This is a genomic window from Microbispora sp. ZYX-F-249 (assembly GCF_039649665.1).
GTDB lineage: Bacteria > Actinomycetota > Actinomycetes > Streptosporangiales > Streptosporangiaceae > Microbispora > Microbispora maris.
Window position 1 is genome coordinate 57,672 of sequence record NZ_JBDJAW010000027.1, and the last position, 52,172, is coordinate 109,843.

General features: G+C 72.6%; 47 protein-coding genes (1 of these 47 only partly in view). 20 read left to right on the forward strand and 27 right to left on the reverse strand.

Annotated elements, in window-relative coordinates; genetic code table 11:
* The 4 genes from AAH991_RS27670 to lon all read right to left on the reverse strand — a co-directional run.
* Positions 1-420, reverse strand: partial view of a MetQ/NlpA family ABC transporter substrate-binding protein gene (locus AAH991_RS27670; protein ID WP_346228844.1) — the 5' end (the start) only. 420 nt of this gene lie to the left of the window's left edge; 420 of the gene's 840 nt are visible here — the first part of the coding sequence; it begins with the start codon at positions 418-420; its stop codon lies beyond the left edge, outside the window.
* 21 nt (positions 421-441) lie between these two features.
* Positions 442-1,098, reverse strand: a complete 657-nt coding sequence (locus AAH991_RS27675; RefSeq protein WP_346228845.1) for a methionine ABC transporter permease — start codon at positions 1,096-1,098, stop codon at positions 442-444.
* Positions 1,095-2,039, reverse strand: a complete 945-nt coding sequence (locus AAH991_RS27680) for a methionine ABC transporter ATP-binding protein (RefSeq protein WP_346228846.1) — start codon at positions 2,037-2,039, stop codon at positions 1,095-1,097. The genes AAH991_RS27675 and AAH991_RS27680 overlap by 4 nt, the downstream gene beginning before the upstream one ends.
* 268 nt (positions 2,040-2,307) lie before the next feature.
* Entirely contained in the window at positions 2,308-4,668 is a 2,361-nt protein-coding gene (lon, locus tag AAH991_RS27685; RefSeq protein WP_346228847.1) for an endopeptidase La, read from the reverse strand.
* Between the two features lie 192 nt (positions 4,669-4,860).
* Here lon and AAH991_RS27690 point away from each other — a divergent pair, with 192 nt between their 5' ends.
* Positions 4,861-6,279 (forward strand): MFS transporter, encoded by a 1,419-nt coding sequence (locus AAH991_RS27690; protein ID WP_346228848.1) that lies wholly within the window; start codon positions 4,861-4,863, stop codon positions 6,277-6,279.
* 26 nt (positions 6,280-6,305) lie between these two features.
* Here AAH991_RS27690 and AAH991_RS27695 read toward each other — a convergent pair whose 3' ends face one another.
* Positions 6,306-6,884 carry an HAD-IA family hydrolase gene (locus AAH991_RS27695; protein WP_346228849.1) on the reverse strand — a complete coding sequence of 193 codons (579 nt, stop codon included), beginning with the start codon at positions 6,882-6,884 and terminating at the stop codon, positions 6,306-6,308.
* A gap of 30 nt (positions 6,885-6,914) precedes the next feature.
* Positions 6,915-7,748, reverse strand: coding sequence for a hypothetical protein (locus AAH991_RS27700; RefSeq protein ID WP_346228850.1), 834 nt, complete (start codon positions 7,746-7,748; stop codon positions 6,915-6,917).
* A 150-nt stretch (positions 7,749-7,898) separates the two neighbouring features.
* Between AAH991_RS27700 and arfB the strand changes: the two genes are divergently transcribed.
* Together arfB and AAH991_RS27710 are read left to right on the forward strand one after the other, a co-directional pair.
* Positions 7,899-8,321 carry an alternative ribosome rescue aminoacyl-tRNA hydrolase ArfB gene (arfB, locus tag AAH991_RS27705; RefSeq protein WP_346228851.1) on the forward strand — a complete coding sequence of 141 codons (423 nt, stop codon included), beginning with the start codon at positions 7,899-7,901 and terminating at the stop codon, positions 8,319-8,321.
* Positions 8,322-8,593: 272 nt separating this feature from the next.
* Positions 8,594-10,387 (forward strand): hypothetical protein, encoded by a 1,794-nt coding sequence (locus tag AAH991_RS27710; RefSeq protein ID WP_346228852.1) that lies wholly within the window; start codon positions 8,594-8,596, stop codon positions 10,385-10,387.
* Here AAH991_RS27710 and AAH991_RS27715 read toward each other — a convergent pair.
* The 4 genes from AAH991_RS27715 to AAH991_RS27730 are packed head-to-tail and all read right to left on the reverse strand — an operon-like array spanning position 10,368 to position 12,605.
* Positions 10,368-10,889 (reverse strand): SRPBCC family protein, encoded by a 522-nt coding sequence (locus AAH991_RS27715; RefSeq protein ID WP_346228853.1) that lies wholly within the window; start codon positions 10,887-10,889, stop codon positions 10,368-10,370. The genes AAH991_RS27710 and AAH991_RS27715 overlap by 20 nt on opposite strands.
* Positions 10,886-11,128 (reverse strand): hypothetical protein, encoded by a 243-nt coding sequence (locus tag AAH991_RS27720; protein ID WP_346228854.1) that lies wholly within the window; start codon positions 11,126-11,128, stop codon positions 10,886-10,888. The genes AAH991_RS27715 and AAH991_RS27720 overlap by 4 nt, the downstream gene beginning before the upstream one ends.
* 19 nt (positions 11,129-11,147) lie before the next feature.
* Entirely contained in the window at positions 11,148-11,783 is a 636-nt protein-coding gene (locus tag AAH991_RS27725) for a hypothetical protein (protein ID WP_346228855.1), read from the reverse strand.
* Between the two features lie 42 nt (positions 11,784-11,825).
* Positions 11,826-12,605: an HAD-IIA family hydrolase gene (locus AAH991_RS27730; RefSeq protein WP_169982340.1), complete on the reverse strand. Its 780-nt coding sequence runs from the start codon at positions 12,603-12,605 to the stop codon at positions 11,826-11,828.
* An 89-nt stretch (positions 12,606-12,694) separates the two neighbouring features.
* Here AAH991_RS27730 and AAH991_RS27735 point away from each other — a divergent pair, with 89 nt between their 5' ends.
* Positions 12,695-13,738, forward strand: coding sequence for an LLM class flavin-dependent oxidoreductase (locus AAH991_RS27735; protein WP_346228856.1), 1,044 nt, complete (start codon positions 12,695-12,697; stop codon positions 13,736-13,738).
* Here the strand turns inward: AAH991_RS27735 and AAH991_RS27740 are convergent.
* Entirely contained in the window at positions 13,735-14,625 is an 891-nt protein-coding gene (locus tag AAH991_RS27740) for a TIGR03619 family F420-dependent LLM class oxidoreductase (protein ID WP_346228857.1), read from the reverse strand. The two genes, AAH991_RS27735 and AAH991_RS27740, sit on opposite strands and share 4 nt — an antisense overlap.
* A 103-nt stretch (positions 14,626-14,728) precedes the next feature.
* Here AAH991_RS27740 and AAH991_RS27745 point away from each other — a divergent pair, with 103 nt between their 5' ends.
* Positions 14,729-15,574 (forward strand): aminoglycoside phosphotransferase family protein, encoded by an 846-nt coding sequence (locus tag AAH991_RS27745; protein ID WP_346228858.1) that lies wholly within the window; start codon positions 14,729-14,731, stop codon positions 15,572-15,574.
* Positions 15,575-15,592: 18 nt separating this feature from the next.
* The gene (locus AAH991_RS27750) at positions 15,593-15,853 is read left to right on the forward strand and encodes a TFIIB-type zinc ribbon-containing protein (RefSeq protein ID WP_169982334.1); all 261 of its coding nucleotides are present in this window, start codon (positions 15,593-15,595) and stop codon (positions 15,851-15,853) included.
* Positions 15,854-15,903: 50 nt separating this feature from the next.
* On the opposite strand, the gene AAH991_RS27755 is transcribed toward AAH991_RS27750, so the two are convergent.
* Positions 15,904-17,487 carry an ABC-F family ATP-binding cassette domain-containing protein gene (locus AAH991_RS27755; protein WP_346228859.1) on the reverse strand — a complete coding sequence of 528 codons (1,584 nt, stop codon included), beginning with the start codon at positions 17,485-17,487 and terminating at the stop codon, positions 15,904-15,906.
* A gap of 408 nt (positions 17,488-17,895) precedes the next feature.
* Between AAH991_RS27755 and efeU the strand changes: the two genes are divergently transcribed.
* Genes efeU through AAH991_RS27780 form a run of 5 tightly spaced genes read left to right on the forward strand, consistent with a single transcriptional unit; the run spans position 17,896 to position 22,911 of the window.
* Positions 17,896-18,741 carry an iron uptake transporter permease EfeU gene (gene efeU / locus AAH991_RS27760; RefSeq protein ID WP_346228860.1) on the forward strand — a complete coding sequence of 282 codons (846 nt, stop codon included), beginning with the start codon at positions 17,896-17,898 and terminating at the stop codon, positions 18,739-18,741.
* Between the two features lie 14 nt (positions 18,742-18,755).
* On the forward strand, positions 18,756-19,898 hold the full coding sequence (gene efeO, locus AAH991_RS27765) for an iron uptake system protein EfeO (RefSeq protein ID WP_346228861.1): 1,143 nt from the start codon (positions 18,756-18,758) through the stop codon (positions 19,896-19,898).
* Positions 19,895-21,163, forward strand: coding sequence for an iron uptake transporter deferrochelatase/peroxidase subunit (efeB, locus tag AAH991_RS27770; protein WP_346228862.1), 1,269 nt, complete (start codon positions 19,895-19,897; stop codon positions 21,161-21,163). Before efeO ends, efeB begins: the two co-directional genes overlap by 4 nt.
* Before the next feature lie 45 nt (positions 21,164-21,208).
* A complete protein-coding gene (locus AAH991_RS27775) occupies positions 21,209-21,685 on the forward strand; it encodes an RrF2 family transcriptional regulator (protein WP_346228863.1) in 477 nt (158 codons plus the stop codon).
* Positions 21,686-21,714: 29 nt separating this feature from the next.
* Positions 21,715-22,911 carry an MFS transporter gene (locus AAH991_RS27780; RefSeq protein ID WP_346228864.1) on the forward strand — a complete coding sequence of 399 codons (1,197 nt, stop codon included), beginning with the start codon at positions 21,715-21,717 and terminating at the stop codon, positions 22,909-22,911.
* Positions 22,912-22,947: 36 nt separating this feature from the next.
* Here AAH991_RS27780 and AAH991_RS27785 read toward each other — a convergent pair whose 3' ends face one another.
* From AAH991_RS27785 to AAH991_RS27805, 5 genes are all read right to left on the reverse strand, one after another.
* Positions 22,948-24,912 (reverse strand): CehA/McbA family metallohydrolase, encoded by a 1,965-nt coding sequence (locus AAH991_RS27785; protein ID WP_346228865.1) that lies wholly within the window; start codon positions 24,910-24,912, stop codon positions 22,948-22,950.
* A 99-nt stretch (positions 24,913-25,011) separates the two neighbouring features.
* Positions 25,012-26,004, reverse strand: a complete 993-nt coding sequence (gene meaB / locus AAH991_RS27790; RefSeq protein WP_346228866.1) for a methylmalonyl Co-A mutase-associated GTPase MeaB — start codon at positions 26,002-26,004, stop codon at positions 25,012-25,014.
* Complete coding sequence (gene scpA, locus AAH991_RS27795; RefSeq protein WP_346228867.1) at positions 26,001-28,145, reverse strand: methylmalonyl-CoA mutase; 2,145 nt, start codon at positions 28,143-28,145, stop codon at positions 26,001-26,003. Before scpA ends, meaB begins: the two co-directional genes overlap by 4 nt.
* Entirely contained in the window at positions 28,142-29,947 is a 1,806-nt protein-coding gene (locus tag AAH991_RS27800; RefSeq protein WP_346228868.1) for a methylmalonyl-CoA mutase subunit beta, read from the reverse strand. The genes scpA and AAH991_RS27800 overlap by 4 nt, the downstream gene beginning before the upstream one ends.
* 75 nt (positions 29,948-30,022) lie before the next feature.
* Positions 30,023-30,712: a peptidoglycan recognition protein family protein gene (locus tag AAH991_RS27805; RefSeq protein WP_346228869.1), complete on the reverse strand. Its 690-nt coding sequence runs from the start codon at positions 30,710-30,712 to the stop codon at positions 30,023-30,025.
* 246 nt (positions 30,713-30,958) lie between these two features.
* On the opposite strand from AAH991_RS27805, the gene AAH991_RS27810 reads away from it, so the two are divergent.
* From AAH991_RS27810 to AAH991_RS27825, 4 genes are all read left to right on the forward strand, one after another.
* Positions 30,959-32,080 carry a DUF5925 domain-containing protein gene (locus AAH991_RS27810; protein WP_346228870.1) on the forward strand — a complete coding sequence of 374 codons (1,122 nt, stop codon included), beginning with the start codon at positions 30,959-30,961 and terminating at the stop codon, positions 32,078-32,080.
* Between the two features lie 93 nt (positions 32,081-32,173).
* A complete protein-coding gene (locus tag AAH991_RS27815) occupies positions 32,174-33,295 on the forward strand; it encodes a C39 family peptidase (protein WP_346228871.1) in 1,122 nt (373 codons plus the stop codon).
* Positions 33,292-35,118 carry a S9 family peptidase gene (locus tag AAH991_RS27820; protein ID WP_346228872.1) on the forward strand — a complete coding sequence of 609 codons (1,827 nt, stop codon included), beginning with the start codon at positions 33,292-33,294 and terminating at the stop codon, positions 35,116-35,118. The genes AAH991_RS27815 and AAH991_RS27820 overlap by 4 nt, the downstream gene beginning before the upstream one ends.
* Positions 35,115-36,392, forward strand: a complete 1,278-nt coding sequence (locus AAH991_RS27825) for a M20/M25/M40 family metallo-hydrolase (protein WP_346228873.1) — start codon at positions 35,115-35,117, stop codon at positions 36,390-36,392. Before AAH991_RS27820 ends, AAH991_RS27825 begins: the two co-directional genes overlap by 4 nt.
* A 23-nt stretch (positions 36,393-36,415) precedes the next feature.
* On the opposite strand, the gene AAH991_RS27830 is transcribed toward AAH991_RS27825, so the two are convergent.
* The 4 genes from AAH991_RS27830 to AAH991_RS27845 all read right to left on the reverse strand — a co-directional run bounded on the left by AAH991_RS27830 (position 36,416) and on the right by AAH991_RS27845 (position 41,092).
* Positions 36,416-37,666 carry a nucleotidyl cyclase domain-containing protein gene (locus AAH991_RS27830; protein WP_346228874.1) on the reverse strand — a complete coding sequence of 417 codons (1,251 nt, stop codon included), beginning with the start codon at positions 37,664-37,666 and terminating at the stop codon, positions 36,416-36,418.
* Positions 37,667-37,727: 61 nt separating this feature from the next.
* Positions 37,728-38,567: an ABC transporter permease gene (locus AAH991_RS27835; RefSeq protein ID WP_346228875.1), complete on the reverse strand. Its 840-nt coding sequence runs from the start codon at positions 38,565-38,567 to the stop codon at positions 37,728-37,730.
* A complete protein-coding gene (locus tag AAH991_RS27840; RefSeq protein WP_346228876.1) occupies positions 38,554-39,483 on the reverse strand; it encodes an ABC transporter permease in 930 nt (309 codons plus the stop codon). Before AAH991_RS27840 ends, AAH991_RS27835 begins: the two co-directional genes overlap by 14 nt.
* 7 nt (positions 39,484-39,490) lie before the next feature.
* Complete coding sequence (locus tag AAH991_RS27845) at positions 39,491-41,092, reverse strand: peptide ABC transporter substrate-binding protein (RefSeq protein WP_346228877.1); 1,602 nt, start codon at positions 41,090-41,092, stop codon at positions 39,491-39,493.
* Positions 41,093-41,212: 120 nt separating this feature from the next.
* Between AAH991_RS27845 and AAH991_RS27850 the strand changes: the two genes are divergently transcribed.
* The 3 genes from AAH991_RS27850 (at position 41,213) to AAH991_RS27860 (ending at position 43,942) form a co-directional block, all read left to right on the forward strand.
* Positions 41,213-42,184, forward strand: a complete 972-nt coding sequence (locus AAH991_RS27850) for a helix-turn-helix transcriptional regulator (protein ID WP_346228878.1) — start codon at positions 41,213-41,215, stop codon at positions 42,182-42,184.
* A 67-nt stretch (positions 42,185-42,251) separates the two neighbouring features.
* On the forward strand, positions 42,252-43,067 hold the full coding sequence (locus AAH991_RS27855; protein ID WP_346228879.1) for a DUF4253 domain-containing protein: 816 nt from the start codon (positions 42,252-42,254) through the stop codon (positions 43,065-43,067).
* Between the two features lie 23 nt (positions 43,068-43,090).
* The gene (locus tag AAH991_RS27860; protein ID WP_346228880.1) at positions 43,091-43,942 is read left to right on the forward strand and encodes an SAM-dependent methyltransferase; all 852 of its coding nucleotides are present in this window, start codon (positions 43,091-43,093) and stop codon (positions 43,940-43,942) included.
* Here AAH991_RS27860 and AAH991_RS27865 read toward each other — a convergent pair.
* From AAH991_RS27865 to AAH991_RS27875, 3 genes are read right to left on the reverse strand one after another with little or no spacing between them, the layout of a single operon-like run.
* Complete coding sequence (locus AAH991_RS27865) at positions 43,932-44,939, reverse strand: lactonase family protein (protein WP_346228889.1); 1,008 nt, start codon at positions 44,937-44,939, stop codon at positions 43,932-43,934. The genes AAH991_RS27860 and AAH991_RS27865 overlap by 11 nt on opposite strands.
* A gap of 14 nt (positions 44,940-44,953) precedes the next feature.
* A complete protein-coding gene (locus AAH991_RS27870) occupies positions 44,954-45,817 on the reverse strand; it encodes a universal stress protein (protein ID WP_346228881.1) in 864 nt (287 codons plus the stop codon).
* 5 nt (positions 45,818-45,822) lie between these two features.
* Positions 45,823-48,225 carry a cation-translocating P-type ATPase gene (locus tag AAH991_RS27875; RefSeq protein ID WP_346228882.1) on the reverse strand — a complete coding sequence of 801 codons (2,403 nt, stop codon included), beginning with the start codon at positions 48,223-48,225 and terminating at the stop codon, positions 45,823-45,825.
* Positions 48,226-48,383: 158 nt separating this feature from the next.
* Between AAH991_RS27875 and AAH991_RS27880 the strand changes: the two genes are divergently transcribed.
* Positions 48,384-48,848: a hypothetical protein gene (locus tag AAH991_RS27880; protein ID WP_346228883.1), complete on the forward strand. Its 465-nt coding sequence runs from the start codon at positions 48,384-48,386 to the stop codon at positions 48,846-48,848.
* Positions 48,849-48,857: 9 nt separating this feature from the next.
* On the opposite strand, the gene AAH991_RS27885 is transcribed toward AAH991_RS27880, so the two are convergent.
* From AAH991_RS27885 to AAH991_RS27895, 3 genes are read right to left on the reverse strand one after another with little or no spacing between them, the layout of a single operon-like run.
* A complete protein-coding gene (locus AAH991_RS27885) occupies positions 48,858-49,454 on the reverse strand; it encodes an Rv1733c family protein (protein WP_346228884.1) in 597 nt (198 codons plus the stop codon).
* Positions 49,455-49,509: 55 nt separating this feature from the next.
* The gene (locus tag AAH991_RS27890) at positions 49,510-50,499 is read right to left on the reverse strand and encodes an Acg family FMN-binding oxidoreductase (protein ID WP_346228885.1); all 990 of its coding nucleotides are present in this window, start codon (positions 50,497-50,499) and stop codon (positions 49,510-49,512) included.
* Between the two features lie 21 nt (positions 50,500-50,520).
* The gene (locus AAH991_RS27895) at positions 50,521-51,180 is read right to left on the reverse strand and encodes a CBS domain-containing protein (protein ID WP_346228886.1); all 660 of its coding nucleotides are present in this window, start codon (positions 51,178-51,180) and stop codon (positions 50,521-50,523) included.
* Positions 51,181-51,403: 223 nt separating this feature from the next.
* Between AAH991_RS27895 and AAH991_RS27900 the strand changes: the two genes are divergently transcribed.
* A complete protein-coding gene (locus tag AAH991_RS27900) occupies positions 51,404-52,105 on the forward strand; it encodes a CBS domain-containing protein (protein ID WP_346228887.1) in 702 nt (233 codons plus the stop codon).
* The last annotated feature ends 67 nt before the right edge of the window (positions 52,106-52,172 follow it).

Here is a 52,172-nt window from a genome sequence, read left to right on the forward strand (position 1 = left end):
GCCGTCCTGCGGCAGCGACGCGAGGTCCTTGACCTTCTTGGAGTACAGGCCGAGCGGCTCGAGGTGCACCGGAGCGACGAAGCTCAGCTTCGTGCCCTTCGAGGCGTTGAAGTCGTCCAGGTAGGGCTTGTGCTGGAAGTAGTTGGCGTCGAGCTGGCCGTCCTGGAGCTGCAGGTTGGGCTGCACGTAGTCGCTGAATTCGACGATCTCCAGCTTCAGTCCCTTCGCGGCGGCCAGGTTGTCGGCCACGTACTTGAGGATCTGCGCGTGCGGCACCGGGCTCACGCCGACCTTGAGCGGGGCCTGCGCCGCGGCCGTGCCGGAGGCGGAGGTGGTCGCGGTGCCGGAGGACGAGGACCCGCAGGCGGACAACACGAGCGCGGCCACGGCGGCGATGACGAGGCCGAGCGTTCTACGCATGAGACAGGACTCCTTAATTCGTTAACGGTGGGAAAGCCGGCGGGCGACGGCGTCGCCCACGGTCTGCGCGAGCTGCACCACGACGACCAGGACGACCACGGTGACGACCATGAGCGTGGTCTCGAACCGCTGGTAGCCGTAGCGCACGGCGAGGTCGCCGAGGCCGCCGCCGCCGATCACCCCGGCCATCGCGGAGTAGGAGATGAGCGTGACCACGGTGACGGTCAGCCCGGCGACCAGGCCGGGCAGCGCCTCGGGCAGCAGGACGCGTGTCACGATCGTCACCCGGTCCGCCCCCATCGCCTCGGCCGCCTGCACGACGTCGCGGCCCACCTCGCGCAGCGCGGTCTCGACCAGCCGGGCGAAGAAGGGCACCGCGCCGATCGTGAGAGGGACCACCGCGGCGGCGGTCCCGATCGTGGTGCCGGTGAGCACGCGGGTGACCGGGATGACCGCGATCATGAGGACGATGAAGGGCAGCGACCGCCCGACGTTGACCACCAGCCCGAGCACGCGCCACACGACGGGCGCCGGGAACAGCCCGCCCCGGTCCGTCCCGGCGAGGCAGACACCGAGCGGCAGCCCGAACAGCACGGTGAACAGCGTGGACCAGCCCACCATCACCGCGGTCTGCCCGGTGGCCTCCCACAGCAGGGGGCTCATCTCCGACCAGGTCATCGGTCCTCCTCCGGCAGCAGGCCGCGCTCGCGCAGGTGGGTGAGGGCGTCCGCCGCACCGGCCCCGGTGATCCGCAGCCGCAGCCGGCCCGCCGGGGCCCCCGCGACCTGTTCGACCGCGCCGCCCACCACGGCGACGTCCACGTCGTACGCGCGCGCGAGACGCGACAGCAAGGTCTGGTCCCCGCCCAGGGCGACCGTCACGATGCCGGGTTCGGCGGGCGGCAGCGGGAACAGCTCGGCGGCCAGGCGCGATCCGGGCGTGGCGAGCAGGTCGGGGATGCGGCCCGTCTCGGTGATCCGCCCGTCGCTCATGATCGCCGCCGAGTCGCAGACGGCCTTGATGACGTCCATCTCGTGCGTGATGAGCAGGATGGTCAGCCCGAGCTCCCGGTTGAGCCGCCGCAGCAGGGCCAGGATCGACTGGGTCGTGGCGGGGTCGAGCGCGGAGGTGGCCTCGTCCGACAGCAGCACCGACGGCTCGGCGGCCAGGGCCCGCGCGATGCCGACCCGCTGCTTCTGACCGCCGGACAGCTGCGCGGGGTAGGCCCCGGCGCGGTCGGCCAGGCCCACGAGGTCGAGCATCTCCGCGACGCGCCGGGCCCGGGCGGCCCGGCCGACGCCCATGACCTCCAGCGGGAAGGCCACGTTGCCCGCCACCGTGCGCGACGACAGCAGGGCGAAGTGCTGGTGGATCATGCCGATGCGCTGCCGGGCGCGGCGCAGGTCGGCCGCGCCGAGGGCGGTCAGCTCGCGCCCGTCGACGGTCACCGTACCCTCGTCGGGGCGTTCGAGCAGGTTGACGCAGCGCAGCAGCGTGCTCTTGCCGGCGCCGCTGCGCCCGAGCACGCCGAACACCTCGCCCTTGCCGACGTGGAGGTCGACGCCGTCGAGCGCGACGACGTCGCCGTAGGCCTTGCGCAGGCCGGTAACCGTGATCACTTGCTGTCCTTCGAAGACGTGATCCGGCGCAGGATCAGATCGGGCAGCGGGGAGAGCGTCATCGTCGAGTGCCTTCGTGGGAGGGGGTGGGGAGGACGGGCTTCAGGCCGCGGGACACCCTCGCTCATGCGGGTTGACCAGGTTCGATACGCTCACGAACGGCTGCAACGGGACCCAGCTACCCCTTATTCCCTGTCGGTAATGTGGCCTCAATCACAGAGGCCCGCGCCTCCGTGGGACGGAGACGCGGGCCGGGTGCGGGAAAAAGTCAGGCGACCGCCTGCCGGGCGACCGTCGCCGGGGTGAGGGCCAGGTCGAGGACCTCGCGGACGTCGCTCACCGCGTGGACGGTGAGATCGGCGAGCACCTCGGCCGGGACGTCGTCCAGGTCGGGCTCGTTGCGGGCCGGGATGAGCACGGTCGTGATCCCCGCCCGGTGGGCGGCGAGCAGCTTCTGCTTCACCCCGCCGATCGGCAGCACCCGCCCGGTGAGGGAGACCTCCCCGGTCATCGCCACGTCGGCGCGGACCGGCCGGCCCGACAGCAGCGAGGCCAGGGCCGTGGTCATCGTGACACCGGCCGACGGGCCGTCCTTGGGCACCGCGCCCGCGGGGACGTGGATGTGCACGGACCTGTCCTTGAGCGAGCCGACCGGAAGCTCCAGCTCCGCGCCCCGCGACCGCAGGAAGGACAGCGCGATCTGCGCCGACTCCTTCATCACGTCGCCGAGCTGGCCGGTCAGGGTCACGCCGGTCGCCCCGGTCTCCGGGTCTGCCAGCGACGCCTCGACGTAGAGGACGTCACCGCCCGCGCCGGTCACCGCGAGACCGGTCGCCACGCCCGGCACCGCCGTACGCTGGCGCGCCTCCGGCAGGGACGACTCGGGCACGTGACGCGGCCGGCCCAGGTAGGAGACGAGGTCGTCCGCCGTCACCGTCACCGGAAGCCCCGCCTCGCCGAGGGCGACGTTCGCCGTCACCTTCCGCAGGATCCGGGCGATCGAGCGCTCGAGGGAGCGGACGCCGGCCTCGCGGGTGTACTCGCCCGCCAGGCGGCGCAGCGCCGCCTCCTCCACCGTCACGTCGTCGGCGGTGAGACCGGCCTTCTCCAGGTTGCGCGGGAGCAGGTGGTCGCGGGCGATGGCGACCTTCTCGTCCTCGGTGTAGCCGTCGAGCGTGACGATCTCCATGCGGTCCAGCAGCGGCCCGGGCACCTGCTCGAGCACGTTGGCCGTGGCGAGGAACAGCACGTCGCTCAGGTCGAGCTCGACCTCCAGGTAGTGGTCGCGGAACGTGTGGTTCTGCGCCGGGTCGAGCACCTCGAGCAGCGCCGCCGTCGGGTCGCCCCGGTAGTCGGCGCCGACCTTGTCGATCTCGTCCAGCAGCACGACCGGGTTCATCGAGCCCGCCTCGCGGATCGCCCGGACGATACGGCCGGGCAGCGCGCCGACGTACGTCCGCCGGTGACCGCGGATCTCCGCCTCGTCGCGGACGCCGCCGAGGGCGACCCGGACGAACTCACGGCCCATGGCGCGGGCGACGGACTCGCCGAGCGAGGTCTTGCCGACTCCGGGAGGCCCGGCCAGCGCGAGGACGGCGCCGCTGCGGCGGCCGCCGACGACGCCGAGGCCCTGGTCGGCCCTGCGCTTGCGGACCGCGAGGTACTCGACGATGCGGTCCTTCACGTCGTCCAGGCCGGTGTGGTCGGCGTCGAGCACCGCGCGGGCTCCGGCGATGTCGTAGGAGTCGGTCGTGTGGACGTTCCACGGGATGTCCAGCACGGTGTCGAGCCAGGTGCGGATCCAGCCGCTCTCGGGCGACTGGTCCGAGGCCCGCTCCAGCTTGCCGACCTCCTTGAGCGCGGCCTCCCTGACCTTCTCCGGCAGGTCGGCGGCCTCGATGCGGGCGCGGTAGTCCTCCTCCTCGTCCGAGGGGTCGCCGTTGAGCTCGGAGAGCTCCTTGCGGACGGCCGCGAGCTGCTGGCGGAGCAGGAACTCGCGCTGCTGCTTCTCCATGCCCTCCTGGACGTCCTTGCGGATGGTCTCGGCGACGTCCATCTCCGCGAGGTGGTCACGGGCCCAGCCGACCAGCTTGTCGAGACGCTCGGCCGGATCGTCGAGCTCCAGCAGCAGCAGCTTCTGCTGGGTGGTCAGCCAGGGCGCGTACCCCGAGCTGTCGGCGAGGACCGCGGGGTCCTTGATCTGGTTGACGGCGTCGACGACCTGCCACGCGCCCCGCTTCTGCAGGATCGTGGTCGTCAGGGCCTTGTACTCCTTGGCGAGCTCCTCGGCCCTGGGCCCGGCGGCGGCCGGCTCCAGAACCGTCGCCTCGACCCACAGGGCCGCGCCGGGGCCGGTGGTGCCGGTGCCGACGCGCATGCGGTCGACGCCCCGGACGACGGCCGCGGGCTCCCCGCCCGGCAGCCTGCCGACCTGTTCCACGACCGCGCTCACCCCCACGGGTCCGTAGCGGCCGTCTACGCGGGGCACCAGCAGGACCGTGCTCTCGCCATTGGCGCGGGCGGCGTCGATGGCCGCGCGGACCTCGGAGTCCGACAGATCGAGGGGCACGACCATGCCGGGCAGGACGACCTCGTCGTCGAGCGGAAGGACGGGAAGGATCTGGGACATCAGCACTCCAGTAGGTTGAGTTATGTCGGCTCAACTAACAGGAGTCCGATCCTGTTCCCTGTTCTGCGCCAGTTCGCTGTGAGCGATCGTAATCGTGTAATCCTTCTTCATGACGCGTTCGCCCTCCCCTTGGCGCATGATGCGTCCATGACATCCGGACATATTCGGCTTCGCTCGGCACCAGGCCGATGGGTGCTGCTCACCACCGTCCTCGGGTCGGGCATGGCGACGCTCGACGGCACCGTGGTCAACGTGGCCCTTCCCGCTCTCGGACGCGACCTGCACGCCGGGATGTCCGGTCTCCAGTGGACCGTGAACGCGTACACGCTCACCATGGCCGCGCTCATCCTGCTGGGCGGATCGCTGGGCGACCGGCTGGGCAGGCGGAAGGTCTTCGTCGCCGGGGTGGTCTGGTTCGCCCTGGCCTCCGCCCTGTGCGGGGCCGCGCCGAACACGCCCGTGCTCGTGCTCGCCCGTGCGCTCCAGGGCGTCGGCGCGGCCCTGCTGATCCCCGGGTCCCTGGCGATCATCCAGGCGAGCTACGCGCCGGACGACCGGCCCCGCGCCGTCGGCGCCTGGTCGGGCCTGGGCGGCGTGGCCGCCGCGCTCGGGCCGCTGCTCGGCGGCTGGCTCGTGGAGGCGGCCGGCTGGTGGTGGGTGTTCCTGCTCAACCTGCCGCTCGCGGCCGTCGTGGCCGGCGTCGCCGCCCGGCACGTGCCCGAGACCCGGGACGCCGGGCCGCACGGCCGCTTCGACGTGCTCGGGACCGTTCTCGCCGCCCCCGCGCTGGCCGGGCTGACGTACGGCCTGATCCTCGCGGGTGACGGCCTGGTGCCGCTGGCCGCCGGGCTCGTCCTGAGCGCCTGCTTCGTGGTGGTGGAGATCCGGCGCTCCCCCCGCTCCCTCGTCCCCGTGGGGGTCTTCGCCTCGCGGGAGTTCACCGCGGTCAACGTCGTCACGCTGGTCATGTACGCGGCGATGGGCCTGGTGTTCTTCCTGCTGGTCGTCCAGCTCCAGGTGTCCGCCGGCTTCTCTCCCGTCGCCGCCGGGTCGGCGATGCTCCCGGTCACGGTCCTCATGCTGCTTCTGTCGCCCCGGGCGGGCGAGCTGGCGGCCAAGGTGGGCCCGCGTCTGCTCATGACGGGCGGCATCCTGCTGTGCGCGGCCGGGTTGCTGCTGATGAGCCGCATCGCCCCCGGCTCGTCCTATCTCGCCGACGTGATGCCCGCGGCGGTCGTGTTCGGGCTCGGCCTGTCCGCCGCCGTCGCCCCGCTCACCGCGACCGTGCTCGCCACGGCGGAGGAGCGGTACGCGGGCGTCGCAAGCGGGATCAACAACGCCCTGGCCAGGACGGGCGGCCTCCTGGCCGTCGCCGCCGTCCCGCCCCTGGTGGGGCTGACGGGGGACGCCTACGACTCCCCGGCGGCGTTCACCGGGGGGTTCCGCACGTCGATGCTGGTCGGCGCGGTCATGATGGCCGTCGCCGCGGTCGTCACGTTCCTCACGATCAGGACGAACGTCCTCGCGGCCGCGCCCGAACCGCCCGCCCCCGGCTGCCCGGTCGACGCACCACCCCTCGAACCCCGCCCTCCGGCGAGTTCGGGCGCCTGACGCGGGAGGTCCGCGCGCCCGCGGGCTCAGCCCAGCAGCGTCTTGAGGTCCTCGCGCAGGGCGGCGGCGTCGCGGAAGTGGACGGCGGCGAGCCCGGCCCGCTCGGCCGCCGCGACGTTCTCCAGCCGGTCGTCCACGAAGACGAGGTCTGCGGGGGCGACCCCGAGCCAGGCCACGGTCTCGTGGAAGATCTCCGCCTCCGGCTTCACCCGGCCCATCCTGCCGCTGTAGAAACGCGGGCCTATCGGACGCATGAACGGCAGCCCGTCGATGCCCTCGGCGACGCAGACCGGCATGTTGGACAGCAGCGCCATGGGCACCCCGACCCCGGCCAGCTCGTCGATGATCGCCACGGTCTCCTCGTTGGGCCGCGACCAGCTCGCCACGTCGAGGGCGACGACCGCCTCCAGGTCCGCACCGGCCATCGGCCTGCCGTACACGTGGGACCAGTACGCGGCGGGGTCGAGCGAGCCCCGGTCGAAGTCGAGCCGCACCTCCCAGTAGCGGTCCTCGAACCCCGGATCACCTCCCGCCATGCGCGCGACGTCCTCGGGGGCCTGGGGAAGCGACACGACATTGCCGTAGTCGAAAAGCACAGTCTTCATGGTCGTACGATCATAACCCGTGTTCGGAACTCAGGACACGTAGGTCTCGAGGTACTCGTTGGCGCTCCCGCAGCGCAGGTAGTTGCGCACGGTGTGGAAGTCGAGCCAGTCGATGTCGCAGGAGACGTCCCGCTCGACGCCGTCGAAGCACGACGCCAGCACGGCCGGGATGGCGGCGATGTCGTCCTTGTCGGCGATGTTGACCCAGCGGCGCACCCCCGGCGGACGGGCCCCCCTGCCCCGCACCGGGACCGGCGCGAGCCGCTCGAAGACGACGTCGCGCATGCCGAGCGGGCTGCCCAGCGTCACGAACAGGTCGACCGAGATATCGGGATGCGCCCACAGCGCCTCGTACGCCACGACGCTGCCGAGCGAATGCGCGACGACCACCCGGGGACGGCGCCTGCGCACGACGCCGGCCACCGCGTCGCGGGCCCGCACCCGCGGGTCGCCACCGCCCAGGTAGGCGGCCACCTCCGGGCAGAAGTCCTGCGCGAAGCGCACCGCCTGCGGGCCCATCCTCGTCAGCAGCCACTCGGCCAGCCGGTGGGCGAGACCCGTGAGCGACTCCCCCGCCACGTCCCGGAAGGGCCCGCCGAGCTGGGCCGCCCAGTCGGCGAGCACCAGCTTGGCCGGCGCCTCCATCTGCCGGGGCGGCTTCGGCGGCCCGCCGTGCAGGTGATGGGCGTAGTAGGCGATCTCGGCGAAGTACTCTCCGGTGCCGTCCCCGCGCCCGGTCAGGCCCTGGTGCAGATAGGCGTTCCACTTCGCCCGCATGGCCTCGGCGGCGCCGTCCGCCGACCGGCCCGCCTCCTCGTAGTAGTGGTACTTGCCGATGCCGTGGACGCCCACGATCGAGGTCATGCTCCGTCATCCCTTCGCCGGAATACCGGGGGTCACTGTGCACGACGCGATGGACCGCGACAACCACCGGCGAAGTTCACGGTGATAAATGGCGAGCGGTGGTGGTATTCACCGAGATAAGTTGGTCGTCCCGATCGAGGAAGGAACGTCATGACAGGCCCGTTGCACGTGCGCGGCTCGATCGTCGTGCCCGAGGCGGAGCTCGCCTGGCGTTTCTCCCGCTCCTCGGGCCCCGGCGGTCAGGGCGTCAACACCACCGACAGCCGGGTCGAGCTGAGCTTCGACCTCGCGCACACGGCCGCCCTCGGCCCGGCGCTGAAGGCCCGCGCGGCCGAACGGCTCGCCGCCCGCCTCGTGGACGGCGTGATCACGGTGGCGGCCTCGGAGCACCGCTCGCAGCTGCGCAACCGGGAGGCGGCGCGGGAACGGCTCGCCGCCCTGCTCCGCGACGCGGTCGCGCCGCCGCCGAAGCGCCGCCGCCCGACCAAGCCGTCCAAGGGCGCGGTCGAGCGCCGCCTCGCGGCCAAGAAGCACCGCTCCGACCTCAAGCGCCTGCGCCGCGCCGAGGGCTGAGCCCACCCCCTGCAGCACCGCCCCAGACGGCGAAAACGGCCATATCAAACGGCGTCCTCAATGAAGCGACAATCGGTGGGATAAGAGCTCGCCGAGGTTCGTTTGCCGCTCCGGCCGCCGCGGAAATTCGGCGTACATCGATCCGTTCACGGATCACGGAGCGGACATTCTCGCCACCAGGAAGAACTCGGGCATTCTGGCGAGAATTGATTAAAGGGGTGCAATTGCCCACACTCAGCGACTTTGTCAGAGCCTTCGCGATAAGTGCCGCCTTGACCGTCGCCTGTCCCCTGCTGGACGGCGTCGCCACAGCCACCGTGGAGGTGGATTCCGTCGGCACCGCCGGCCTTTCTCCCACGCCGCCGTACGGCGGACCCGGCGGCGCTTCGCATGGCGGCGGGAACAAGAACAAGAACAAGAACAAGAAGAGGCAGCGGCAGTATTCGCACCAGAAGAACGCGCAGAAGCAACACGCGCTGCGAGATCTCACCCAGATCCTGGCACCGCTCCAGAAAGCCGGCACGGACACCCGGGCGCTGCCCTACAACTGGCAGGCCGCGGACGCGAAGACGGCTCCGTGGACCGGCCTGCACGGCGTTCACAGTGTGGACGACAGGTCGCGGGACAAGCAGGTCGTCCGCGACCCGGCGCCGGGGACCGCAGCGGACCCGGCTGCGGATCCAGCCGTCGACCCGCCCGCGGACCCGCCGGCAGACCCGCCCGCGACCCCCGTGGTGGGGGCGCAACCCGTCCCGACCCCGGTCCCGATGCGCACCACGGGCACCGGCGACTACACCCTGAGCTGGAACGACCGCAACCCGCAGGGGAACACGTACGGCGACCTCATCCAGCAACTCCGCCAGGACCTCCAGTTCACGCAGCCCGGCTACAGCTACACGAAGGTGTCGGAACTGCTGGCCGCCTCCCTGCCCGGCGGCCCCTTCGCCAACCGGAGATGCCCTGCCCCGATGGAGGACAGCGGGGCGCTGGTCACCCCTCAGGGTGAGCGGGTCCGCAACGTGACCGACTGGTTCTGCCTGGCGCCCGACGACACCGATGGCATGTGGACGCCGCAGGGGATCAGCGGCACCTGGGACTCGACCGCCCAGGGGACGGCCTACGACGACACCGCCAGGGCGTTCGTGTTCACCTGGCACGGGCCGGCCAACAACTCGTCGCGCGTGACCTTCCTGAACGAGGTGGGAGTCGGGCCGTTCAACCATTACGAGCACGTTCTTCTGGTGAATCCGTTCAGGGACGCGAGCGGTCCCGTCTCCTTCGATCCCATGAGCATCCACGCCGGCGGAGTCGTCTGGTATCACCAATATCTGCTGATCGCCGACGACAGCAAGGAAAATCCGGAGAACAACGGGATCCTCGTCTTCGACCTGCGCGACCTCTTCGATCTGGGATTGAGCGCGGTCAGCGACATCACCGACACCGGGAGGCCCATCGGCCTGCACAACGGCACCTACTATTCCCAGGGAAACCGGTACATCCTGCCCCTGCGAGGCATCTGGCGGCCACAGGTCACCGGCGTGCGGTGCGCGTCCATGAGCAGCCCGCCGTGCTTCGGATATCTCGGCCTCGACCGGAGCACGAGTCCGCCGAGCGTGCTCACCGGTGAATGGTGCGACGCCCGGCAGCCCACGCCCACCTGCAGGCCGGCCTCACCGCAGGCGGCGGCCCCGACAGGCCGCGTCGCGCGGTACAGGATGGCCCCCGACAACAGCGCATGCGACCGCGGGTGCCTCGCGTACGGCTCGGACGGCAGGGCGCGCGCGACCGCGGCGTACACGCAGCCGACCCCCTGGACGCAGGGCGGCATCTCGTGGAACGGCCTCTACCAGTTCACGATGAGCAACAACAAGACGGCCACCCTGGGCCGGCGGTACGACGCGGTCCCGGGGCAGCCGCCGGTGCCGCACTTCGCGGCCAGGGGTGTGCAGGAGCTCTACTGGCACCGAGCCGGCGGCCCGGCCCAGCCTCCGATCCTGTGGTCGATCACCGAAGGGGAAGGGGTGAAGAACCGGGTGTTGTACGGCGTCAATCCCTGGATCCCGTAGGCCGGCGCGGCGAGTCGCTCTCCCCGGAGGCTCCGTCTCCGGGGAGAGCCCCCGACGCCCGCGCGAGATGGGCGGCGATGGCGTCCTCCCAGGAGCGCAGGAACGCGGGGTATCCGGCGGCGAACTCGGCCAGCTCGGCCTCCGCCCCGGCGGTCAGCGGGGTGAGGTCGTAGGTGACCGTCACGTCGCTGTGACTCTGCGGGAGGGGCGCGAGCGTCACGCCGACGGTCCCCGCGTGGACCCCCTCGCGAACGCGGGCGTAGGAGACCGACCGGCCGGGCTCACGGTCCACGACGATCCACGTGGTGGTCGCGTCATCCCCGTGGGTCTGGAACACCGTCCCGGACGCGGTGTCGTCCTCGGTCCCCTCCGGGAACCGCGGATCCCATCCCTCCACCCAGTCACGTTCGCCGTACGGCGTGAACAGCCGGAACGCCTCGGCGGGCGGGAGCGCGACCCGCAGCCGGCCGGTCAGGCGGCGACGCCGCGGCCCGGCGCTCACCTCTCCTCCAGCCGGTGGGCGTCGGCCGCGGTGAGCGTCAGGCCGTAGACCTCCCTGAGCTGCCCGATCTTCGCGAGGGTCTCCGGCCCGAACGGCGCCCTGCCCTCGAAGGCGTGCAGGACGATCCCCTCGACCAGATCGCCGAGGGACATGTCCAGGTATTCGGCCAGGCCCTTGAGCACCTTCAACGTGTTGCGCTCGATGCGCAGACCGGTCTGCGCGCGCTCAACTGTTACCATGTTACCAAGATAACATCGTTCACAGTCGTCGGTCCTGCATCTCCCAGATGTGGTCGGCCACGTGCCAGACGATGCGACGCGCGGCGTATCGGACGGGCCAGCCCTCACCACCGGGAGGGAATGCCTCGGCGGGCCGCTCGAGCGCCCGCGCGATGTCCGCGCGCATGGCGACGAGGCCGGCCTCGTCCTTGAAGGGCTTGTGCCGCACGCCGATCTTCCGGGCGTACGCGCGCTCTGCCTCCACGACGTGGGAGACCATCTTGTCCCGGTCCCTGCCCCCGCCCCTGGGGCCCTTGCGCAGTTCCTCGGGAGACGCGGCGGCCACCTCCGCGAACACCGCCCACGCCGCGCGGGCGAGGGCGGCCGTACGCGCGGCCTCCGGCGCCTCCACCGGTTCCCGGTCGAAGTCCGGGATGGCGGAGATCGCGCCGAAGTCCGTCGTGCTGTCGCCCTGCACGCGCGCGACGACCTCCGGTTCCCCCGGCGCGAACTCCAGCCCGGCCCGCTCGGCGATCACCCGGAAGCGCGGCGTGTAGTCCACGAGTGTGCCGAGCGCGGCCTCCTCGGTCTTGCCGATGCGGCACCAGCCCGGCCAGTCGATCGAACAGGCGAAGACCCTCTTGGGGCCGATTTCCAGGTAGACGCGATGGTTCATGCCGGCCAGCATGGCAGCCGTACCTGACAGGCTCCGGCAGGTTCAGACCAGGTCGATGAGATCGGCCACGGAGTTGACCACCTGGGTGGGCCGGAACGGGTACCGGTCGATCTGGTCCTTCTGCGTGACGCCGGTGAGCACGAGGATCGTGTGCAGGCCGGCCTCGATGCCGCAGACCACATCGGTGTCCATCCGGTCACCGATCATGGCGGTGGTCTCGCTGTGCGCGTCGATCTGGTTGAGCGCGCTGCGCATCATCATCGGGTTCGGCTTGCCGACGAAGTACGGCTCGACCCCGGTCGCCTTGGTGATCATCGCGGCCACCGCGCCGCAGGCCGGCAGCGAGCCCTCCGTCGAGGGGCCGATGGGGTCGGGGTTGGTCGCGATGAACCGGGCGCCGTTGTCGATCAGCCGGATCGCCCGCGTTATCGACGTGAAGCTGTAGGTGCGGGTCTCACCCAGCACGACGTAGTCCGGGTCGAGGTCGGTCAGCACGTAGCCGACCTCGTGCAGGGCCGTGGTCAGCCCCGCCTCGCCGATCACGTACGCCGAGCCCTCGGGCCGCTGGTCGGCGAGGAACTTGGCCGTGGCCAGCGCGGAGGTCCAGATCGACTCGGGCGGCACGTCCAGACCGGCCGCGCGCAGCCGTACGGACAGGTCGCGGGCGGTGTAGATCGAGTTGTTGGTGAGGACGAGGAACCGCTTCCCCGACTCCTTCAGCCGCCTGATGAACTCGTCGGCACCCGGCACCGGCTGGCCCTCGTGGACCAGCACCCCGTCCATATCGGACAACCACGACTCAATGGGCTTACGCTCGCTCATGCGTCCAAGCATGGCAGGTGGCGGAGGAGTGAAGCACATCACGCGCCGCGTCCGGAAATATCCGGATGCGACCTCAGGTTGGGCCCAGCATGAGCGATGACAACATCCGTGGGGTGCCGCGCGGGACGGCCGAGGTGCCACTGTCGATCCTGGAGCTCGCGACCGTCGGGGAGGGCACGACGCCCGGCGAGGCGCTGCGCGACGCCACCGGGCTGGCCCGGCGGGCCGAAGAGTGGGGCTACCACCGCATCTGGGTCGCCGAGCACCACGGCATGCCCGGAGTGGCCAGCTCCTCCCCGGCCGTACTCATCGCGCACCTCGCGGCGGCGACCAGGTCGATCCGGATCGGTTCCGGCGGCGTGATGCTGCCCAACCACGCCCCGCTGGTGATCGCCGAGCAGTTCGGCACGCTGCACGCCCTGCACCCCGGCCGCATCGACCTCGGCCTCGGCCGCGCCCCCGGCACCGACATGGCCACGGCCAACGCCCTGCGCCGCTCGGCCGAGGTGGACCCGGACGAGTTCCCCCAGCAGGTGGCCGAGCTGACCGGCTTCCTCGACGGCGCCTTCCCGCCCGGCCACCCCTACGAGAAGATCCAGGCGGTGCCGCGCGGCGACGACCGGCCGCCGATCTGGCTGCTCGGCTCCAGCGGGTTCAGCGCCAGGCTGGCCGGGCTGCTCGGGCTGCCGTTCGCCTTCGCCCACCACTTCAGCGCCGCCAACACCGAGCCCGCGCTCGACCTCTACCGCTCCTCCTTCCGGCCCTCGCAGGTGCTCGACCGGCCGTACGCGCTGATCGGCGTGGCGGCCGTCGCCGCCGACACCGAGGAGGAGGCGCTGCGGCAGACCATGCCGGGCGCGCTGTCGTGGCTGCGCCTGCGGCAGGGCCGGCCCGGCCGCACCCCCACTCCGGAGGAGGCGGAGGCGTACCCGTACACCCCGATGGAGCGGGAGTTCGTCCGCGAACGGCTGTCGACCGTGGTGCACGGCGACCCGCAGACCGTGCGGGCCGGGCTGGAGGAGCTGCGCAAGCGCACCGGGGCCGACGAGCTGATGATCACCACGCAGGTCCACGGCGGCGCGGCACGCCTGCGCTCCTACGAGCTGATCGCCCGCGCGTACGGAATGATCTAGGGGGCGAGGGCCTCCAGGGCCTCTTCGGCGCGGCGCATGGAGTCGCGGGGGTCGGCCTCGGGGTTGCCGATCTCCGGGTCGAAGTTGAGGTCGTGGAAGACCTCGGTCACGCCCTTGGCCGCGAGGTCCTCCACGTCCCGCCGGATCTTGTCGTAGGACCCGGTCAGCGGGCCCTCGTCCCCCGCGCGGACACGGGTGACGCCGCGGACGACGAACCGCAGCGCCTCCGGGTCGCGGCCCGCCTGCCGGGCCGACTCCTTCACGATGGCGATCTGCTGGTCGATCGTGCCCAGGTCGGCGCGGCTGGAGCTGATCCAGCCGTCGGCGATCCGCCCGGCCCGTTCCAGCGCCACCCGGGCGGTGCCGCCCAGCATGACGCTCGGCGGGGTGGCCGGTCTGGGGTCCTGGTGGGAGGCCGGCACCTCGTAGAACTCGCCCTTGTGCTCGACGACGTCCTCGGTCCAGAGCCGCCGCAGCAGGCCGACGTACTCCTCCGCGCGTCTGCCGCGCCGCTCCATCGGCACGCCGGAGGCGGCGAACTCCTCGGGCAGCCAGCCGAGCCCCAGGCCCACGTCGAGTCTGCCGCCGGACACCTCCTGCAGGGAGGCGAGCTGCTTGGCCATCAGGACCGGGGAGACGAACGGCAGGTTGAGCACGGCCACCCCGAGGCGTACCCGCTCGGTGACGGCCGCCACGTACGCGAGCGCGACGACGGGATCGTGCACGCTCCGGTAGACCGGCCCCATCGGGTTGCCGACGGGGTAGAGCAGCCGCTGGAACGCCCAGACGCCGTGATAGCCGAGTTCGTCGGCGCGGCGCGCGATCCGCTTCATGTTCTCCGGCGTCGCCCACGAGCCCGACACCGGCACGGAAAACCCAATCCTCATAACCGCACCCTAAGGGTGCCCCCTTCGATCTTCCGCCTACTGCGGTCGCCCAGGCGGTCCTCGCTACGGCGAGATCGGCGGGGGACACCCTAGGGTGTCCCCCGTGATCGAGGAACTGGCGCGGCTGGCGCGCCGCGACGGGCCGGTGACGGTTCTCAAGCAGGGCCGCGTGCTCGTGGTACGGGCCGGGGACGTCGTCGTCAAGGCCCACCCCCCGGACACCGAGGAGCACGCCCTGCGCGCCCGCCTGGAGGCGGCGGGAGACCTGCCCGGCGTCATGCTGGCCCCTCTCGGCCTCGAAAGGCTCGACGGCAGGCTCGTCACGATCTGGCCGGCGGGCGAGGCGCTGACCATCGCCGACGTGGACGCGGGCACCACCCCATGGGAGGAGGGCGGGCGGCTGCTCGCGCTGTTACACGCCCGGCCGGCGCCTCCCGGCCTTCCGCCCGCGGGCGGGCCGTCGCGGCTGCCGCGCGCCATGGCCGATCTGGCGGCCGCCGGCGTCCCCGACGCCGTCGCCGCCCCCATTTCGGCGGCGTACGCGACGCTGCCGCCCGCCCGGGACTGCGGCACGCTGACGCACGGCGACTGGCACCTCGGCCAGATCGTCCGGCACGACGGCGCGTGGCTGCTGATCGACCCCGACGACCTGGGCGGCGGCGACCCCGCCTGGGACCTGGCCCGCCCGGCCGCGTGGTACGCCGCCGGCCTGCTCGACCCCCGGGACTGGGAGCGGTTCCTGACCTCCTATCTCGCCGCGGGCGGAACGGCCGTGTCCGCCGACGATACGTGGCGGGAACTCGACGCGCCCGCCCGGGCGTTGACCGTCCAACTGGCCGCGACGGCGGTGGCCACGGCGGCGCGGGCGGGGGAACCGCCCGACGACGCCGCCATGGCCCTGGTGTCCGCCTGTGGGAGGATCGTCGCGGCCGCGGAGGCCGAGACCTGACCTAGGGAGAGTTGTCGGATGCAGTGCCCCAAGTGCCGTGGCAACATGCGGACGTTCGACCGCAACGGCGTCCACATCGAGCAGTGCGACAACTGCCGCGGCATCTTCCTCGACTACGGCGAGCTGGAGACGCTGACGCGGATGGAGTCCCAGTGGGCCCAGCAGCACTACGCTCCCCCGCCGCCGGCGCACGGCGGCCCCGCGTGGGGCGGCCACCACGGCGGCGGCCACTACGGCCACCGCCGCAACAGCTGGGTCGGCATGCTGTTCTCCAGCTGAGAGCTTTCGCGGAGGCCGCGGCCCGGATCGGGCCGCGGCCTCCCGCGTGCTCAGCGCGCGGGCTCGAGGCCCTCCGGGCCCAGCGTGAGCCACCTGGTGATCCCGATCGACTCCAGGAACGGCAGGTCGTGGGAGACCACCACGAGCGCTCCCCGGTAGGCCGACAGCGCCTGCGCGAGCTGGCGGACGCTGGCCAGGTCGAGGTTGTTGGTCGGCTCGTCCAGCAGCAGGAGCTGCGGCGCGGGCTCGGCCAGCAGCAGCGAGGCCAGCACGGCGCGGAACCGCTCGCCGCCCGACAGCGTCCCCGCCGGCCGCTCGGCCCGCCCGCCCCGGAACAGGAACCGGGCGAGGCCGGCCCTGACGGCGTTCACCGACGCGTCGGGCGCGACCGCCCGCACGTTGTCGACCAGGCTGAGCGCGTCGTCGAGCACGTCGAGCCGCTGCGGCAGGTAGCGCACCGGAACGCCTCGCCGGACCGAGCCCTCGTCCGGCGGGAGCTCCCCCAGGATCGTGCGCAGCAGCGTCGTCTTGCCCGAGCCGTTCGGCCCCAGCAGGGCGACGCGCTCCGGGCCGCGCACGACCAGGTCGCCGATCGGCCCGGCGGCCGTGCGCAGGCCGTCCAGTTCGACCACGGTGCGCCCGGCCGGCACCTCGGTCGCGGGGAGCTCCACCCGGATCTCGGCGTCGTCGCGCACCGCCTCCTCCGCCTCGGACAGCCGCTCGCGGGCCGCGGCCACCCTGTCCTCGTGCATGAGCCGGTGCTTGCCCGCCGACACCTGGGCCTGGCGCTTGCGCTCCTGCATGATGATCTTCGGCTCGCGCTTCTGCTCGTACATCTTGTTGCCGTAGCGCACGCGCCTGGCCAGCTTGGTCTGCGCCTCGGCCAGCTCGCGCCGCTGGCGGCGCAGGTCGCCCTCGGCCGCGCGGACCATCCGCTCGGCGGCCTCCCGCTCGACCGCGAGCACCTCCTCGTAATCGCTGAGCGTGCCGCCGAAGGTACGGCGGGCGGGCAGGTCGGCGATCTGGTCCACCAGGTCGAGCAGCGTGCGGTCGTGGCTGACGACGACCAGCGTCCTCGTCCACGAGGTGACGGCGTCGTACAGGCGCCGCCGCGCGTCGAGGTCGAGGTTGTTGGTCGGCTCGTCGAGCAGCAGCACGTCGGGCTCGGCGAGGAACCGCGCGGCGAGCCCGACCATCACGGTCTCGCCGCCCGAGAGCGTCGCGACGGTCCGGTCGAGGTCGATTCCCCCGAGCCCGAGACGGTCGAGCTCGGCCCGGGCGCGCTCCTCGACGTCCCAGACCACCGCGTCGTAGTTCGCCTCGCTCAGGTCGCCCCGCTCGATCGCGTGCAGCGCCTCGCGCGCCGGGGTGATCCCCAGCAGGTCGGACACCGTACGGCTCGCGCCGAGCGGGAGGTTCTGCGGCAGGTAGCCCAGCCGCCCGGTGACCGACACCGAGCCGCTGGCCGGGGTCAGCTCCCCGGCGATCAGCTTGAGCAGGGTCGACTTGCCGCTGCCGTTGACGCCGACGAGCCCGGTCCGGCCGGCGCCGAACGTGAAGTCGAGCTCCTCGAAGACGGGCGTCCCGTCGGGCCAGGAAAACGACAGATCCGTACAGACAATGGAATAAGACATGAGGCGGCTCCGGGTATCCCAAGGGCGAGATGAGAACGTACGCGTGGGACACCGCGGGCACGGGCCGCGAGAGGACACCGGAGAGAGCTCCGCCGAGGTCGCTGCGCCGGACCACCGATGGCGGCCGTGGGCGCGGTGTCGAGACCTCAGAGCTCCAAGTGACCCTCCGGGGGTGCGGCGGCAGGACGTCGATCACGATAACCGGAAGCGGCGGACGGACGCCACCGAATTAACTCGCAGGACACGGAACCGCCACCCGGAGGTCCTACCAACGGCACGGCCGAGTCGTAGTCTCAGCCGTCCCGGAAGGTGACAAAGGGCCTACCCCGCTCCACACGCCGCGGCTTCAGTCGGTAAGGTGAACCTGTCCTAACTTAGGTAAGGCTTACCGTCCGCCCGGAGGGCGATGTGTTCGCAAGTTATCTCATCGGCCTTCGCGAGGGCCTGGAGGCGACCCTCGTCGTCTCCATCCTGGTGGCCTTCCTCGTCAAGAGCGACCGCCGCGAGCGGCTGCCCCTGGTCTGGGCCGGCGTGGGCGTCGCCGTCGCGCTCTCGGTCGGGTTCGGGGCGCTGCTGACCTTCACCGCGGCCCACCTCGGCCAGCAGCAGCAGGAGCTCTTCGACGCCGTCACGTCCCTCGCCGCAACCGTCTTCGTGACCTTCATGGTCTTCTGGATGCGCACGGCCGCCCGGAAGATGTCGGGCGAGCTGCGGCAGAAGATGGGCGAGGCCCTGGAGCTCGGCGCCACGGCCGTCGTCGTGGTGGCGTTCCTGTCGGTCGCGCGCGAGGGGCTGGAGACGGCTCTGCTGTGGTTCGCCGCCGTCCAGGGCGCGACCAGCAGCGCGAGCCCGCTGATCGGCATCACGCTCGGACTGCTCACCGCGGTGGCGCTCGGCTGGGGCCTGTACCGCAGCGCCCTGCGGATCAACCTCACGAAGTTCTTCACCTGGACGGGCCTGCTGCTGATCCTGGTCGCGGCCGGGATCTTCAAGTACGGCGTGCACGACCTGCAGGAGTCGGGGCTGGTGCCCGGCCTGAACACCTACGCCTTCGACATCAGCGGCGTGCTCGACCCCAGCGCCTGGTACTCCACGCTGCTGAGCGGGATGTTCAACATCACCCCGCAGCCCAGCGTGCTGGAGGCCGCCGCCTGGGTGGTCTACCTGGTGCCCGTCCTGATCCTGTTCCTGCGGCGGCCCTCGGCGAAGGCACCGGCCAGCCCCGCCCCCAAGTCCGCCCAGCCCGCTTCCTGACCGGAGTCGACCCAATGCGCACCCCCACTGTCCTGGCCGTCGCGGCACTGGCCCTCGCCGGCCTCACCGCCTGCTCGTCCACGGAGTCGGGCTCCGGCGGCACGACCGAGGCGACCGCGGCCGGCGACGGGAAGATCGCCGTGGCCGCCACCGACACCGAGTGCAAGGTGGCGAAGTCCGAGCTGGCCGCCGGCACCTCGACCTTCTCGATCACCAACAACGGCTCGAAGGTGACCGAGTTCTACGTGTACGCGGCGGGCGACCGCATCATGGGCGAGGTCGAGAACATCGTCCCCGGGCTGACCCGCGACGTCGTGATGGAGCTGCCGGCGGGCATGTACGAGACCGCCTGCAAGCCCGGCATGACCGGCAAGGGCATCCGCGGCCCCCTCAAGGTCAGCGGCGAGAGCAAGCCGCTGACCAGCGACGCGAAGCTCGCCGAGGCCGTGGCCAGCTACAAGCGCTACATCAAGAGCCAGTCGGACACGCTGCTCGGCAAGACCAAGGAGTTCACCGAGGCGGTCAAGGCCGGCGAGGTGGACAAGGCCAAGGAGCTCTACCCGGTCGCCCGTACGTACTGGGAGCGCATCGAGCCGGTGGCCGAGGTCTTCGGCGACCTGGACCCGGCCATCGACGCCCGCGAGAACGACGTGGCGGACGGCGAGGAGTGGACGGGCTTCCACCGCCTCGAGAAGGACCTGTGGGTCAAGAAGGACGTCAAGGGCGACGGCCCGATCGCCGACAAGCTCATGACCGACGTGACCACGATCGTGGAGAAGTCCGCGGCGCTGGAGCTGTCTCCCGTGCAGCTCGCCAACGGCGCCAAGGGCCTGCTCGACGAGGTCGCCACCGGCAAGATCACCGGTGAGGAGGACCGCTACTCGCACACCGACCTGTGGGACTTCGACGCCAACCTGCAGGGCTCGAAGGCCGCCGTGCAGGCGCTGCGCCCGGTGCTCGAGGAGCGCGACCCCGACCTCGTCAAGACGCTCGACGCGAAGTTCGCCGACGCCGAGGGCACGCTCGGCGCGCACCGCAGCGGCGACGGGTGGAAGCTCCACACGGAGCTGTCCAAGGACGACCTCAGGGCGCTGTCGGACGCGATCAACGCGCTGGCCGAGCCGATCAGCAAGGTGGCCTCGGTGGTGGCCCGATGACTCGCAGGAGCACAGCGAGCGGCGGCATCAGCCGCAGACGCCTGTTCGGTCTCGGCGCTGCCGGTGTGGCCGCCGTCGGGGCCGGAGCGGTCGCCGGCCGGTCCTTCATCGAGGAGCCGGTCGCCCATGCCGCCTCCTCCTCCGACCCGGTGGCCTTCTACGGCCCGCACCAGGCGGGCATCACCACTCCCGCCCAGGACCGCCTGCACTTCGTGGCGTTCGACGTCATCACGAAGAAGAAGGCCGAGCTGGTGGAGCTGCTCCAGGAGTGGACCGCCGCCGCGGCCCGGATGACCCAGGGCAAGGACGCCGGCACCTTCGGCGCCGTGGGCGGGTCGCCCGAGGCGCCGCCGGACGACACCGGCGAGGCGCTCGGCCTGCCCGCCTCCGGGCTGACGCTGACCATCGGCTTCGGCCCGTCGCTGTTCGACGAGCGGTTCGGCCTCGCCGACCGCAGGCCGCCCGCGCTGGCCGACCTGCCCGCCTTCCCCGGTGAGGACCTGCAGCCTGAGATCTCGGGCGGGGACATCTGCGTGCAGGCGTGCGCGCACGACCCGCAGGTGGCGGTGCACGCCATCCGCAACCTCGCCAGGATCGGCTTCGGCAAGGTCTCCGTCCGCTACTCGCAGCTCGGTTTCGGGCGCACCTCGTCCACCTCCCGGTCGCAGGCGACGCCGCGCAACCTGATGGGCTTCAAGGACGGCACCAACAACCTGAAGCTCGAGGACACCGCCATGCTGCGCGACCACCTGTGGGCCGCACCCGGGGACGGCCCGGCCTGGATGGACGGCGGCACCTATCTGGTCACCCGCAAGATCCGGATGCACATCGAGACCTGGGACCGCGCCCCGCTGTCGGAGCAGGAGGCCATCTTCGGCCGCGACAAGGGCGAGGGCGCGCCGCTCACCGGGCACAAGGAGTTCGACGCGCCGGACTTCGCGAAGAAGGGCCCGGACGGGCAGCCGGTGATCGCCGGCGACGCCCACGTACGGCTCGCGCACCCCGACGCCCACGGCGGCGCGCGGCTGCTGCGGCGCGGCTACAACTTCGTGGACGGCTCCGACGGCCTCGGGCGGCTCGACGCCGGCCTGTTCTTCATCGCCTACCAGCGCGACCCGCGTAAGCAGTTCGTCCCCATCCAGCGGATGCTGGCGGAGAAGGACTCGCTGAACGAGTACATCAAGCACGTCTCCAGCGGCCTGTTCGCCTGCCCGCCCGGGGTGGTCGACGGCGGCGACTACTGGGGCCGCACGCTGTTCGCCTGACGCAGTCCCGCATCCGACACATCCGGGATGTGTATAGTCCCGGTTATGCGGATGGGCGAGGGCGTCGAGTGGGGGCTGCACTGCTGCGTGACCCTGGGCTGGCTCGACGACCAGGCCCCCGTGTCGATCCGCCGGCTGGCCGCCTGGTTCGACCTGCCGCAGGAGTACCTGAAGAAGCGGCTGCAACCGCTCGCCCGCGCCGGCATCCTCACCTCCAGCCCCGGCGTCCGGGGCGGCTGGTCGCTCGCCCGCCCGCCCGAGCGGATCACGGTGATCGAGGTGGTCACCGCCGTGGAGGGGCCGCTCGAGGCGTTCCGCTGCACGGAGATCCGCAAGCGGGGAGTGAGCGGGCGTGACGCCGGCCCCGAATTCGACCGGCCCTGCGGCATCTCGAGCCTCATGCGCCAGGCCGAGCTGGCATGGCGGCGCGAACTGGCCGGCCGTACGATCGCCGACCTGATGGAGCGGGCCCCCGCGGGCGCGGCGCGCACCCGCCGCAACTACGGCCGCATGATCGACTGAATCCTCCACCTACGGCACGGAGCATTCTCATGAGCGAAACAGGGATACAGAATGTCCCGATTGAGCGCGAAGCCGCGCCGCGAGGGCTCGGCTCGACCCTCGTCCTGGCCCTCGGGACGTTCGCCGTCGGGACCGACGCGTACGTGGTGGCGGGATTCCTGCCCGCGATGGCGCACTCGCTGCACGTGACGGAGAGCACCGCGGGGCAGTCGGCGACGGCGTTCGCCATCGCCTACGCCGTGCTGTCGCCGGTCCTGGCCACCGCGCTGGCCCGGATGCCGCGCCGCGCCCTGCTGGTGGGCGCCCTGACCGTGCTCGCCCTCGCCAACCTCGCCTCGGCGCTGGCCCCGGACTTCGGCGCGCTGATCGTCACACGTGTGGTGGCCGCGTCCGGCGCCGCGGCGTTCACGCCGAACGCCGGCGCGGTGGCCGCGTCGCTGGTCGCACCCGCGCAGCGGGGCCGGGCGCTGGCCGTCGTGGTCGGCGGCCTGACCGTCGCCACCGCCCTCGGCGTGCCCCTCGGCAACCTGGCCGGGAAGATGCTCGACTGGCGGGCGGCGCTGGGCCTGGTCGCGGTGCTGTGCGCGGTCTGCGCGGCCGGCGTGCGCGCCGCGATGCCGGCGTTGCCGGGCGGTCCGCGCGTCCCGCTGCGGGAACGGCTGGCGGCGCTGCGGCGGCCGGGAGTGGTCGCGGTGCTGCCGCTGACCACGCTCGGGCTCGCCGCCGGTTACGGGCTGTACGCCTTCGCCGTTCCCGTGATGCGCGCACTCGGGGCCGGAGCGCCGGCGGAGACCTGGCTGCTGTTCCTGTACGGCGCCGGCGCGGTCGCGGGCACCCTCGTGTCGGGCGCCATGGTGGACCGGCACGGGCCGATACCCGTGCAGGCCGTGGGGTTCGCCGTGCTCACCGTGACGCTGGCCGTCTCCGCCTGGGCGGCCGGGGCGGGCACGCACTGGCCGCCGCTGACCGCCTCGCTGATGGCGGCGTGGGGCGCGGCGACCTGGTTCCAGACCCCGGCCCAGCAGGTCCGCCTGATCAACGCGGCGCCCCGGCAGACCGCCGTGGTCGTCGGGCTGAACTCGTCGGCGTTGTACGCCGGGATCGGCCTCGGCACGGCGCTGGGCGGCGCCCTGCTCGCGGTCGGCCCCTCCGTGGCGCTCGCCGTCTGCGCGGGACTGGCCCTGATGTGCCTGCCCTACCTCGGCGTCACCCGCCGCCATCGCTGATCACAGTGCTGATCACAGTGCTGATCACAGTGCTGATCACAGGCGCGACTCGTATAAGGCCCTGGCCTTCTCGATCAGGTCGAGGTGGTCGCGGAGCTGGGCCCGGGTCCGCAGGCGGGCCCTGGCCCTGACCAGCTCGTCGAGCAGGTCCAGCCACCGCAGGCACCAGCGCACGTCGTCCTCTCTGGCCACGTGCCGTCCACGCACGTCCAGGTAGACGGGGCTGGTGTGGGCGTACGCGCGCCCGCGCGGGGACCGCGGATGGGGGCCGCCGCGGACCACCGCGACCACGTAGTCGGCGTCGCCCACGGGCAGGGACGCGGTGATCTCGGGGCCCGGCCCCTCGGCGAGCACGCCGGCGGCGGTCCTGATCTCGACGTGCTCCACCTCGGCCCCGACGGCCCGCGCCCGCACCGCCACCGTCTCGCCGCCGTCCAGGTCGAGCCTCTCCCCCGGCCCCAGGCCGTTCACCGTGAGCTCCAGCCAGGGGCCGGTGGTGGCGAACGTACGCCCCCGCCGTACGGCCTCGGCGAACGACTCGGCGCTCAGCGGCCCGTCCACCCGTGCGTAGACGCGCTCCCAGCCCGGCGGGCTGGAGACCGTGTCCTGACGGGTGAACGACAGCATGGTGTCGGTGCCGGCGAGCACGGCGAGCCGGTTGCCCGCGCCGACCAGCCTCCGGTAGACCTCGGCGGTGCCCGGCTCGGGCGACAGGTCGCTGAAATGGAGCACCTCCACTCCGTCCACCAGGCCGAGCGCCGCGTCCACGACCAGGGCGCGGCCGGTGCAGTTCCTGGTTCCCTCGCCCACGACGTCCCCGGGAGAGGAGATCGGGCCGTGGAAGGGGTGCGCGTACCCGAGCACGGCGCGCGGCTCCCGCAGGTCGCCGCAGATCGCGGCGTTGGGCGGCCAGTCGGCGTCGCCGCCGAAGCCCGTGTGGTAGACGGCGGGCGGCACGGCCACTCCGAAGACGTGGACGTGCCCGAACAGGTCGTTGCGATACTCCACGCCCATCCGGGCCACGTGCCCGGCGTCCGACCACGGCAGGTCGCGCCCGGCCCAGTGCTGGAGCGCCTCCCGGTCGTAGACGCGCTCTCCGGCGACGTTGCCCGCGACGAGGTTGAGCACGTGCAGGTCCTCGCCGAGCTGGGCCGCGGCCGCCGCCGCCGGGGCGGCGACCAGGTCGCCCGCCCAGTTCATGTGGACGTGCAGGTCGGCGCCGTACCATCCGAGGGCGGCCGCGTCGTACAACCGCTGCGGCGCGAGCCCGACCAGGGTCTCCTCCCCCGTCCTGGGAACGACCGTCGTCTCGGCGACGCCGTACTCCATGCCGCGCGTGACCCGGATCGTCACCGGCTCGGCGGGCACGGCCAGCACGACGTCGTCGCCGTGGAAGAACGGCACGTCGTCGTTGTCACGCCGTTCCGGCACGCCCTCCGGGTACCATCCGTGGCCGCCCGGCGAGGTGACGCTCCACCGGCACGGGAAGCCGGCGCGCAACCGCAGCCGCGCGGCCGGCGCGGGCCGGACCAGCCCGGACAGGTCCACCGGCGCGCCGTCCACGGTGAGGACGGTCGCGGTCGTCACGTCGAGGAGCCTGGCCCCGCCCGCCGCGATGCCGTACGGCACGCCGTCGGCGGTCACCTCCACCGGGTGCGGCAGCGCGGAGTCGACCAGCAGGGCCACGGGCACCGGCCCCGGCGACAGCAGCGGCCGGGCCGGGCCGTGCTCCAGGCGGTGCTCCATACTGTGCCCGTCCGTGGTCAGCCGCAGCGCCACCAGGCCCCGGGGGACCTCGCCGTCCAGGGCGTCACGGAACTCCGCGTCGAGGTCGGGCCGGATGCTCATCCGGTCGGCCTCCTCCGGAAACCGGAGGAACGGCATCATCCGGACGTATCCCAGTGGGGGCTCTCCCCAGGTCATGCCGTGCGCGGACAGCAACGCCCGGTATTCCCGCAGAGCACGCTCCACCTGCGGCGGCATCAACGGATCGTGGTTCATCGCACCTCCCCGTAATCGAAAGCGGGCACATCGTGGCACGGTTTCGGCCGGGGAAAACGTGCAACAGTGCATTCCCGGTTACAGGGGTAGCGATCTTTCTCACTCGGGAGGAAAGGTGATCTCCCGAGTGTCAATCGCGCCGCCGGCAGGCAGGAAGGCCGCCAGGATCCGGTCGGCCGCCAGCGCCGGGGTCAGGGTGCCGTCCAGGACCTGCCGTTCGATCTCGGGGGCGATTTCCGCGGTCGAGTCGCGGAGCATGGCCAGCAGCCGGTCGCGCACCAGCGCCCAGGTCCACTCGACCTGCTGGCGGCTGCGCCTGGCGGCGAGGTCTGCCCCGTCCTGGTGGCGCACGACGTGCCGCCACAGCTCCTCCAGCCCCGCGCCGGTCAGGCCGCTGCAGGTGAGCACGGGCGTGGCCGCGCGCAGCAGCCGCAGCGCCCCGGACAGCTCGCGCGCCGCCTTGCGCGCGGCCATCTCGTGCTCGCCGTCGGCCTTGTTGACCGCGATGACGTCGGCCAGCTCCAGCACGCCCTTCTTGATCCCCTGGAGCTGGTCTCCGGTGCGGGCGAGGGTGAGCAGGAGGAACGTGTCGACCATGTCGGCGACCGCGGTCTCCGACTGGCCGACCCCGACCGTCTCGACGAGCACGATGTCGTAGCCCGCCGCCTCCACGACGACGATGGCCTCCCGGGTGGCCTTGGCCACGCCGCCGAGTGTCCCGGCCGTGGGGGACGGCCGGATGAAGGCGTTCGGATCGGCCGACAGCCTGGCCATCCGGGTCTTGTCCCCCAGGATGCTGCCGCCCGAGCGCCGCGACGAGGGGTCGACGGCCAGCACGGCCACCCGGTGGCCCTGCCCGGTGAGATGGGTGCCGAGCGCCTCGATGAAGGTCGACTTGCCGACTCCGGGCACCCCGGAAACGCCCACCCTGCGGGCCTTGCCGGAGTGCGGGGTGAGCTCGACCAGCAGCCGCTGCGCCATCTCCCGGTGGTCGGCCCTGGTCGACTCCACCAGAGTGATCGCGCGGGCGGTCCACCGCCGGTCGCCCGCCAGCACGCCCTCGGCGTAGTCCTCGATGGCCGGTGCGGTCACCGGTGACCCAGCCGGGCCGACAGCTCGCGCAGCAGCTCCAGGGCCGCGTCGGCGATCACCGTGCCGGGCAGGAAGATCGCCGAGGCGCCCGCGGCCCGCAGCTCCTCGACGTCGGCCGGTGGGATCACACCGCCGACCACGATCATGATGTCCTCCGCGCCCAGGCCGGCGAGCGCCCGCCGCAGCGCGGGCACCAGCGTCAGGTGCCCGGCCGCCAGCGAGGAGACCCCCACCACGTGCACGTCGGCCTCGACGGCCTGCCGCGCGACCTCCTCGGGCGTCTGGAACAGCGGGCCGACGTCGACGTCGAAGCCGAGGTCGGCGAAGCCGCTCGCGATCACCTTCTGGCCCCGGTCGTGGCCGTCCTGGCCCATCTTCGCGACAAGGATCCGGGGCCGGCGGCCCTCGGCCTTCTCGAACTGCGCGCACGCCTCGCGGACCCGGTCCGCGGCGTCGCCCACCTCCGCGCGGTACACGCCCGATATCGTACGGATCTGCGCGGAGTGCCGTCCGAAGACCTTCTCCAGCGCGTCGGAGATCTCCCCGACCGTCGCCTTGGCCCGGGCCGCGTTCACGGCGAGGTCCAGCAGGTTCTCCCCGGCGGCCGCGCCCTTCGTCAGCGCCTCCAGCGCCCCGGCCACGGCGTCGGCCGAACGCTCCTCGCGCAGCCTGCGGAGCTTGTCGATCTGCTGGTTGCGGACGGCGGTGTTGTCGACCTTGAGCACCTCGATCGGCTCGTCCTCCTCGGGGCGGTACTTGTTCACGCCGATCACCGGCTGCCTGCCGGAGTCGATGCGGGCCTGGGTGCGGGCCGCCGCCTCCTCGATACGCATCTTGGGCAGCCCCTGGTCGATCGCCCGCGCCATGCCGCCGGCCCGCTCGACCTCCTGGATGTGGCCCCAGGCCGCCCGCGCCAGCTCGCGGGTCAGCCGCTCGACGTAGTAGGAGCCGCCCCACGGGTCGATCACCCGCGTCGTTCCCGACTCCTGCTGGAGCAGCAGCTGGGTGTTGCGGGCGATCCGCGCCGAGAAGTCGGTCGGCAGCGCGAGCGCCTCGTCCAGGGCGTTGGTGTGCAGCGACTGCGTGTGGCCCTGGGTGGCCGCCATCGCCTCGACGCAGGTCCGCACGACGTTGTTGAACACGTCCTGCGCGGTCAGCGACCATCCGGAGGTCTGGCTGTGCGTGCGCAGCGACAGCGACTTGGGGTTCTCCGGGCCGAAGCCCTTGACGAGACGGGCCCACAGCAGCCGGGCGGCGCGGAGCTTGGCGACCTCCGTGAAGAAGTTCATGCCGATGCACCAGAAGAACGACAGGCGCGGCGCGAACTCGTCGATGCCCAGCCCCGCCTGGACGCCCGCGCGCAGGTACTCCACCCCGTCGGCCAGCGTGTAGGCGAGCTCCAGGTCGCAGGTCGCCCCGGCCTCCTGGATGTGGTAGCCGGAGATCGAGATGGAGTTGAACTTCGGCATCTTCTTGGAGGTGTACTCGAAGATGTCGGAGATGATCCGCATCGAGGGGCCCGGCGGGTAGATGTAGGTGTTGCGGACCATGAACTCCTTGAGGATGTCGTTCTGGATGGTCCCCGCCAGTTTGTCGGGCGTGACGCCCTGCTCCTCGGCCGCGACGATGTAGAGCGCCAGGATCGGCAGCACCGCGCCGTTCATGGTCATCGACACGCTCATCCGGTCGAGCGGGATCCCGTCGAACAGCTGCCGCATGTCGTAGATCGAGTCGATCGCCACGCCGGCCATGCCGACGTCGCCGGCGACGCGGGGGTGATCGGAGTCGTAGCCCCGGTGGGTCGCGAGGTCGAAGGCGACCGACAGGCCCTTCTGCCCGGCCGCCAGGTTCCGCCGGTAGAACGCGTTGGACTCCTCCGCCGTGGAGAACCCGGCGTACTGCCGGATGGTCCACGGCTGGGTGACGTACATCGTCGGGTAGGGGCCGCGCAGGAAGGGCGCGATGCCCGGGTAGGTCCCGAGGGACGGGCCGTCCGCGAGGTCGGCGGCCGTGTAGAACGGCTTGACCGCGATGCCCTCGGGGGTCTCCCACACCGCGTCACCCCACACCGCGTCACCGGCGTGGACGTCCGGCGCCGCGGCGCTCGACCCCAGGTCAATTTCCGAGAAATCCGGAATCATCGGTTCACTCCCAGGTCGTCGAACGTCGTGCGCAGCACCTCGAGCGCGTCGCATCCCGCGTACAAGGTGGCGTCCACCCCCTCATACTCCCCCTTTCCGGCCAGCCAGACCCTGCGCGCCCCGGCCTCCCGCAGCGCCGCGGCGACGGCCGCCGCGTGCTCGCCGTACAGCCGGTCGCTGGAGCACAGGCAGGCCACGGGAGTGCCGCGGTCGCGGAAGGCGGCGGCGATCGCGGCCGGGTCGGTGCCGGGGCCGCTGGTGACGGTCGCGACGCCGCCCGCCGCGAACAGGTTGGCGGCGAACGCCGCCCTGGCGGTGTGCGCGGCGACCGGCCCGATGGTGGCGAGGAACACCGAAGGCCGGCTCGGCTGGGCGTCGGCGAGGTCGCGCAGCGCCTCGAACTCCTCGGCGTAGCGCATCACCGGCAGCCCCCCACCGGAGGTGGCGGCGAGCCCGGGGCCGGGCCGCCGGGACACCGGCCTCTCATTCAGGTCCGGGAACTCGCTGACCCCGGTGACCGGGTCGCGCCGGTGGGCGAGGTTGTCCGCCCGCCCGGCCCTGGTCGCCGCCAGCCGCTCGGGGACCAGCCGCTCGAGCGCGGCCGCCATGCCACCGGCCCGCTCGATCTCCTGGAACCACTCCCAGGCCCGGGCGGCGAGGTCGTCGGTGAGCCGCTCCACGTACCACGAGCCGCCGGCCGGGTCGGCCACCCGGGCGACGTTGGCCTCCTCCACCAGGAGTGACTGGGTGTTGCGTGCGATGCGCCGCGCGAACGCGTCGGGCAGCCCGAGACAGGCGTCGAACGGCTGGACGGTCACCGCGTCCGCCCCGCCCACCCCGGCCGCGAAGCAGGCGAGGGTCGTGCGGAGCATGTTCACCCACGGGTCCCGGACGGTCATCATCGCCGAGGAGGTGACCGCGTGCTGGAGCTGGGCTCCCGGGCCACCGATCACCTCGGCGATCCGCGCCCACATCCGCCGGGCGGCCCGGAGCTTGGCGATGGTGAGGAACTGGTCGGCGGTCGCGGCGTACCGGAACTCGAGCTGCCCGAACGCCTGCTCGGCCGTCAGGCCCGCGCCGGTCAGCGCCCGCAGGTAGGCGACGCCGGTCGCGATCGAACAGCCCAGCTCCTCGGCGTCGGCGCCGCCCGCGTCGTGGTACGGCAGGGCGTCGACGGTGATCGCCCGCAGGCCGGGGTGGTCCGCGGCGCAGCGGCGGGCGAGCGCCACGGCCCCATCCAGACCGGCGGCACCGGTGTCCACGCCGGCGCCGGTGCGGGCGGCCAGCCCTATCGGGTCGGCGCCGAGGTTGCCCCCGGGCACCGGGACTCCGCCGACCAGGCGCAGGAACGCCTGCGCCGCCTGCGCCGTACGCGGGCCGGCGTCGAGGACGACCGGGGCGAGGTCGAGCAGGACGCCGTCCAGCACGGCCGGCAGCGCGGCCGGGTCGATCGCGTTCAGGTCGAGCCACAGGGACGTGACGCCGTTCTCCAGGTCGGCGTGGATCGCCTCCCGCGTCGCGGCCGGATCGGGATCGGCGTGCCGCTGCCGCACGTCCCAGGGGCCGGGGCCGCGCACCACGCGGGGCGTCCGCGGCAGGTCGGCGGCGTCGTACAGCGGCGCCACGCCGACTGCGTCGTAGGTCGTGGTGGCCAGGGCGTCCTCGACCGCGTCCGGCGGGCCGTCCCAGCCGGATCTGCGCAGCACGTCCGCCGCGAGCGCCCGCCACTGCTCGCGCGTGGCCTGCGGGAACCCCGCTGCGGGATCGGCGAGATCGTCGAGTTCAACAGGCGGCACCGTCATGCACCGGATGCTAGATGCACCGGCGCCGCCCAGGGGTCGCGGGGTCCCGGTCTGTGGACAACCCCGACCGAGTGACTACTCGCGCGCGAAGGCGGCGTTCCAGGTGTCGGGGCCGACGACGCCGTCCACGTCGAGGTGCCGGTCCTTCTGGAATTTGCGGCACACCTCCTGGGAGTCCGGCCCGTACGCGCCGTCGACGGCGATGTCGTAACCGAGCTCCTTCATCCGGGCCTGCCATGTGCGCACGTCGTCGCCGCGCATGACGGGCGGATACCTGAGCAGACGGCCCGGCCACTTCTGCGACGGCCCCGGCTCCGGCTCGGGCTCCGGCTGGGTGGTGCCGGGGCGCGGCGCGCCCTTCCTGACCCAGGCGTACAGCGGGTCGCCCGGGCAGTCGGTGGAATAGCCGTCGCGGTGGCCCTTGATCTCCTTGCCCGCGCCGCCCTTGGCGCGCAGGTATTCCACCGCGTCCAGGATCGCGTGCAGGATGCCGTCGGTCGGCTGCACCAGCCCGGCGTTGCCGACGAGACCGAGCACCGCGTAGTGGCCGGAGTTCAGGCCGGGGCCGTTGGCGGCCGGCAGGTGTCCCGGCCCACGGCCGACGAAGACCTTCCGATGGGGACACGCCACCATGGAGTATCCGATGTCGATCCAGCCGTTGCCGTCGATGTGGAAGTCCTGAATCGACTTCACCATCGCCACGCACTTGGCGTGGTCGTTCACGATGCCCGGATCCACACGGCCGCCGGTGTAATGGACCTTCACGCCGCGCGTGGATGCCAGCGACGAGTACGAGCCCCTGGGAGGACGCGCGCCCCATTCAGCGCGGGACACGAGATCGATGGCCACAGTGCTCTCCGTTGCAAACCGTACGACTGGACACCGAGCGTAGCGGTAACGCCCCAGCAGCTACTGCTTTTTGCCCAGATAGAACGGCTTAAACGGCAGGCAAAGTGAATAAGGCGATAAATCCAATCGACAGAGGGAGACATTCGTCGAGATCATGGCTGTATGTCCGTTGTCAAGGAGGTCGATTTCACTCCTCACTCCACGCCCCCGGCGTCGGTGCCGATGCGGATCTGGCTCGACGACTCCGACAGCCCGGCCGACGTGATCGACGCGATGGCCCTGTCGCCGTTCGCCACCGGGGAGCAGCCCTGGTCGCGCACGGCCAACCTCACGCGGATCCGCGCCGGCGCCCCGCTGACCCCCGAGGGCGGCCGCGTGCTGCGCGTCGCGCAGCACACCGACGGGTACGAGTCGCGGCTCATCGCGGGCGAGGGATGGACGCTGCGGGTGGTCCGCAACTCCAACCGGTCCGCGACGCTGACCGCCACGGCCGTCAGCGAGGAGCTCGCCGGATCGGTCCTGGAGCAGGCGACCAGGGACGCGGAGGAGGCCGCCCCCGACTCCGACCACGTCCGGATGGGCTTCTGGTGGCGGTCGAGCCACGGCCCTCACCGCTCGGCCAAGCCCATCACCACCTCGTCCTGGCAGGAGATCAGGCGCAACTACCCCCGTGCCGCCGCCGGCCGCCTGGACGCCCTCATGGCGACCACCGCGGCCGACGTGACGGGCCGGCTGGTCCTCCTGCACGGCCCGCCCGGGACCGGCAAGACCACGCTGCTGCGCACGCTCGCCCGCGAGTGGGCGTCCTGGTGCCAGGTCGACTGCGTGCTCGACCCCGAGCTGCTGTTCAACGACCCCGGCTATCTCATGGACGTCGCCGTGGGCTGGGACGGCCCGGGCGAGGACGACGAGCCGCGCTGGCGGCTGCTGGTCCTGGAGGACTGCGACGAGCTGATCCGCGCCGAGGCCAAGCAGTCCACGGGCCAGGGCCTGTCGCGCCTGCTCAACCTGACCGACGGTCTCCTCGGCCAGGGCAGGGACGTGCTCGTGGCGATCACGACGAACGAGGACCTCAGCCGGCTCCATCCGGCCGTCGTACGGCCCGGGCGGTGCCTGGCCCAGGTCGAGGTCGGCCGCTTCGAGGCGGACCAGGCGGCCCGCTGGCTGGGCCGCACGGACGGCGTGAGCCCCGGCGGGACGACGCTCGCCGAGCTGTTCGCCCTGCGCGACGGCCGCCCGGGCGCCGCCGAGGAACCCGCCCCCGCGATCGGCCTCTATCTCTGAGCTGATCACGGCGGCCGATGCCGTACTGTCCCATGTGTCGGATACGTAAACCATCCGATGTGCCAGGTCGGGGCGGTAACAACAATCGGCGAGGTGGTCACCCTGCTGTCGGCCGGACCGAGCCCCCAGGCGAGCCCCGTCGTCCTCCACCGGTGGTCCGTCGAGGCCCGGGAGACGGGGACGGCGAAATACCTGGACCCGTTCGCGCCCGGCGGCGAGCGGGAGTGGCCCTACACGCGCTGGACGTCCCCGGAGCGGGAGATCGGCTTCGCGGCGACCGAGCTGGTGCCCTCGTGGACGGCCGCCGCGCCGCCCGGCGCCTGGCTGGAGATCGAGATCCAGGCGCGCACCGTCACCGGCGCCCTGACCAAGTGGTACGTCATGGGCCGGTGGGCCGAGACCGACACCGACATCCACCGCACGTCGCTGCCCGGTCAGGGGGACGCCGACGGGGACGTCGCCGTGGACACCTTCGTCGCCGCCCGCCCCGTCACGTCGTACCGCGTGCGCGCCACCCTGTACGGCAGCGGCGGCGGCGTGCGCTCGCTGGCCGTGATGGCCTCGGCCGTGGGGCAGGCGGGCAGAGGCGGCCGGCCGGCGCCGCGGGCGGTCGAGCTCGACGTGCCGCGCCGTTCGCAGAAGGCCCACGCGGGGCACTATCCCCAGTGGGACGGCGGCGGGGAGTCCTGGTGCAGCCCCGCGTCGTTCACGATGGTGCTGGGCTACTGGGGGTGCGGGCCCGCCCCGGCCGAGCTCGCCTGGGTCTCCCCCGGCGACCCGTGCCCGGCGGTCGACCACGCCGCGCGCGACATGTACGACCACAGTTACCAGGGGACCGGCAACTGGCCCTTCGGCGTCGCGTACGCCGGGCGGTACGGGCTGGACGGCTTCGTCACGCGGCTGCGCTCGCTGGCCGAGCTGGAGCGGTTCATCGCCGCCGGGATCCCGGTGATCACCTCGCAGGCGTTCCGCGATCACGAGCTGCCGGGTGCCGGATACTCCACCGGCGGGCACATCATGGTCGTCACGGGGTTCACGGCCGACGGCGACGTGATCGCGAACGACCCGGCGGCGCCGGACGACGACGACGTTCGGCGGGTGTACCCGCGCGCGGCGTTCGAGCACGTCTGGCTGCGCGCCACGAGCAGCGGGGGGATCGCGCACATCGTGCATCCCCCCGGCACTCCGCTTCCAGACTCCGGGGGGAACTGGTGACGATTCGGGCCGTCGACGTCGCGCGGGTGGACGACCGCCCGCTGTGGGTGGAGATCTCGGGAGACGAGGTCTGGTGGGACGAGCCGCGCCCGCGGGAGGGCGGCCGGCGCTGCGTGGTGCGGCGCCGGGCCGACGGCGTGATCGAGGACGTGCTCCCGCAGGGCTGGAACGCCAGGAACCGGGTGATGGAGTACGGCGGGCGGTCCTGGCGGGCGCACGAGGGCAGTCTGGTGTTCACCAACTGGGCGGACGGGCGGATCTACCTGTGCTCCCCCGGAGGGGAGCCGGTCCCGCTCACGCCCGGCGACGCCGCCCGCTACGCCGACCTGGTCGTCCACGGCGGCGAGGTCTGGTGCGTGCGGGAGCGGGGCGACGCCCGCAACTGCGAGCGTGACATCGTCGCGGTGCCGCTCGACGGCTCTCCGCTGCGCAGCGTGGTGAACAGTCACCACTTCCTGATGAACCCGCGCGTGTCGCCGGACGGGCGGACGCTCGCGTGGATCGGCTGGAACCACCCGGACATGCCCTGGGACGCCACCGAGCTGTGCGTCGGGCCGGTGGAGGGCGGCCCCCACCGCGTCCTGCTGTCCGGCGCGTCCACCTGCCACGCCGAGTGGCGCGACGACGACGGCCTGTACGCCGTCACCGACCCCACCGGCTGGTGGAACATCCACCTCGTCGGGCTGGACGGCACGGCGCGCGACCTGACCCCGATGCCGCTGGAGTTCGGCGACGCCACCTGGAAGATCGGCGGGACGTTCTTCACCGTCGCGGACGGACGGATCGCCACCGTGTACGGCACGGCCGACGAGCGGCGGCTCGGCGTCGTCGACGACCCCGCCGGCGCGAATCCCATCCGGGACGTGGGCGGCGGCTACACCCACTGGGTGCCCGCCCTGTCGGCCCGGGGCTCCCGGGTCGTGGGCGTGGCGGCGTCGCCCCTGCGGCCGTACGAGGTGGTGCGGGTCGACCTGGACACCGGGGCGCACGAGGTGCTGTCCCCCGGCAAACCGGTGCCCGGGGACGCCGAGCTGCCCACGCCCGAGGCCGTGGCCGTCGAGGGGGTCCACGCGCACCTGTACGCCCCGGCCGGCGGCGAGCCCGCGCCGTACGTGGTGTTCGTGCACGGCGGGCCGACCAGTTCGGCCGCGCCGGTGCTCGACCTGGAGATCGCGTACTTCACCAGCAGGGGGATCGGCGTCGCCGAGGTCAACTACGGCGGCTCCACCGGCTACGGACGGGCCTACCGCGAGCGGCTGCGGCACAACTGGGGCGTGGTCGACGTCCGCGACTGCGAGACGGTGGCGCGGTGGCTGCTGGACACCGGGCGGGCGGAGAAGGTCGCGATCAGGGGCGGCAGCGCGGGCGGCTGGACGTCGATGGCCGCGCTCGTGCACAGCGACGTCTTCTGCGGCGCGGTGTCCCACTACGGCATCTCCGACCCCGAGCACTGGGCGGCCGAGACGCACGACTTCGAGTCGCGCTACCTCGACGGGTTGATCGGCCCGCTGCCGGAGACCCGGCAGCGCTACGTGGACAGGTCGCCGGAGCTGCACGCGGAGCGGGCGTCCGGCCCGGCCCTGCTCCTGCACGGCCTGGAGGACAAGGTGGTCGATCCGGCGCAGTCGGAGCGCTTCGCCGCCGCGCTGGCCCGCCACGGGCACCGGTGGGCGTACCTCACCTTCGAGGGGGAACAGCACGGCTGGCGGCGCGAGGAGACCATCGTCCGGGCGCTGGAGGCCGAGCTGGCGTTCTACGGGATCGTCTTCGGCTTTCCCACACCCGAGGTGCCGCCGCTCAAGCTGGAAGGTGGGATGTTGTGAGCGAGGTCGCGGCGATCTGCTCGGAGCTGCTGCGGATCGACACCACCAACGACGGGTCCGGCGACGGGCCGGGCGAGCGGCGCGCCGCCGAGTACGTGGCGTCCCTGCTCGCCGAGGTCGGCATCGAGCCGGTGGTGTTCGAGTCGGCGCCGCGCCGCACCAGCGTGGTGGCCCGCATCCCGGGCGACAGCCCGGACGCGCTGCTCCTGCACGGGCATCTCGACGTCGTGCCCGCCGACCCGGCCGAATGGCGTACGCACCCGTTCTCGGGGGAGATCGAGGACGGCTGCGTGCACGGCCGGGGCGCGGTCGACATGAAGGGCACGCTCGCCATGACCCTCGCCTGGGCCCGCGAGAACGCCCGCAGGGGCGTGCGCCCCCGGCGCGACCTCGTGCTGGCGTTCCTCGCCGACGAGGAGTCCACCGGCGAGTACGGCGCGGGCCACGCGGTCGAGCGGCACCGCGACCTGTTCGACGGCTGCACGGAGGCGATCAGCGAGTCCGGCGGCTTCTCCTGGTACGAGGGCGACGTCCGCATCTACCCGGTGGCCGTCGGGGAGCGCGGCACGGCCTGGATGCGCCTGACCGCCCGCGGCGTGCCCGGTCACGGGTCCAAGCCCGCCGTGGACAACCCCGTGGCCGAGCTCGCCCGGGCCCTCGCCCGCCTCGCCGACCACACCTGGCCCGTACGGCTGACGCCCGAGGTGGCCCGGCTGATCGAGGAGCTGTCGCGGGCGCTCGGCCGGCCGATCGACGCCGAGCGGCTGGAGGAGGAGATCGAACGGATCCCGCGCGCGGCCGCGCTGTTCAAGGGCGTGCTGCGCAACTCGGCGAACCCGACCATGCTCGACGCGGGATACAAGGTCAACGTCATCCCCGGCACGGCCGAGGCCCACGTGGACGGCCGGTTCCTGCCCGGGCAGCGCGAGGAGTTCCTGGAGACCGTCGACCGGCTGCTCGGCCCGAAGGTCACCCGTGAGTTCGTCAGCTTCGAGGAGGCCGTCTCCTCCCCCGCCGACGGGCTGTTCGACGAGCTCACCGCCGCCCTGCTCGCCGAGGACCCCACCGGCAGGCCCGTGCCGTACGTCATGACCGGCGGCACCGACGCCAAGTGGTTCGCCAGGATCGGCATCAGGGGCTACGGCTTCGCGCCGCTGCTCCTGCCGCCGGACCTCGACTACTTCGGCATGTTCCACGGCCTCGACGAGCGGGTGCCCGTCGAGGGCCTGGAGTTCGGCGTACGCGTCCTCGACCGGCTGCTCGTCGCGCCGTGAAACCGTAGCGGCCGTAGGAACGCTCAGCCCTGGTAGAAGATCATGTCGACGCCGGAGACGGCGTACCGGACGAGGGTAGCCCCGGTCAGGTCCGCGTGAGCGCCGGCGCTCTCGCTCAGGCACACCTGTCCCGGCGCGGCGAGGTCCTGGGCCATCTTGGACGCCTGGTTCACCGGCGCGCCGGCCACGTCGCGGCCGCCGTCCGGCGTCCGGCCGGACAGCACCGGCCCGCTGTCCACTCCGATGCGGCAGGTCATGCCGGCCTGCGCCAGGGCGGTCCGCAACTCCAGGGCGAACGACACGGCGGGCCCGGGCCGGTCGAACAGGTAGATGGCGAGCGGACCGGCGACCTTGACCTCGACGGCGCCCTCCGCGGGCAGCAGGCGCAGGCCCGTCTCCCGCATGCGGGCCGACAGGTCCAGGCCCCGCAGGAGCGCGACCTCGGCCGTCTCCTCCCCGGCTTCCTCCCCCCGCTCGGCCAGCACCACCGTCCGCTCACGCAGGTGCCTTCCCGCGAGCGTCGCGGCGGAAGCGGCGTCCTGCGGGTCCAGGCGCAGCAGGTCCTCGTAGAAGGCGGCGGAGTAGGGGATGGGATACCACCGGCCGTCCGCGGGCTCCGCGCCGCCGGCCCGCGGGCCGTCCAGGACCCGGTAGACCGCGCCCAGAAACCCGTCGGGCCCGTCCTTGCGGCGCAGGACGAATCCGTGGTCCACGGGCAGCCGTTCGGCCACGGCCTCCGTCACCGCTATCTCGCCCCCCTCGGTGTGGTTCTCCGCGAGACGCTCGATGGCGTCGGCCTCCGCGCCGTACAGGCCGCCGTCCAGGTCGTAGTAGTCGCCGTGGTGGACGCCGATGCCGACGCGGATCCGGCAGGTGGGCCCGATCTCGTCCTGCGCCCGCAGCAGGGCCGACAGCAGCGTCCCCGCGTCGGTCGACGCGGGATGGAACATCTGCGCGTTGTCGGCCGCCCAGACGCCGACGGCCCGGCCGCCCGCGCCGGTCCCGTACGCGTGCAGGACGCGTTTGGGCCCGTCGATGAGCGCCAGCACCTCCAGCAGGCCGAGGCTGCGGCTCAGTCTGGTCAGCCCGGCGGAGTCGGAGACCACGCTGTATCCGGTCGTGAGGTGCGCGCCGAGCAGGCGCCGCGCGTCGGCGGCGGTGCGGCCGCTCGCGCGCCACTGGCCGACCAGCGTCAGCGGCAGGCCGGGAGCCGCGTCCCTGGCGAGGTCGAAGGAGCCCGGATCGTGCCGGGCGGCGGGGAGATCGGTGGACATGGGCGCACGCTAGCTCACCGTACGCGTTCATCCCATCGCGATGAGCGACGAAGCTGGAGCCTCAGCGCAGGCGGGGATCGAGGGCGTCGCGCACGACGTCGCCGAGCATGAGGAAGCTCAGCACGGTCGCGGTGAGGAACAGCGCGGGGAAGACCAGCAGGTGCGGGTGGTCGGCGAAGAACGTCTGGGCGATGTTCAGCTGCAGGCCCCACGACACGTCGGGGTACTGCAGGCCGACGCCGAGGTAGTCGAGGGTGGCCTCGCCCGCGATGACGTTCCCGACGTTAAGCATGGCCACCACGATGACCGGCGCGATCGCGTTGGGCAGGATGTGCCGGAACATCAGCCTGCGGTCGCTCGCGCCCAGCATGCGGGCGGCGGCCACGAAGTCCATGTCCTTGACGGCGATGACCTGGCCGCGCATCAGCCGGGTCATGGTCGTCCAGCCGAGCAGCACGAGGACCAGCGTCATCGCCCATATCCCGTGGTCGGGGAAGGCCACCAGCACGACGGTCGCGCCCAGCACGAACGGGATGCCGAAGAACACGTCGGTGACCCGGGAGATGACCGCGTCGGCGACGCCCCCGTAGTAGCCGCCGATCAGCCCGAGCACGATGGAGATCAGCAGGGCGAAGACGGTGACCGCGACGCCGACCACGATGGACGCCCGGGTGCCGTGCACGACCTGCGACCAGTAGTCGCAGCCCTGCAGGTCCCACCCGAACAACGCGCCGTCGGCCGGGCCGCGTTTGGACATGCGCAGGTCGCAGGCCTCGTTGGGGCCGAGACGGGCGAACAGCCCGGGGAAGGCCGCCATCGCCAGGGCGACCAGCAGGACGGCGGTGGAGAACCAGAAGACCACGCGGCCGCGCAGTTCCGCCCAGGCGTCACGCGCGAGCACGGCGGATCCTCGGGTCGAGCACGCCGTAGAGCAGGTCGACGGCCAGGTTGGCGAGAATGAAGATCATGACGAGCAGGGTGACGACGCCGACGACGACCGGGCCCTCCTGGAGCTGGATGGACTGGAACACCTGCTGGCCGATGCCGGGCAGGTTGAAGATGCCCTCGGTGACGACCGCCCCGGCCATGAGGTTGCCGAAGTCGACGCCGAGATAGGTCACGACCGGGATGAGCGAGTTGCGCAGCGCGTGCAACCCGATGACCCGCCGCCGCGCGAGGCCCTTCGCGGTCGCCGTACGGACGTAGTCGGCCCGCAGGTTCTCCACGAGGGAGGTGCGGGTGAGCCGGGCCACGTACGCCAGGCCGAACGAGCCGAGGACCATCCCGGGCAGCAGGTAACTGCCCGGCCAGCCCTCGTCGGTCCCGGCGGTCGGGAACAGCCCCAGATTGAGGCCCAGCACGATCTGGGCCGTGTACCCGACCACGAACACCGGGACCGCGATGACGAACGTGGTGCCGGCGAGGACCGCCGTGTCGGCGGCCCCGCCGCGGCGCAGCCCGGCCAGGACGCCGAGCCCGACGCCGACGGCGAGCTCGAAGACCCAGGCGGTCAGCGCGAGCTGCGCGGTGACCGCCCACCGGTCCTGGAGGAGCTCGCTCACCGGCTGACCGGTGAAGGTCTCCCCCAGATCGCCCTGGAACACCCCGAGCATGTAGCGGCCGTACTGCACGAGCAGCGGCTCGTCGAGGTGGTAGCGCGCCCGCATCACGGCGAGCACCTGCTCGGGCACCGGCTTGTCGCCCGCGAGCGCCAGGATCGGGTCGCCCGGCAGCGCGAACACCATCGCGTAGATCAGGAAGGTGGTCGCGAAGAACACCGGGATCGCCTGAGCCAGGCGCTGCGCGGCGTACCTCACCCTCGGGTCACCCCTGCTTCACGCTGATCGTGTACAGGTTCTTGCTGTACGGGGTCACGTTCACGCCGGTGAGCCGGCTGGTGAAGCCGATCTGGTTCTGCCAGTTCCACAGCGGGATCATCGGCATCTCGGCCAGCGCGACGTCCTCGGCCTTCTGGTAGAGCGGCAGGCTCGCGTCCAGGCTGGGCGCCGAGTTCGCCTGCTTGATCAGGTCGTCGAACTCCTTGTTCTCCCAGCCCATCCGGTTGCCCGCGCCCCACATGTACTCGAGGTAGTCCTGCGGGCTCGGGTAGTCCATGACCCAGTTGTTGCGGTACGGACCGTCCTCCTTGCGCTGGCGCAGGGTCGACAGGTAGTCGGCGGCCGGGATCTTGCGGAACTTGATGTCCGAGATGCCGAGGTTCTGCTTCAGCTGGTTGGCGACGGCGGTCATCCACTGCTCGTAGCTCGGGTCGGCGTTGGAGAACCACAGGTTCAGCGTGCCGCTGAAGCCGCCGGCCTGGTCGAACAGCGCCTTGGCCTTGGCCGGGTCGTACGTGCACGCCTCGCCGCAGGCGTTCTCCCGGTAGCCGGGCACCAGCGGCGCCAGCAGCGACGCCATCGGCTTGAACGCGCCGTCGTACACCGCGTCCACGATGGCCTGCCGGTCGATGGCCATGGAGAACGCCTTGCGCAGGTCCGCGTTGGCGAACCGCTTGTCGAAGGTCGGGAAGCCCAGGTAGTCCATCGTGCCGTCGGGGGTCTGCACGAAGCGGTCGCCGAGCAGCCGCTTGGCCTCGGCCGTGCTGGCCGGCGGGACCGTCGTCATCAGGTCCACCCGGCCGGCCCGCAGGTCGGTCCACGCCGTGTCGCGGCTGGCGTAGATCTTGAGGGTCACCTCGTCGGCCTTGGCCTTGCGCTCGCCCGCGTACGACGCCGACCGCTTGAGCTTGATCTGCTTGTTGTGCTCCCAGGCGCCGTCGAGCACGAACGGGCCGTTGCCGACCGGGGCCTGGTCGAACGCCTTGAGATCGCTGAACGCCGCCTTCGGCATCGGCGCGAACGCGATGTAGGCGAGCGTGATCGGGAACTGGCTGAACGGCGCGGTGAGCGTGACCTCGAGCGTGGTGTCGTCCACCACCTTGAGGCCGCTCATCTTGTCCGTGGACGGGTCGCCCTTCTCGGGGTTGAGCTTGTCGTAGCCCTCGATGTTGGCGAAGTAGTAGTTGTTGGTCCACCCGTTGGGGCCGTAGGCCGTGGCGTTCCAGGAGTCGGCGAAGCTCTGGGCCGTGACCGGCTCGCCGTTGCTGAACTTCTGGCCCGGCTTGAACTTGATCGTCCAGACCTTCTGGTCGGTGCTGTTCACCGACTCGGCCGCCCGCATCACGGGCTTGCCGCTGGCGGCGTCGATGGAGACCGGAGTCTCGAAGAGCGCGTCCAGCACCGTGATCGAGTAGTCGCTGGAGGTGTTTCCCGGGGTGAGGTGGTCGGGTTCCGTCAGCGCGACGGAGAAGGCGTTGGCTCCCTTGCCGCCACCGCCGCCGTCGGACGACGATCCTCCCCCGCATGCGCCGCTCAGCATGATGGCCGCCACAGCGAGGGCGGCCGCCCGGCTTCTCGTGACCCTCACTGGTCCTCCGCCTCTCCGTCGTGTTGCGGGTGAGGGTAGGTAACAGGGCCGCCGTCTGCATCGGAGACTTTACGTATTCCTTGCGGAACCTTTACCGGGCAGGCTGAGCATGGAGGATCCATGGACGCAATCAGCCTCAGCGCGCGGAGCCTGCACGCCGTCGCCGAACTCGGCTTCCAGGTGGCCCGGCAGGGGGCGCACGGGGCGATGACCGCATTGGGCGAGGTCATCCCCGTCGAGGCCTACGAGTTCGTCGCGTTCGACCCGGCGACCGGCCGCCACCGCTCGCTGGTCTCCGCCGGCTACACCCGCGTGGACGACGACGCCGCGGAGGAGTACGCCCGGCTCGACGCCTACCGCCGGGCGATGTCCCGGCGCACGCCCGTCGTCATGGGCTCCCCCGGCACCGAGCGCTACTTCCGCCGCCATCTGGAGCCGTACGGCTGGCGCGCCGGGATCACCACGCCGCTGTTCCTGACCGGCGGGCGCTACACCGGGCTGCTGCACGTCGGCTCCCGCGCGGAGCTGCCGCCGGAGGCGCCCGCGGTGATCAGCGCGGTCTCCCCCGCCCTGGCCCACCTCACCGACGTGACCCGCTGCGTCATCGACCCGCTCGGCCTGCCGCCCGGTTTCCACGCCGTCGCGTACGAACGGGGCGGGCGGCGCAGGGACGTGGCCGGATGGCCCCCGTCGGACGCGCTCGCGGCCGAACCGGCGATGGCCGAGCTGGCCAGGGCGTTCATCGACTCCCGCGAGCTGTCGCGGCGGGGGCTGTGGCTGGACGGCGCCGGCCAGTGGCGCGAGCTGCGCCTCCACCGGGCCGGTGTGGGCTTCCACGGCTCCATCCAGGGCGCCGTCATCGCCGAGCGTCCGTGCGCCCTGCCGTACGACCTGACCGCGCGGGAGATCGAGGTGCTGACCCGGGTCGCGCAGGGCGACTCCAACCCGCAGATCGCCGCGGCGCTCGTCCTGAGCGTGCGCACCGTGACCACGCACCTGGAGCACATCTTCGCCAAGCTCGGCTGCGACAGCCGGACGCGCCTGACCACGAAGGTCCTCGCCGAGGGACTGTGCCGGCTCGACATCCCGTGATTCCCGTGTTCCCCATAATGATCGCCCTCGCGGGACGTGCCAGGGCCGGGTCCGACATTATTGGCGCATGTCGGTTCACGAGCGTCGGCGGCTCCCCACGGGTCTGGAGCTGCTGTTCGGTGACGGCGGCGACGGGCGGGTGCTGTCCGTCGACCTGCCGTCCGGGTCCCTCGTGTGGCCGGACCCCGACTACGACAAACTGCGCACCCATCACCATCCCTCGTTCTGGCTGAGCGACGAGCCGGTGCCGGCCGGGCTGTGGGCCCGGCTGCGCGCCGAGCACCCCCGGTCGGGGCTGTGGCCGGTGCTCCTCGAGGACGGCGTGCAGCCCTGGTCGGCCGGGCAGATCGCGCCGGACTCGCCCCACCATGTCGACTACTACAGCGCCGCCGGGTTCATGGCCGAGGCGTGGCAGGACCTGCTGCTGGGCCACGAGGCGTACCTCGCGCCCTTCGGGGCCGAGTGCCCGGGGATCGCACCGCCCGCCGCGCTCGTGGCCGACCCCGACGTGGTCGCCGACTGGTACGCCGACGTGGTGGCCGAGCGCATGACGCCGCTCGGGCTCGCCGCGGTGAATCGCGGCGCCGACGCGATGGTCGCCATGGGCTGGCAGGGGGCGCTGCACCACAACGAGTGGACCGTGCCCCTGGCGGCCGTCGTGCGCAGCTGGGAGGAGCGGTTCGGGGCGCGGGTGGTCGGCATGGGGTTCAACACCCTGGAGCTCAGCGTCGCCGCGCCGCCCGCCACGCCCGCGCACGCGCTGCACGTGGCGGCCGAGCACTGGACGTTCTGCCCCGACAGCATCCTCCAGGGCCCGGGCACGCTGGCCGACTACGCCGAGCAGATCGTCGGTCAGAATGCCTGGTCGTTCTGGTGGGATTAGGGCGATAATTACCGGCGACGATCGTGAGTGAGGGGAACGGCTTGGGCGGCACGGAGCTGAACGGGGGCGCGCGGCCCGCCAAGGTGGCGGGCCTCAGCACCGGCACCGCGAACATCGCCAGGATGAGCGACTACCTGCTCGGCGGCAAGGACAACTTCGCCGCCGACCGGGCGTTCGCCGAGCGGCTGATGACCATCGCACCCGAGGTCAAGACGATGGCCGTGGACACCCGCGAGTTCCTCGAGCGGGTCGTGCGCTTCCTCGTCGAGCAGGGCGTGCGGCAGTTCCTCAACGTGGCGTCCGGGCTGCCGACCCGGCGCAACACGCACGAGGTCGCCCAGGAGCTCGCGCCCGACGCCCGGGTGGTGTACGTCGACGACGACCCGGTGGTGCTCACGCACGCGCGGGCCATGCTCGCCCGCGACCGCGGCACCGGCGTGGTGGACGGCTCCATCCTGCGCCCGGCGGAGATGCTGGCCCACCCCGAGATGCTGCGGCTCATCGACTTCGAGCAGCCGGTGGGGGTGCTGATCCCGGCCCGGCTGCAGTACCTTCCCGACGCCACCGAGCCGTACAAGTGCGTGGCCCAGGTGCGCGACCACCTCTCCCCGGGCAGCTACCTGGCCATCGGCCACGCCGTCTTCGACAGCCGTCCCGAGCTGGCCGCGCCGATCGTCGATCTGTTCCGGCAGATCGTGCCGCAGGCCGACGAGGCGCCGCGGGACCGAGAGAAGGTGCTGCGCTTCTTCGACGGCACCGAACTCGTCGATCCCGGCCTCGTCTACATCCGCCAGTGGCGGCCGGACACCCCGCAGAGCACCGGCCAGGCGCAGCGGGTGTGGATCGTCGGGGGCGTCGGCCGCGTCACCGGATGAGTACGCAGGAGGGAGTGCCCACCGCCAGCGCCTGTTCGGCGGGGCCGGGCAGCCCGTCCTTCAGCGTCAGCACCGCGACCGCGTCCGAGCGCTGGTTGGCGACGTAGAGGCGGTCTCCGTCGATGATGAAGTGGCGTGGCCAGCTTCCGCCCGCCGGCACCTCGGCCGCCATCGTGAGCCGGGGCCCGTCGACCTCGAACACGCTGACGGTGTCCGGCCCCCGGTTGGCGACGTACAGGTGCCGGCCGTCGCCGGACAGCGCGATGTGGGAGGGCAGATTGCCGCCGCCGCTGTCCCCCGCGGCGCCGCTCGCCCGCACCACGCCCGCCTCCCGCCACTCGCCGTCGTAGACGCGCACGGTCCCGTCCAGCTCGCCGGTGACGTACCAGTGACCCTCGTGGTGCAGGAAGTGCCGGGGGCCGCTGCCGGAGGCCAGCCGTACGGGCCCGCCGGGGTGCGGGCGCATGCCGGGCAGGAAGCGGCGCACCTCGTCGGTGCCGAGGTCGGTCACGTACAGCACGCCGTCGGGTCCGAAGACCGCCTGGTGCGCGTGCGGGCCCTCCTGCCGGTCGGGGTGGGGGCCGCGCCCCTCGTGGGGGAACGTCAGCGGGCCGGGCTCGGGCATCCCGTCCTCACCCAGCCGGTAGGCCGTGACGGTCCCGTCGCCGTAGTTGGCGATCGCCAGCCACCGCGCCTGCGCGTCGAGCGCCAGGTGGCACGGCAGCGACCCGCCGCTCGGGTGCTCGGCCAGCGGCCGGGGAGCCCCCTCGCCGGGCTCGTCGGCGAACACCGCGAGGCCGCCGTCCCCGGCGCGTTCGAGCACGGCGTACAGCAGCGGCAGCCGCGGGTGGGCGATGACGAACGACGGCCCTGACGCGGTCGTCTCGGCCACCGCCTCCAGCCGCCCGTCCGCCTGCGCCCGGGCCACCGTCAGGCCGGGGCCCGATCCCTCCGTGTCCGGGGTGTATCCGCCGATCACCAGGCCGGGACGGGGCATTGTCACTCCAAAGATCAGATCGTCCGGACACCGAATGGTATCGGCCAGACGGGGGCCGGGTGGACGACCGCGACCGGGCAGGGGGCGCGCCACAGCAGGCCCTGCCCGACCGAGCCGAGCAGCCGGGCCCGGGCGCCGGCCCCGTGGGCCCCGACGACCAGCAGCGGAGCGTTCGCGGCGCATGCCAGCAGGGCCGGCAGCGGCGGCGCCTCGACGACCCTGGTGTCGATCCTGAGCCCCGCCCGGCAGCGCAGCCGCCACGGCTCGACGATGCGCGTCAGCGCCCGCTCGCCCTCGGGCTCACCCCCTCGCGTGGCGTAGACCGCGGTCAGCGGCAGCGACCGGCCGCGCGCGACCTCCACGGCGAAGCGCATGGCGCACTCCGCCTCCGGTCCGTCCGGCCGCGCCGCGTCGATCCCCACCACCACCCCGCCGGCGGGCGGCGCGGGCGCCGGCGCGCCGACCACGACCACCGGGCAGGCGGCGTGCGCCGCGGCGTACGCGCTGACCGAGCCGAACAGCAGCCCGGTCAGCCGCCCGCGATGCCCCCGGCGCTCCCTATGCCCCACGACCAGCATCGCGGCCTCCCGGCTGAGAGCGACCAGCGTGTCCTTGGGATCTCCCCGCACGAGCACGGGACGGACCTCCCGGCCGGGCAGCAGGCGTTCGGCCAGCCGTACCCCCTCGAACAGCCGCAGCGCCGCGAGGCGGCGTTCCTCGGCGGCGACGGCCTCGGCGCGCTCCGGGTACGGGCCGTCCCACACCTCGCAGACCGTGACGCCCGCGCGGCGCCGGACCCGGCACTCCGCCGCGGCCCACTCGACGGCGGCGCGGCTCTGCCGCGTGCCGTCGTAGGCGACCACGATCTCCTGCCTCATCGCACTCACGTCCCGGTGCGGCCCGGTGCGGTGCGGCGCAGCGCGTCGCACAGCGCCACGGTGAGCACGGCCGCGCCGAGGGCCATCGCCCAGCCGAGCGGCGGCAGCGGCACGAGGGCCAGCGGCGCGCCCAGGACGGGCACGGCGGTGACGAGGGTCTGCAGGAGCAGCGTGGCCGTCACCGCCACGAGCACCGCGCGGCCCCGCCACCAGCCGCTCTCGAAGGTCATCCGGCGCGCCCGGGTCACGTACGCCAGCGTCAGCCGGGCGAAGACCAGGGCGAGCACGGCCTGGGCGCGGACCTGTTCGTCGCTCCAGCCGAGTCGCCGCGCCGTCTCCACGGCGGCGAAGACGAGCACCGCGACGACCACGGCACGCAGCCCGATGCGGGTCAGCGCCGTCCACGCCATCAGCCTCTCGCGCCGCCGCAGTGTGAGGGGGTCACCCGCCGGGCGGTCGACGCCGAGCGCGATCGCGGGGATCCCGTCCAGGGCCAGGTTGATCCAGAGCAGGTGCACCGGGAGCAGCGGCACGACGAGGTCCGGCCAGACGATCAGCCCGGTGAGGACGATGAGGATCTCAGCGAGGTTGCCGGCCAGCAGGTAGCCGATCATCGAGGCGACGTTGTGGCGCAGCCGCCGGCCCTCCCGCACGCCCGTCACGATCGTGCCGAGTTCGCCGTTCGTCACGACGACGGCGGCGGCCTCGCGGGCCACGTCGGTGCCCTCGTCCCCGGCCATGGCGACGCCGACGTCCGCGTGCCGCAGGGCCGGGGCGTCGTTCACGCCGTCGCCGGTCATCGCGACCACCTCGCCGCGCTCCTTGAGCTCGCGTACGAGGCCGAGCTTGGTGGCGGGGTCCACGCGGGCCACCACGGCGTCGGCGTCGATGCCGACCTCCGCGGCGACCGAGCGCGCGGTCTCCGCGTGGTCGCCGGTCACCATCACGACCCGGATGCCGGCGGCCCGGCAGTCGGCGACGGCCCGGCGTGCGGAGGGCCGGATCTCGTCCTGCAGCGCGACCAGGCCGAGCGGGCGCAGTCCGGAGGCGTCCAGGTCGCCGGTCTCCCCCTCGGCGAGCGCGAGCACCCGCAGCCCCCGCTGGGCCAGCCCGGACACGGCCTCCGCGAACCGGTCGGTCCGCTCACCGGGCACGCAGCGTGCCAGCACCACCTCGGGGGCGCCCTTGACCGTCAGCAGCGGGCGGGCCCCGTCCACGGCGGTGACCACCGCCATCGAGCGGGTCTCGGCGTCGAAGGGACGGGTGCCGATCCGTGTCTCGCCGACCGGCAGCCGTACGTCCTCACGGGCCGCCGCGGCGGCCAGCGCGACGTCCACCGCGTCGCCCAGCCCGTCTTCGGCGTCGTTGCAGCGCAGCGCGGCCCGCCACAGCTCGGTGCCGGAGACGGCGAGGTGGTCGGCCACGGTGAGGTGGCCGGTGGTCAGCGTGCCGGTCTTGTCGGCCGCGATGACGGTCGTGGCGCCCAAGGCCTCGATGGCGGGCAGCCGGCGCACGATCACCCCGAGGCGGGCCATGCGCTGGGCGCACAGCGCCAGCGCGGTGGTGACGGCCGCGGCCATGCTCTCGGGCACCGCGGCGATGGCGAGCGCCACCCCCGCGAGGATGATGTCGACCAGCGACGCCTCGCCCCGGCTGACCCGGGTGAGGCCGATGAGGATCATCAGGGCGCCCGCCGCGACCGCGAGCAGGCCGATGCGCCGCGACACCTGGGCGAGCTCGGCCTCCAGCGGTCCCCTGCCGCCGCCGCGCAGGGCCGAGGCGATGCGGCCGACCTCGGTCGCGGCGCCGGTACGCAGCACTTCGGCCGTTCCGCGGCCGTGCACGACGAGTGTGCCGGAAAAGATCTCCCCCGCGCGGTCGCCCAGCGGCACGTCCGGCCCGCCGGGGCCGCCCGCCCGTTTGGCCGCCGACAGCGACTCCCCCGTCAGCATCGCCTCGTCCACCGCCAGCCCCTCGGCCTCGGCCAGCCGGGCGTCGGCGGGCACCCGGTCCCCGGCCGCGACGACGACGAGGTCGCCGGGGACCACCTCGGCCGCGGGCAGCCGCCGTACGGCGTCGCCCCGCACGACCGTGGCCATCGGCGCGGTGAGCGCCCGCAGCGCGCGCACGGCCTTGTCGGCCCTGACCTCCTGGCCGGTCCCGATCAGCACGTTCACCAGCAGGATGGCCAGGATCGCGATGCCCTCGGGCACCTCGGCGAGGACGACGAGCGTGACCAGGCCGGCCACCAGCAGCAGGACCGACAGCGGATCCGCCAGCTGCCGTGCGGCCCGCACCGGCAGGGCCGGCGGCCGGGGCTGGGGGATCTCGTTGGGCCCGTGCTCGGCGAGCAGGCGGGCGGCCTCCTCCTCGGGCAGTCCGCGCAGCGTGCGCACAGCGGATGTCATGTCACCAGCAGATCATCCGGCCTCCGGTGGCGACGCCGGGCGAAAGCCATCGGCCCTCGGGACCTTCGGCCCCCACCACGCAGGGTAACCATCCGTGCGATACGGGCATATGCCCTATGTCGCTTATATCCATAATCGAACGGGCAGGTGGGTGCCAGGTGTCTCGTCACTGCGCTGACGTTCCCGGGAGCGGTCTCGTCACGATGGTGCGGCGGCTCGCGGTGGCCGCGCTCGTCGTCTCACTGGCGGGCCTCGCCGTTCCGGAGGCCGCGGACGCGGCCTCCGCGCCGCTGCGCCGCAAGCCCCACGCGGCGGCGGCCAAAGCCAAAGCAGCGAAGGCGGCGAAAGCGGCAAAGGCCGCGAAGGCTGCGCAGGCGAGAGCGAAGGCCGAGCCCGGGCCCGGCCCGCAGGGTTACCAGATCGCCCGGGGCTCGCGGACCAGCGCCACGCAGCACAATTCGGGCAACGGCCGGAACATCCAGAACCTCAACGGCGTCAACACGCCCTCGCTCCTGAGCGGCCCGCAGTCGACCACCGTCACGTCCGCGGGGAGCATCACCAGTCAGGGCGCGTACTGCGCCCCCGGCAGCCCCTCCTGCGACATCTCGCAGAACATGAGGTGATCAGCCCGCTCAGATGTGATGGCGGCGCCACCTGCGGTCGGCCGCGGCCCAGGCCGCCTCCCACTCGCGGTAGCGCCTGCGGTCCAGCCGATGACGCCCCAGCGCGAATCCGGCCCAGGCCAGGACGGCGGCCGCCGACACGACGCCGAAGGCCGCGAGCCACGCCCTGGTCACCGTCTCGGTCCGCTGCGGCGGCGCCGTGGCCGGCCTGCCCTGGGCGTCGACCCACAACCGCGCGTTCGCCGGGCCGTCCCGGAGGAGGAGGGCCACCGGGACCATGCCCTCCCGGACCTCGCCGCCCGGCAGCGTCCACCGCACCGAACTCGCCCCCAGCAGCCCGCGGCCGTTGGCCGGCACGGCCGACGCCTCCTCGATCACGGTGGCCTCGACCAGCTGCCGCGCTCCCGGCCCCACCCGCTCGGCCCTGACGCCGCCGTCGTACACCGTGCGAGCGATCAGCGCGGCGGGCCACGCGGCGAGCAGTACGGCGGCCAGCGCGGCCACCACGAGCGCCGCCTCGATCCGGTCGGAACGGCGGCGCAGCGGGTTGCGATCAGGCCGGTAACGGCGTAACCGCGACACGACCCAGCGGGCGATCGATCTCATGGGCACACCTCCCTGACGACCACAGGAGGTCCCACTTCCCCGAGATCGACCTACCTCACTCGACGACCTCGGAGGGCGCGCGGCGGACGCTCTCGCTCTCGTCGATGACGAAGCCCAGCCGCATGATCATCTGCGGCGACTCTCCCGAGCACAGATGCGTGCGGATGAACTCCCGCAACTCGGGCATCTCAAGTGCCTGCGTGTGGAAGGCGACGCTCACCCCGTACGCGGAGGCGTGCAGCAGCATCCGCTGCAGCGCCTCGCCCGCGCGCAGCCAGTCCTCCCGGCCGTCGCCGCCGGTGCTGAGCAGCGCCACGAGACCCGTCGACGCGGACACCCGCTCGTCCGGCGCCATCCCCCACTCGTGCCCCCGGGCGTAGTCCCGCTGCGCGAAGTGCTGGGGGTGCATACGCCGGGGATCGGTCGGATAACCCGCCGCCGGCACCCCGTCGCGGCGCGAACTGCCGGGCGGCCGGGCCCAGCGCATGAGTTCCAGAACGAACAACCGATCCTGTGACTGCACGTCCTGGGCCGCGCCGGTGAGCGCAGCGAGCACCCGGGCGGCGGCGTCCGACGTGATCGGCATCAGGCGGCCGCCCTCGGGCGCCGCCTCCGACACGAGCGCGTCGACCAGGCGGTCCGGCACCGGCAGAGCAGTGAACCCGGACCGGTGGGTGCGGCGGCGCTCGACCTCGGCATGCAGCAGGCGGATGTGCTCGCCCGGCTCACGCCCGGGCCGCACCCGTATCCTGGCCAGCAGCAGCGGACGCTCCGGGTCCGGGAAACGGCGGACCTCGGGCTCGTAGCCGAGCGCCAGCAGGGTGATACGCACATTGAACAGCGCGGCGCCGCAGCTGATCGTCATCTGCCGGCCGGTCGGGTCGGAGATCCGCAGCTTCCTGTCGGGGTCGGCGCGCAGGCAGATCTCGTCGCCGGAGACGCCGAACGACCAGGGCTGCGTGTTGTGGATCGAGGGCGCCCACAGAGCCGCCTCCACCGCCGCCTGCGCGGCCTGCGCGATCCCCTCGGACGTACGAGCGTTCACGATCTCCTCCCCTGGGCTCGGCTACAGCATCGGCGGGGCGATGAGCAGGTCGTCCACGAGGAAGGCGACGTCGGCGTCCACCTCGACAACCCCCTCGACCCGGCGTACGGCGTGCAGCAGCGGCTTGACGTCCGACCTGCGGGGCACCTGTCCGCTGAGCCCGACCACGCCGCCGGACACGGTGATCCGCAGGTCGTCGGGGCCGAGGTTCAGCCGGGCGGCGATCTCCTCGACCTCGGCCAGGATGTCCTCCGCGGGGCGGACGAACACACGGAGCAGGTCTCCCTGGTGCACCGTGCCCATGATGCGGCCGGTCATGGCGTCGATCACCGGCAGCTGCTTGATACGGTTGCGGTGCATCAGCCGGGCCGCGTCCCGCACCGACGTGCCACCGGTCACCGTGATCGCGGGGCGCGACATGATCTGGCCGGCCTTCGTGCCCACCGCCTTGCGGTGCTCCTCACGCCTGCGGGGACCGTCGAACACGCTCTCGTCCAGGGCGAACTCCTTCAGCAGGATGTCGTCCTCCGAGACCACGCCGACCGGGCGCCGGTCGGCGTCGATGACCGTCACCGCGCCCACCTTGAACCGCTGCATGGTGGCGACAAGGTCCGCGAACGACGCGTCCATCGGCACCGCGATGGCGACCCTGCCCATGACATCCTTCACCTTCGCCGTCATGACGACGCCTCCCATCTCCTCATTGCCAGCGTGCCTCTCCGCGTCCTTCCGGGTCAGCGGTGAAGGTCCTGACCACCCGGGACTTTCGGCCACCCGTCGCGTCTCCCGTTCCCGCAATGGCGAAGGACCCGGTCAACAGGGCCCTCGGTCCCTTCGCAAGCGGCCCGATCGGCGGTGCGATGGAACTGGGAACGGCCAGCCACGGCCCGGGAAGGAGCCGATCATGCACATGAAGGTGCGAGACGTCATGACCAGCGAGGTCGCCTCCGTCAACGGCAGCACGCCCTTCAGGGACGTGGCCGAGGTGCTCATCGCGCACGAGGTCAGCGCGGTGCCCGTGGTCGACGGCGAGGGACACGTCGTCGGCGTGGTCTCGGAGGCCGACCTGCTGCGCAAGGAGGAGTTCCGCGAGCAGTTCTATCGCGAGGGTTACCGGCCGCCGCTGCGGGCCCGCCTGCGTGAGGCCGTGGGGCACGGGGCCGCCAAGACCCAGGAGCGGGCCCGCGGCGTGACCGCCGCCGAACTCATGTCCGCCCCCGCGGTCACCACCCGGCCCTACACCAGTGTGGTCAGCGCCGCGCGCCAGATGAGCCGGCACGGGGTCAAACGCCTGCCCGTGGTGGACGACGAGGACGTGCTCGTGGGCATCATCAGCCGCCACGACCTGCTCAAGGTCCTCGCCCGCGCGGACGCCGACATCGCCAGGGAGGTACGCGAGGACATCATCGGCAACTGCCTGTGGGCCGACCTGTCGGGCGTCGAGGTGTCGGTGTCGGAAGGCGTCGTGACGCTCACCGGCGCACTGGAACGCCGCTCCCAGGCACGGGTGCTCATGCGGATGGTCGAGCGGACCAACGGCGTGATCGGGGTCGTCGACCGCCTGGAATGGAAGGAGGACGACGCCGGCCCCTGGGAGAGCGCCTGACCGCCGGAAGGGCCTGCCCCACCTGCGTGATCATGTCTGCGGCCGCCGGGCTCTGGCGGGATGGTGA

Excerpts from the sequence above, each read along its gene's own strand:
- AAH991_RS27675 (WP_346228845.1), bottom strand. The coding sequence starts at position 1,098 with ATGACCTGGTCGGAGATGAGCCCCCTGCTGTGGGAGGCCACCGGGCAG.
- lon (WP_346228847.1), bottom strand. The coding sequence starts at position 4,668 with ATGTCCCAGATCCTTCCCGTCCTTCCGCTCGACGACGAGGTCGTCCTG.
- AAH991_RS27695 (WP_346228849.1), bottom strand. The coding sequence starts at position 6,884 with ATGAAGACTGTGCTTTTCGACTACGGCAATGTCGTGTCGCTTCCCCAG.
- AAH991_RS27700 (WP_346228850.1), bottom strand. The coding sequence starts at position 7,748 with ATGACCTCGATCGTGGGCGTCCACGGCATCGGCAAGTACCACTACTAC.
- arfB (WP_346228851.1), top strand. The coding sequence starts at position 7,899 with ATGACAGGCCCGTTGCACGTGCGCGGCTCGATCGTCGTGCCCGAGGCG.
- AAH991_RS27720 (WP_346228854.1), bottom strand. The coding sequence starts at position 11,128 with ATGGTAACAGTTGAGCGCGCGCAGACCGGTCTGCGCATCGAGCGCAAC.
- AAH991_RS27725 (WP_346228855.1), bottom strand. The coding sequence starts at position 11,783 with ATGAACCATCGCGTCTACCTGGAAATCGGCCCCAAGAGGGTCTTCGCC.
- AAH991_RS27730 (WP_169982340.1), bottom strand. The coding sequence starts at position 12,605 with ATGAGCGAGCGTAAGCCCATTGAGTCGTGGTTGTCCGATATGGACGGG.
- AAH991_RS27735 (WP_346228856.1), top strand. The coding sequence starts at position 12,695 with ATGAGCGATGACAACATCCGTGGGGTGCCGCGCGGGACGGCCGAGGTG.
- AAH991_RS27740 (WP_346228857.1), bottom strand. The coding sequence starts at position 14,625 with ATGAGGATTGGGTTTTCCGTGCCGGTGTCGGGCTCGTGGGCGACGCCG.
- AAH991_RS27750 (WP_169982334.1), top strand. The coding sequence starts at position 15,593 with ATGCAGTGCCCCAAGTGCCGTGGCAACATGCGGACGTTCGACCGCAAC.
- AAH991_RS27755 (WP_346228859.1), bottom strand. The coding sequence starts at position 17,487 with ATGTCTTATTCCATTGTCTGTACGGATCTGTCGTTTTCCTGGCCCGAC.
- efeO (WP_346228861.1), top strand. The coding sequence starts at position 18,756 with ATGCGCACCCCCACTGTCCTGGCCGTCGCGGCACTGGCCCTCGCCGGC.
- efeB (WP_346228862.1), top strand. The coding sequence starts at position 19,895 with ATGACTCGCAGGAGCACAGCGAGCGGCGGCATCAGCCGCAGACGCCTG.
- AAH991_RS27775 (WP_346228863.1), top strand. The coding sequence starts at position 21,209 with ATGCGGATGGGCGAGGGCGTCGAGTGGGGGCTGCACTGCTGCGTGACC.
- AAH991_RS27780 (WP_346228864.1), top strand. The coding sequence starts at position 21,715 with ATGAGCGAAACAGGGATACAGAATGTCCCGATTGAGCGCGAAGCCGCG.
- AAH991_RS27785 (WP_346228865.1), bottom strand. The coding sequence starts at position 24,912 with ATGAACCACGATCCGTTGATGCCGCCGCAGGTGGAGCGTGCTCTGCGG.
- scpA (WP_346228867.1), bottom strand. The coding sequence starts at position 28,145 with ATGATTCCGGATTTCTCGGAAATTGACCTGGGGTCGAGCGCCGCGGCG.
- AAH991_RS27800 (WP_346228868.1), bottom strand. The coding sequence starts at position 29,947 with ATGACGGTGCCGCCTGTTGAACTCGACGATCTCGCCGATCCCGCAGCG.
- AAH991_RS27810 (WP_346228870.1), top strand. The coding sequence starts at position 30,959 with ATGTCCGTTGTCAAGGAGGTCGATTTCACTCCTCACTCCACGCCCCCG.
- AAH991_RS27830 (WP_346228874.1), bottom strand. The coding sequence starts at position 37,666 with ATGTCCACCGATCTCCCCGCCGCCCGGCACGATCCGGGCTCCTTCGAC.
- AAH991_RS27850 (WP_346228878.1), top strand. The coding sequence starts at position 41,213 with ATGGACGCAATCAGCCTCAGCGCGCGGAGCCTGCACGCCGTCGCCGAA.
- AAH991_RS27855 (WP_346228879.1), top strand. The coding sequence starts at position 42,252 with ATGTCGGTTCACGAGCGTCGGCGGCTCCCCACGGGTCTGGAGCTGCTG.
- AAH991_RS27865 (WP_346228889.1), bottom strand. The coding sequence starts at position 44,939 with ATGCCCCGTCCCGGCCTGGTGATCGGCGGATACACCCCGGACACGGAG.
- AAH991_RS27870 (WP_346228881.1), bottom strand. The coding sequence starts at position 45,817 with ATGAGGCAGGAGATCGTGGTCGCCTACGACGGCACGCGGCAGAGCCGC.
- AAH991_RS27875 (WP_346228882.1), bottom strand. The coding sequence starts at position 48,225 with ATGACATCCGCTGTGCGCACGCTGCGCGGACTGCCCGAGGAGGAGGCC.
- AAH991_RS27885 (WP_346228884.1), bottom strand. The coding sequence starts at position 49,454 with ATGAGATCGATCGCCCGCTGGGTCGTGTCGCGGTTACGCCGTTACCGG.
- AAH991_RS27895 (WP_346228886.1), bottom strand. The coding sequence starts at position 51,180 with ATGACGGCGAAGGTGAAGGATGTCATGGGCAGGGTCGCCATCGCGGTG.
- AAH991_RS27900 (WP_346228887.1), top strand. The coding sequence starts at position 51,404 with ATGCACATGAAGGTGCGAGACGTCATGACCAGCGAGGTCGCCTCCGTC.